Annotated in this window: 55 protein-coding genes and 6 pseudogenes (1 of these 61 running past the window's edge); 28 read left to right on the forward strand and 33 right to left on the reverse strand. The window is 74.1% G+C overall.

Annotated elements, in window-relative coordinates; translation table 11 throughout:
• A pseudogene (locus ACH4ZX_RS14710) lies at positions 1–181 on the forward strand (IS701 family transposase); the annotation flags it as partial.
• Positions 182–400: 219 nt separating this feature from the next.
• Here the strand turns inward: ACH4ZX_RS14710 and ACH4ZX_RS14715 are convergent.
• Positions 401–1069, reverse strand: a complete 669-nt coding sequence (locus ACH4ZX_RS14715; RefSeq protein ID WP_398272145.1) for an ArsR/SmtB family transcription factor — start codon at positions 1067–1069, stop codon at positions 401–403.
• Between the two features lie 189 nt (positions 1070–1258).
• Here ACH4ZX_RS14715 and ACH4ZX_RS14720 point away from each other — a divergent pair, with 189 nt between their 5' ends.
• A complete protein-coding gene (locus ACH4ZX_RS14720; RefSeq protein ID WP_398272146.1) occupies positions 1259–2569 on the forward strand; it encodes an MFS transporter in 1311 nt (436 codons plus the stop codon).
• A 135-nt stretch (positions 2570–2704) separates the two neighbouring features.
• On the opposite strand, the gene ACH4ZX_RS14725 is transcribed toward ACH4ZX_RS14720, so the two are convergent.
• Positions 2705–4465 carry a SpoIIE family protein phosphatase gene (locus ACH4ZX_RS14725; RefSeq protein ID WP_398272148.1) on the reverse strand — a complete coding sequence of 587 codons (1761 nt, stop codon included), beginning with the start codon at positions 4463–4465 and terminating at the stop codon, positions 2705–2707.
• 678 nt (positions 4466–5143) lie between these two features.
• Here ACH4ZX_RS14725 and ACH4ZX_RS14730 point away from each other — a divergent pair.
• Positions 5144–5807 (forward strand): annotated as a pseudogene (locus ACH4ZX_RS14730) (GAF and ANTAR domain-containing protein).
• A 91-nt stretch (positions 5808–5898) separates the two neighbouring features.
• Positions 5899–6411 carry a hypothetical protein gene (locus ACH4ZX_RS14735; protein WP_398272150.1) on the forward strand — a complete coding sequence of 171 codons (513 nt, stop codon included), beginning with the start codon at positions 5899–5901 and terminating at the stop codon, positions 6409–6411.
• 111 nt (positions 6412–6522) lie between these two features.
• Here the strand turns inward: ACH4ZX_RS14735 and ACH4ZX_RS14740 are convergent, their stop codons facing one another.
• The 4 genes from ACH4ZX_RS14740 to ACH4ZX_RS14755 all read right to left on the reverse strand — a co-directional run bounded on the left by ACH4ZX_RS14740 (position 6523) and on the right by ACH4ZX_RS14755 (position 8432).
• Complete coding sequence (locus ACH4ZX_RS14740; RefSeq protein WP_398272152.1) at positions 6523–6822, reverse strand: glutaredoxin domain-containing protein; 300 nt, start codon at positions 6820–6822, stop codon at positions 6523–6525.
• Positions 6823–6896: 74 nt separating this feature from the next.
• Positions 6897–7340 (reverse strand): hypothetical protein, encoded by a 444-nt coding sequence (locus ACH4ZX_RS14745; RefSeq protein ID WP_398272153.1) that lies wholly within the window; start codon positions 7338–7340, stop codon positions 6897–6899.
• A gap of 185 nt (positions 7341–7525) precedes the next feature.
• Positions 7526–7663: a hypothetical protein gene (locus ACH4ZX_RS14750; protein WP_351893618.1), complete on the reverse strand. Its 138-nt coding sequence runs from the start codon at positions 7661–7663 to the stop codon at positions 7526–7528.
• 115 nt (positions 7664–7778) lie between these two features.
• Positions 7779–8432: a DUF2202 domain-containing protein gene (locus tag ACH4ZX_RS14755; RefSeq protein WP_398272155.1), complete on the reverse strand. Its 654-nt coding sequence runs from the start codon at positions 8430–8432 to the stop codon at positions 7779–7781.
• A gap of 172 nt (positions 8433–8604) precedes the next feature.
• Between ACH4ZX_RS14755 and ACH4ZX_RS14760 the strand changes: the two genes are divergently transcribed.
• The 9 genes from ACH4ZX_RS14760 (at position 8605) to ACH4ZX_RS14800 (ending at position 16848) form a co-directional block, all read left to right on the forward strand.
• Positions 8605–9300 carry a response regulator transcription factor gene (locus ACH4ZX_RS14760; RefSeq protein WP_398272157.1) on the forward strand — a complete coding sequence of 232 codons (696 nt, stop codon included), beginning with the start codon at positions 8605–8607 and terminating at the stop codon, positions 9298–9300.
• Positions 9290–10804, forward strand: a complete 1515-nt coding sequence (locus tag ACH4ZX_RS14765; protein WP_398272159.1) for a sensor histidine kinase — start codon at positions 9290–9292, stop codon at positions 10802–10804. The genes ACH4ZX_RS14760 and ACH4ZX_RS14765 overlap by 11 nt, the downstream gene beginning before the upstream one ends.
• Positions 10805–10947: 143 nt before the next feature.
• On the forward strand, positions 10948–11274 hold the full coding sequence (locus tag ACH4ZX_RS14770) for a rhodanese-like domain-containing protein (RefSeq protein WP_398272161.1): 327 nt from the start codon (positions 10948–10950) through the stop codon (positions 11272–11274).
• Positions 11275–11326: 52 nt separating this feature from the next.
• Positions 11327–12556 carry an FAD-dependent oxidoreductase gene (locus tag ACH4ZX_RS14775; RefSeq protein WP_398272162.1) on the forward strand — a complete coding sequence of 410 codons (1230 nt, stop codon included), beginning with the start codon at positions 11327–11329 and terminating at the stop codon, positions 12554–12556.
• Between the two features lie 145 nt (positions 12557–12701).
• Complete coding sequence (locus ACH4ZX_RS14780) at positions 12702–14087, forward strand: rhodanese-like domain-containing protein (RefSeq protein ID WP_398272164.1); 1386 nt, start codon at positions 12702–12704, stop codon at positions 14085–14087.
• Positions 14088–14201: 114 nt separating this feature from the next.
• Positions 14202–14783 carry a rhodanese-like domain-containing protein gene (locus ACH4ZX_RS14785; protein WP_398272166.1) on the forward strand — a complete coding sequence of 194 codons (582 nt, stop codon included), beginning with the start codon at positions 14202–14204 and terminating at the stop codon, positions 14781–14783.
• Positions 14780–15715 carry a sulfite exporter TauE/SafE family protein gene (locus tag ACH4ZX_RS14790; RefSeq protein ID WP_398272167.1) on the forward strand — a complete coding sequence of 312 codons (936 nt, stop codon included), beginning with the start codon at positions 14780–14782 and terminating at the stop codon, positions 15713–15715. Before ACH4ZX_RS14785 ends, ACH4ZX_RS14790 begins: the two co-directional genes overlap by 4 nt.
• Positions 15716–15861: 146 nt before the next feature.
• Positions 15862–16101: a metal-sensitive transcriptional regulator gene (locus ACH4ZX_RS14795; protein ID WP_398272460.1), complete on the forward strand. Its 240-nt coding sequence runs from the start codon at positions 15862–15864 to the stop codon at positions 16099–16101.
• A 141-nt stretch (positions 16102–16242) separates the two neighbouring features.
• Positions 16243–16848 (forward strand): class I SAM-dependent methyltransferase, encoded by a 606-nt coding sequence (locus ACH4ZX_RS14800; protein ID WP_398272169.1) that lies wholly within the window; start codon positions 16243–16245, stop codon positions 16846–16848.
• Positions 16849–16906: 58 nt separating this feature from the next.
• Here ACH4ZX_RS14800 and ACH4ZX_RS14805 read toward each other — a convergent pair whose 3' ends face one another.
• Positions 16907–17584: a peroxiredoxin gene (locus tag ACH4ZX_RS14805; protein ID WP_360760566.1), complete on the reverse strand. Its 678-nt coding sequence runs from the start codon at positions 17582–17584 to the stop codon at positions 16907–16909.
• A gap of 295 nt (positions 17585–17879) precedes the next feature.
• Here ACH4ZX_RS14805 and ACH4ZX_RS14810 point away from each other — a divergent pair, with 295 nt between their 5' ends.
• Positions 17880–18131, forward strand: coding sequence for a hypothetical protein (locus ACH4ZX_RS14810; protein WP_398272171.1), 252 nt, complete (start codon positions 17880–17882; stop codon positions 18129–18131).
• 167 nt (positions 18132–18298) lie between these two features.
• Here ACH4ZX_RS14810 and ACH4ZX_RS14815 read toward each other — a convergent pair whose 3' ends face one another.
• The 3 genes from ACH4ZX_RS14815 to ACH4ZX_RS14825 are packed head-to-tail and all read right to left on the reverse strand — an operon-like array spanning position 18299 to position 20358.
• On the reverse strand, positions 18299–18772 hold the full coding sequence (locus tag ACH4ZX_RS14815) for a DsrE/DsrF/DrsH-like family protein (protein ID WP_398272173.1): 474 nt from the start codon (positions 18770–18772) through the stop codon (positions 18299–18301).
• A gap of 13 nt (positions 18773–18785) precedes the next feature.
• Positions 18786–19103: a TusE/DsrC/DsvC family sulfur relay protein gene (locus ACH4ZX_RS14820; RefSeq protein WP_398272175.1), complete on the reverse strand. Its 318-nt coding sequence runs from the start codon at positions 19101–19103 to the stop codon at positions 18786–18788.
• A gap of 16 nt (positions 19104–19119) precedes the next feature.
• Positions 19120–20358 carry an NAD(P)/FAD-dependent oxidoreductase gene (locus tag ACH4ZX_RS14825; protein WP_398272176.1) on the reverse strand — a complete coding sequence of 413 codons (1239 nt, stop codon included), beginning with the start codon at positions 20356–20358 and terminating at the stop codon, positions 19120–19122.
• Positions 20359–20633: 275 nt separating this feature from the next.
• On the opposite strand from ACH4ZX_RS14825, the gene ACH4ZX_RS14830 reads away from it, so the two are divergent.
• Together ACH4ZX_RS14830 and trxA are read left to right on the forward strand one after the other, a co-directional pair.
• On the forward strand, positions 20634–21086 hold the full coding sequence (locus ACH4ZX_RS14830; protein ID WP_398272178.1) for an OsmC family protein: 453 nt from the start codon (positions 20634–20636) through the stop codon (positions 21084–21086).
• Between the two features lie 80 nt (positions 21087–21166).
• The gene (gene trxA, locus ACH4ZX_RS14835; protein ID WP_398272180.1) at positions 21167–21535 is read left to right on the forward strand and encodes a thioredoxin; all 369 of its coding nucleotides are present in this window, start codon (positions 21167–21169) and stop codon (positions 21533–21535) included.
• 178 nt (positions 21536–21713) lie between these two features.
• Here the strand turns inward: trxA and ACH4ZX_RS14840 are convergent, their stop codons facing one another.
• Positions 21714–22301, reverse strand: coding sequence for a rhodanese-like domain-containing protein (locus ACH4ZX_RS14840; RefSeq protein WP_398272182.1), 588 nt, complete (start codon positions 22299–22301; stop codon positions 21714–21716).
• A gap of 83 nt (positions 22302–22384) precedes the next feature.
• On the opposite strand from ACH4ZX_RS14840, the gene ACH4ZX_RS14845 reads away from it, so the two are divergent.
• Entirely contained in the window at positions 22385–22672 is a 288-nt protein-coding gene (locus ACH4ZX_RS14845; RefSeq protein ID WP_324786053.1) for a metal-sensitive transcriptional regulator, read from the forward strand.
• 51 nt (positions 22673–22723) lie between these two features.
• Here the strand turns inward: ACH4ZX_RS14845 and ACH4ZX_RS14850 are convergent, their stop codons facing one another.
• The 3 genes from ACH4ZX_RS14850 to ACH4ZX_RS14860 form a co-directional block, all read right to left on the reverse strand.
• Positions 22724–23470, reverse strand: a complete 747-nt coding sequence (locus tag ACH4ZX_RS14850; protein WP_398272184.1) for a sulfite exporter TauE/SafE family protein — start codon at positions 23468–23470, stop codon at positions 22724–22726.
• The gene (locus ACH4ZX_RS14855; RefSeq protein ID WP_398272185.1) at positions 23467–23853 is read right to left on the reverse strand and encodes a rhodanese-like domain-containing protein; all 387 of its coding nucleotides are present in this window, start codon (positions 23851–23853) and stop codon (positions 23467–23469) included. The genes ACH4ZX_RS14850 and ACH4ZX_RS14855 overlap by 4 nt, the downstream gene beginning before the upstream one ends.
• 71 nt (positions 23854–23924) lie before the next feature.
• Positions 23925–25292, reverse strand: a complete 1368-nt coding sequence (locus tag ACH4ZX_RS14860; protein ID WP_398272186.1) for a rhodanese-like domain-containing protein — start codon at positions 25290–25292, stop codon at positions 23925–23927.
• Between the two features lie 173 nt (positions 25293–25465).
• Between ACH4ZX_RS14860 and ACH4ZX_RS14865 the strand changes: the two genes are divergently transcribed.
• Both ACH4ZX_RS14865 and ACH4ZX_RS14870 read left to right on the forward strand, forming a co-directional pair.
• Positions 25466–25870, forward strand: a complete 405-nt coding sequence (locus ACH4ZX_RS14865; protein ID WP_398272187.1) for a DUF302 domain-containing protein — start codon at positions 25466–25468, stop codon at positions 25868–25870.
• Between the two features lie 124 nt (positions 25871–25994).
• A complete protein-coding gene (locus ACH4ZX_RS14870; protein WP_398272188.1) occupies positions 25995–27020 on the forward strand; it encodes an NAD(P)-dependent alcohol dehydrogenase in 1026 nt (341 codons plus the stop codon).
• A 39-nt stretch (positions 27021–27059) separates the two neighbouring features.
• Here the strand turns inward: ACH4ZX_RS14870 and ACH4ZX_RS14875 are convergent, their stop codons facing one another.
• From ACH4ZX_RS14875 to ACH4ZX_RS14900, 6 genes and pseudogenes are all read right to left on the reverse strand, one after another.
• Entirely contained in the window at positions 27060–28127 is a 1068-nt protein-coding gene (locus ACH4ZX_RS14875) for an NAD(+)/NADH kinase (protein ID WP_398272462.1), read from the reverse strand.
• A gap of 189 nt (positions 28128–28316) precedes the next feature.
• Positions 28317–29249, reverse strand: a complete 933-nt coding sequence (locus ACH4ZX_RS14880; protein ID WP_398272190.1) for an alpha/beta hydrolase fold domain-containing protein — start codon at positions 29247–29249, stop codon at positions 28317–28319.
• Positions 29246–30310, reverse strand: a complete 1065-nt coding sequence (locus ACH4ZX_RS14885) for an amidohydrolase family protein (protein ID WP_398272463.1) — start codon at positions 30308–30310, stop codon at positions 29246–29248. Before ACH4ZX_RS14885 ends, ACH4ZX_RS14880 begins: the two co-directional genes overlap by 4 nt.
• A 27-nt stretch (positions 30311–30337) precedes the next feature.
• Positions 30338–30604, reverse strand: a pseudogene (locus tag ACH4ZX_RS14890) (DUF1427 family protein); the annotation flags it as partial.
• A 6-nt stretch (positions 30605–30610) separates the two neighbouring features.
• Positions 30611–30703, reverse strand: coding sequence for a hypothetical protein (locus ACH4ZX_RS14895; protein WP_398272192.1), 93 nt, complete (start codon positions 30701–30703; stop codon positions 30611–30613).
• A gap of 68 nt (positions 30704–30771) precedes the next feature.
• A complete protein-coding gene (locus ACH4ZX_RS14900; RefSeq protein ID WP_398272194.1) occupies positions 30772–31332 on the reverse strand; it encodes a quercetin 2,3-dioxygenase in 561 nt (186 codons plus the stop codon).
• Positions 31333–31592: 260 nt separating this feature from the next.
• Between ACH4ZX_RS14900 and ACH4ZX_RS14905 the strand changes: the two genes are divergently transcribed.
• Entirely contained in the window at positions 31593–32495 is a 903-nt protein-coding gene (locus ACH4ZX_RS14905; RefSeq protein WP_398272195.1) for a helix-turn-helix transcriptional regulator, read from the forward strand.
• Between the two features lie 9 nt (positions 32496–32504).
• Here ACH4ZX_RS14905 and ACH4ZX_RS14910 read toward each other — a convergent pair whose 3' ends face one another.
• Positions 32505–32888 carry a cupin domain-containing protein gene (locus ACH4ZX_RS14910; protein ID WP_398272197.1) on the reverse strand — a complete coding sequence of 128 codons (384 nt, stop codon included), beginning with the start codon at positions 32886–32888 and terminating at the stop codon, positions 32505–32507.
• Between the two features lie 148 nt (positions 32889–33036).
• Between ACH4ZX_RS14910 and ACH4ZX_RS14915 the strand changes: the two genes are divergently transcribed.
• Entirely contained in the window at positions 33037–33705 is a 669-nt protein-coding gene (locus ACH4ZX_RS14915) for a helix-turn-helix transcriptional regulator (protein WP_398272199.1), read from the forward strand.
• Between the two features lie 80 nt (positions 33706–33785).
• Entirely contained in the window at positions 33786–34214 is a 429-nt protein-coding gene (locus ACH4ZX_RS14920; protein WP_398272201.1) for a hypothetical protein, read from the forward strand.
• A gap of 75 nt (positions 34215–34289) precedes the next feature.
• Here ACH4ZX_RS14920 and ACH4ZX_RS14925 read toward each other — a convergent pair whose 3' ends face one another.
• The 3 genes from ACH4ZX_RS14925 to ACH4ZX_RS14935 form a co-directional block, all read right to left on the reverse strand.
• Positions 34290–35306, reverse strand: coding sequence for an Acg family FMN-binding oxidoreductase (locus ACH4ZX_RS14925; protein WP_398272203.1), 1017 nt, complete (start codon positions 35304–35306; stop codon positions 34290–34292).
• 91 nt (positions 35307–35397) lie between these two features.
• Complete coding sequence (locus tag ACH4ZX_RS14930) at positions 35398–36354, reverse strand: DUF2249 domain-containing protein (protein WP_398272205.1); 957 nt, start codon at positions 36352–36354, stop codon at positions 35398–35400.
• A 684-nt stretch (positions 36355–37038) separates the two neighbouring features.
• Positions 37039–37974, reverse strand: coding sequence for a LysR family transcriptional regulator (locus ACH4ZX_RS14935; protein ID WP_398272207.1), 936 nt, complete (start codon positions 37972–37974; stop codon positions 37039–37041).
• Positions 37975–38103: 129 nt separating this feature from the next.
• Here ACH4ZX_RS14935 and ACH4ZX_RS14940 point away from each other — a divergent pair, with 129 nt between their 5' ends.
• On the forward strand, positions 38104–39390 hold the full coding sequence (locus tag ACH4ZX_RS14940; RefSeq protein ID WP_398272209.1) for an MFS transporter: 1287 nt from the start codon (positions 38104–38106) through the stop codon (positions 39388–39390).
• Between the two features lie 171 nt (positions 39391–39561).
• Here the strand turns inward: ACH4ZX_RS14940 and ACH4ZX_RS14945 are convergent, their stop codons facing one another.
• Both ACH4ZX_RS14945 and ACH4ZX_RS14950 read right to left on the reverse strand, forming a co-directional pair.
• Positions 39562–41013, reverse strand: coding sequence for a hypothetical protein (locus ACH4ZX_RS14945; protein WP_398272210.1), 1452 nt, complete (start codon positions 41011–41013; stop codon positions 39562–39564).
• 432 nt (positions 41014–41445) lie between these two features.
• Positions 41446–41730: a hypothetical protein gene (locus ACH4ZX_RS14950; RefSeq protein ID WP_398272212.1), complete on the reverse strand. Its 285-nt coding sequence runs from the start codon at positions 41728–41730 to the stop codon at positions 41446–41448.
• Positions 41731–41902: 172 nt separating this feature from the next.
• On the opposite strand from ACH4ZX_RS14950, the gene ACH4ZX_RS14955 reads away from it, so the two are divergent.
• Positions 41903–42475 (forward strand): MarR family winged helix-turn-helix transcriptional regulator, encoded by a 573-nt coding sequence (locus tag ACH4ZX_RS14955; protein WP_398272214.1) that lies wholly within the window; start codon positions 41903–41905, stop codon positions 42473–42475.
• A 398-nt stretch (positions 42476–42873) separates the two neighbouring features.
• On the opposite strand, the pseudogene ACH4ZX_RS14960 reads toward ACH4ZX_RS14955, so the two are convergent.
• The 3 genes and pseudogenes from ACH4ZX_RS14960 to ACH4ZX_RS14970 form a co-directional block, all read right to left on the reverse strand.
• Positions 42874–43579: pseudogene (locus ACH4ZX_RS14960) on the reverse strand (gamma-glutamyl-gamma-aminobutyrate hydrolase family protein).
• Positions 43580–43707: 128 nt separating this feature from the next.
• Positions 43708–44337 (reverse strand): TetR/AcrR family transcriptional regulator, encoded by a 630-nt coding sequence (locus ACH4ZX_RS14965; protein WP_398272216.1) that lies wholly within the window; start codon positions 44335–44337, stop codon positions 43708–43710.
• Positions 44338–44365: 28 nt separating this feature from the next.
• Positions 44366–44977: pseudogene (locus ACH4ZX_RS14970) on the reverse strand (fumarylacetoacetate hydrolase family protein); the annotation flags it as partial.
• Here ACH4ZX_RS14970 and ACH4ZX_RS14975 point away from each other — a divergent pair.
• The 3 genes and pseudogenes from ACH4ZX_RS14975 to ACH4ZX_RS14985 form a co-directional block, all read left to right on the forward strand.
• A pseudogene (locus tag ACH4ZX_RS14975) lies at positions 44977–45210 on the forward strand (cytochrome P450); the annotation flags it as partial. The pseudogenes ACH4ZX_RS14970 and ACH4ZX_RS14975 overlap by 1 nt on opposite strands.
• A 247-nt stretch (positions 45211–45457) precedes the next feature.
• Complete coding sequence (locus tag ACH4ZX_RS14980; RefSeq protein ID WP_398272217.1) at positions 45458–47155, forward strand: stealth family protein; 1698 nt, start codon at positions 45458–45460, stop codon at positions 47153–47155.
• A gap of 13 nt (positions 47156–47168) precedes the next feature.
• Positions 47169–48947, forward strand: a complete 1779-nt coding sequence (locus ACH4ZX_RS14985) for a stealth conserved region 3 domain-containing protein (RefSeq protein WP_398272219.1) — start codon at positions 47169–47171, stop codon at positions 48945–48947.
• Between the two features lie 67 nt (positions 48948–49014).
• Here the strand turns inward: ACH4ZX_RS14985 and ACH4ZX_RS14990 are convergent, their stop codons facing one another.
• Together ACH4ZX_RS14990 and ACH4ZX_RS14995 are read right to left on the reverse strand one after the other, a co-directional pair.
• Positions 49015–50289 (reverse strand): glutamate--cysteine ligase, encoded by a 1275-nt coding sequence (locus tag ACH4ZX_RS14990; protein WP_398272221.1) that lies wholly within the window; start codon positions 50287–50289, stop codon positions 49015–49017.
• Between the two features lie 224 nt (positions 50290–50513).
• Positions 50514–51488: a Rieske 2Fe-2S domain-containing protein gene (locus tag ACH4ZX_RS14995; RefSeq protein WP_398272223.1), complete on the reverse strand. Its 975-nt coding sequence runs from the start codon at positions 51486–51488 to the stop codon at positions 50514–50516.
• A gap of 201 nt (positions 51489–51689) precedes the next feature.
• On the opposite strand from ACH4ZX_RS14995, the gene ACH4ZX_RS15000 reads away from it, so the two are divergent.
• On the forward strand, positions 51690–52559 hold the full coding sequence (locus ACH4ZX_RS15000; RefSeq protein WP_398272225.1) for a class II glutamine amidotransferase: 870 nt from the start codon (positions 51690–51692) through the stop codon (positions 52557–52559).
• Between the two features lie 53 nt (positions 52560–52612).
• Here the strand turns inward: ACH4ZX_RS15000 and ACH4ZX_RS15005 are convergent, their stop codons facing one another.
• Together ACH4ZX_RS15005 and ACH4ZX_RS15010 are read right to left on the reverse strand one after the other, a co-directional pair.
• On the reverse strand, positions 52613–53482 hold the full coding sequence (locus ACH4ZX_RS15005; protein ID WP_398272226.1) for a helix-turn-helix transcriptional regulator: 870 nt from the start codon (positions 53480–53482) through the stop codon (positions 52613–52615).
• A gap of 64 nt (positions 53483–53546) precedes the next feature.
• On the reverse strand, positions 53547–54032 hold the final stretch of the coding sequence (locus ACH4ZX_RS15010) for a glycoside hydrolase family 43 protein (RefSeq protein ID WP_398272228.1). Its footprint extends 903 nt past the window's final position; the window shows 486 of its 1389 coding nt (coding positions 904–1389); the start codon falls outside the window, past its right edge — the gene reads right to left on this strand; the stop codon is at positions 53547–53549.

Consider the following 54032-nt stretch of genomic DNA (forward strand, 5'->3'; position numbering starts at 1 on the left):
GGAGTGCTTCCAGACCGCGAAGAACGAGACCGGGCTCGATCACTACCAGGTCCGCGGGTACACCGCGTGGTACCGGCATATAACCCTGTCCATGGCCGCTCTCGCCTTCCTCGCCATCTTGCGGGCAGAGGCAAAAAGGGGGATCCGAGCACCGGCGGAAATCAATCGCTCATACCCGTGACCATGAACGAAGCCCGGCGGCTCTTCAACCGCATCTCCTCTCCGATCCGCCACCGAACCCAGCACGTACTCGCATGGTCACTATGGCGAAGAAGAAGCCAAGCACGAGCCCGCATCAGTCATTACCAACGCAGAGGGCATCACGGAGTGTCGTTGCAGTACTAGGACGTGCGCGGACACCCACGGGCGTGCGCGGACCGCCGTCCGTGGGTCACGCGGGTCACGCGGCGTCACCGGTCTCCACCGGCAGGTCGGCCAGCCGCCACTCCAGCATCCCGTCCACCAGGCGGACCGCGCGGCGTCCGCGTGCGGTCAGCAGGCGTACGGCGTCGTGGGCGAGCACGCAGTAGGCGCCCCGGCAGTAGGCCACCACCTCCGTCTCCTCGGGCAACTCGGCGACGCGGGCGGCGAGTTCCTCGACCGGGATGGAGAGGGCGCCGGGGATGTGGCCCGCCGCGTACTCCTCGGCGGGCCGCACGTCCAGGACGACCACATCGCCGGCCGCCGCGCGGGCGAGCAGTTCCGCACGGCCGACCTCCTCGCCGTCGGCGGGACCGAGGTAGGCGGTCCGCGCGGGCTCGACCGCGTCCTGGTGGGCCTGGGCGACCTGGCGCAGCAGCGCGTACAGGGCGGCGACGTCGTCCCCGGCGAGCCGGTAGTGGATGCGCACGCCCTCCCGCCGGGTGGCTACGAGTCCGGCCTGCTTGAGGGTCTGCAGGTGGGCGGAGGCGGTGGTCAGGTTCAGACCGGCGGCCCGGGCGAGGGCGTCGACGGTGCGCTCGCCCTGGGCCAGCAGATCGAGCAGTTCCAGGCGCTTCCCGCTGCTCAGAGCCTTCCCGGTGCGGGCGAAGGCGTCGTAGAGCGCGGCCTTGCGAGTGGGGTCTCCCATGGCATCGGCCTCCTCTTTATCCAATAATCCATGGAATAGTGTAGAGGAATAGGGGCGGCCCGTGTGAGCACGCGGCGGCCCCGGCGCCCCGTCCCGCCCCATCCCGTCCCGTCCCGGCACCTGGAGGAATCTGATGCGCTTCACCGCCCCGGCCAGCGCGGCCGTACGCCGCCGTCCGCAGGAGGAGACGTGAGCGCCGGAACGGCCGCCCGCAGCGAGAACGTGCGCCTCGGGCTGCGCGCCAACCTGGCCCAGTTCTCCCTGCTGGTCGCAGTCAACGCGCTGGTCGGCGGCATGCTCGGCCAGGAGCGCACCGTGCTGCCGCTACTCGCCCGCGAGGTCCTCCAGCTGTCCGCGTACACCGCGGCGCTGACCTACATCGTGGCGTTCGGCGCCACCAAGGCGGTCACGAACTTCTTCGCCGGCACCCTGTCCGACCGGTACGGCCGCAAGCCCGTACTGGTCGCCGGCTGGCTCGTCGCGCTGCCGGTGCCGGCGCTGCTGATCTGGGGGCCGACCTGGGGCTGGATCGTCCTCGCCAACGTCCTGCTCGGCGTCAACCAGGGCCTGACCTGGTCCACCACGGTCATCATGAAGATCGATCTGGTCGGTCCGGAACGCCGGGGCCTGGCCATGGGCTTCAACGAGGCCTCCGGCTACGTCGCCCTCGCCGCCACCGCCATGGCCACGGGCTCCCTCGCCGCCCACTGGGGGCTGCGCCCCGCCCCGTTCCTGCTCGGCGCCGCGTACGCCGCGCTCGCCCTGGGCCTGTCCACCCTCGCCGTCCGCGAGACCCGGGACCACGCCCGCGCCGAGGCCGCCCTCCCCCAGGCTCTCGGCTCCGCTCGAGCAGGGGGGACCCCCATACCCGCCCCGAGGAACCCCGACCACCACGGCGAGCTGACCACCGGCCAGGTCGCCCGCATCACCAGCTTCCGCGACAAGGCGCTGTCCGCCGCCAGCCAGGCCGGCCTGGTCAACAACCTCAACGACGCCCTCGCCTGGGGCATCTTCCCGCTGCTGTTCGCCGCCCACGGACTGTCCGTCGCCCGGATCGGCGTGCTCGCCGCGCTCTATCCCGCGGTGTGGGGGTTCGGGCAGCTGCTCACCGGCTGGTGGTCCGACCGGATCGGCCGCAAGCACCTCATCACCGCGGGCATGCTCGTCCAGGCCGCGGCCCTCGCCCTGGTGGCGGCCGGCACCACGTTCCCCGTCTGGGCCGCGGCCCAGGTGCTCCTCGGCGCCGGGACCGCGCTGGTCTACCCGACCCTCCTCGCCGCCATCGGCGACGTCGCCCACCCCGCCTGGCGGGCCCGCTCCGTGGGCGTCTACCGGCTGTGGCGCGACGGCGGTTTCGCCGTGGGCGCCCTGCTCGCCGGCGCCGTCGCCGACGCCTACGGCCTGGCCGCGGCGACATGGGCCGTCGCCGCGCTCACCGCGGCGTCCGGGCTCGTCGTGGCGGTGCGCATGTACGAGACCCATCCGCGCACGAGGTCATGAGCCGGCGGGTGCGCCCCACCTCGACGGGAGTCATCGGTCGCCGGGAGGCATCGGTAGCCGGGAGGCATCGGTCGCCGGGACGCATCGGTAGCCGGGAGGTGAGCGGTCGCCGGGAGGTAACTGGTCGACGGCAGGTCACCGGCTCGGCGCGTGCGGCGTCTGCCCCGTGGCCGGGCGGGTGGGGGTGCGCAGGGCCAGCAGGGCGACGTCGTCGTCGTTGCCCGCCGGGCGGACCCGGCGCAGCAGCAGGTCGGTGAAGGACGCGAGGGGCCGGTGGGCGAGGGCCGCGGCGTGCCGGCGCAGCCGGTTCAGGCCCTCGTCCAGGGTGTGGCCGGGGGCCTCGACGAGGCCGTCGGTGTAGAGCAGCAGGGTAGAGCCGGGCGGGAGGAGGGCCGTGGCGTCGGGGCGGGGGGTGCGCACCCCGGTGCCGAGCAGGATGCCGTGCCCGGCGTCGAGGTACTGGGCCAGGCCGTCGCGGCTGATCAGCAGGGGCGGCGGATGGCCGGCGTTGGTCCAGAACAGCTGCCACGGGCCGTCGTCGGACGCCTCGATCCGGCCGAAGATCATGGTGGCCATGGTGACGTCGGTGATGTGCTGGATCGCTTCGTCGAGCCGTCCGACGATCTGGCTCGGGGGTTCCTGCTGCGACCAGGCGTAGGCACGCAGCATGTTGCGCACCTGCGCCATGCCCGCCGCGGCCTCCAGGTCGTGCCCGACGACGTCCCCGATCGCCAGGGCGGTGGCGCCGTCGGACAGCGGGAAGGCGTCGTACCAGTCGCCGCCGACCTGCGAGGCGTCCGGCGCGGGCAGGTAGCGGACGGTCATCTGCAGCCGCGGCACCCTCGGCATCTGCGGCAGCAGGTGGTTCTGCATGGTCTCGGCGACCCTGCGCTGGCGCTGGTAGAGGCGGGCGTTGTCCAGGGAGAGACCGGCGCGGCGCGCGACGTCCTCGATCAGCGGGAGGTCGGCGGCGGTGAAGGCCGCCGGGTTCTCGGCGCGGCCCAGCGTGAGGGCGCCCACGACCTCGCGGCTGCTCCGGATGGGCACGATGGCCGCGGAGTGCATGCCGGTGGCCTCGAACAGGCGGTGCTGTTCGACGGCGATGCCGGAGTCCGGTTCCCCCCGGTAGGTCTGCGGCCCGGCCAGGGCGGCGGCTACCCCGCGCAGGGCTCTGGACAGCGGCAGCGGGGACTCCTCCGACACCGGCGGCATCGGGCCCTGCAACTCCTCGTGGTGCACCAGGGCCGCGCCTTCGGCGTGCACGACGACGGCGCGCTGCACCTCGTCGCTGTCGGTGATCAGATCGACGACCGCCCAGTCCGCCAGCCGCGGCACGACCAGCGCGACGAGCCGGCGCAGCGCCTCCCCGACGTCGAGCGTCGACGACAGCTGCGTGGTGGTCTCGGCCAGCAGGGCCAGCCGGGCCAGTTCCGTCATCGGCTGGACGCCCTGCCCGAACCGCTCGCCGGGCTTGCTCAGCGGACCGGAGCTGTGGAAGATCACCAGCATGCCGCGCCGGCCGTCGCCGATCTCGTACGGGGTGAGCAGCCAGGAGATGGGCAGCAGGGAGCCGTCGCCCCGCGCGAAGTAGTCCACGTCGGCCTGGGCGGTGTGTCCGGCGTGGAACGCCTGCCGCATGCCGCACTGGGTCCGGGGCAGCGACCGGCCGTGCGGCCCGCGGTGCAGCAGGTCGTGCGCGTCCTGGCCGACGAGGTCCTCGGCGGACCGGCCCAGCAGCTCTTCGGCGCGGGCGTTGACGGCCAGGATGCAGCCCTCGTCGTCCACCAGGTAGGCGCCGGTCCCGATGGCTTCCAGCGCCCGGCTGCGCGCGTCAGGACCGTGACCGCCCGGCCGGGACGGCTCCTCGACGGTCTCCGCATGCTGGGGCCGCGCCATCTCCACGCCTCCCTCGGTGATCGGGCTCTGAGCGCTGTCGGGCTCCGAGTGCTGTCGGGCTCCGAGTGCTGTCCGGCTCTGGGTGCTTTCTGGCTCTCTGAGCGTTTTCGGGCTCTGCGTGTTTTCGTATGCCCCGGCCCGGGGACATCACCCGCCCCAGGTGGCGCCCCGGGGCGTCTCACCCCATGTTCACCCACCGGCCGTTCCTTCTGCGACCGCCGGGCCGGGCGGGGACCGGCGGGCCCGGCGGTCGGCGGATGTGGATTGCCCGGCGGGCCGGGTACCGGGAGAGCGGGCACCGCAGCCGGGGCCCCGCGCGGCACGTACGACAGCGGAGGTGACGATGAGGCGCGACGAGTTCCTCGCCCGGGTACGCGAGCGCGGCGGACACGACGGCCGGGACGGGGCCGCGGCCGGCCTCGCGGGCTGACACACGGCGCGGGAGGCCGGCCGCGGCCGCGCGGCGGCCTCCTGCCCGACGGGGCCCGCACCGCCCGGTGCGGGCCGGCATGGCCACGAAGGGCCGTGGGGGTCCGGCCGGTGACGCCGGAGCCAGGCCGCGACGTCGCGGCTCCTTCCTCCCCGCGGCGGCCGGCCGGGACATCCGGCGGCCCTGTGGCCCGAGCGGCGAGCGAGACGGGTGGTGTGCCGGTGGAATGGCGGGAGTACGCGGAGCAGATGGCCCGGCTCGCACGGGACCTGCTGGCGCAGGATTCGGTCCAGGGAACGCTGGACGCCATCGCGGCGGCGGCGGTGCGGCTGGTGGACGGCTGTGACGCGGCCGGGATCCTCGCGGTGCGCAAGGGCCGGGCGGTGACCCTGGCCGCGTGCGGGGACGTGGTCCGGGACTGCGACCGGCTGCAGGGGGAGCTGGGTGAGGGACCCTGCTTCGACCTCGCCCGGCGCCGCCGGTGAGCGTGCGTACCGCATCGAGGACCTCAGCCGGCCCCAGGCGTCCTGGCAGCGGTTCGCCGCGGGCGCCCGCGAGCTGGGCGTGGGCAGCATGAGCGGGGTGCTGCTCTACGCCCAGGACGAGGACTTCGGGGCGCTCGACCTGTACGCGCGCCGTCCCGGAACCTTCGGCGAGGACGTCGAGACGGCGGTCTGGCTGCTGGCCTCGCACGCCGCCGTCGCCCTGTCCAGCGCGCGCACCATCGACCAGCTCGAGCACGCCATGGACAGCCGGCACGCCATCGGCGAGGCCATGGGCATGCTGATGGAACGTCACAGCTTCAGCGAGGAGGAGGCGTTCGACGTGCTGCGCCGCATCTCCCAGCACCACAACCTCAAACTGCGCGACGTCGCCCGGCGGATCAGCGGCGCGGGCGCCGACGGGAACTGACGGGGGCCGGCGGCCGGGTTCCGTGCCAAACGGTCGGTGTGCCGCGGTACTTGCGGCGCGGAGGCCGCCCGCATGGCATGATCAGGTGCAAATGGCCACCAGAGAACCGGACGACAGCACGGCAGCGGGCGACGGACACCACGCGGCGCCCGTGCCCGAGGACGTCTGGCGACGGTTCGCGGCCGACAGCGAACGGGCCATCCGCCGCTCCGCTCCCCGGGAGCCCTCGGCGCGCGAGCGCCTGTCGGGGGCGTCCGTGCGTTTCGCGCCCGACGGCGCGAACCGGGAACGCGGCGCCGGCCACGCCCCGTCGGACGCGGTCGGCGAACTGTGGCAGCCGCAGGAGCTGACGGCCGGCCCCGCCTGGCGCGACCTGGACGGTCCCGGCCGGCGCCGCCGGGTGTGCCGGGTGCTCGGAACCGTGGCGGCGGTCGTGCTGCTGCTGTCCGCGGCGTCCCACCTGTCCACCGGTCCCCGCCAGGGCCGCGGGGTGCCCGGCGGCACCACCCTCCAGCAGTCGGAGGACGTCCCGGCCGGGTCCCCCGCCGGCGCCACGTCCCGCCCCGAGCCGGACGACACGGCCCCCACCCTGCGCGCGGGCTGACCCACGCCCCGAGCCACCGGACCGCTGCACGGCGCGGCGGTGAGGCGACGATCGGTGACGCCGCCGCGGGGCTCCCGCACCCGGAGCCGAGGCGCCCTCACCGCCTCGGCCTTACGAGCACGGTTCACCGGGCCCTACCGGACTCCAACGGCAGGACGGTGCGTGGGCTGCGACGGCCCGCAGCACCTGCTTCTTCGACGGGTTCACCATCGCCCTCCCCGCCACGGTCACCGTCGGCACGGTCTCGTTGCCGTCCGCGACCGAGCGGACGAACGCCGCCGCCCGAGGATCGCGCCGGATGTCGACCTCGGTGTACCGCAGTCCCGTCAGGCGCAGTCCCAGTCGCAGCTTCATGCAGAACACGCACCCGGGCCGCCAGTGGACGACCACGCCCTCGCGGTCCTCGTTCACCGGTGTCCCCCTCGGTCTCGGCGGCGGTGCGCCAAGCGTAGGGGAGTCCGGCGTGCGGGCGGGGGCGGGGGGCGTCATCTCCCCGTGGTCTGCGGTTCGTAGGTCGCGAGCGCCCAGATCACGAACACGTCGATGGCCATCATAATGACGGACCACACCGGCGCGTAGGGCAGGAACAGGAACTGGGCCATCAGGCTCAGCGACGCCAGCACGATGCCGACCCCGCGCGCCCAACCGGCGCCGGAGAGGATGCCCGCGCCGGCGATGACGGCTATGACGCCGAGAACGAGCAGGATCCATCCCCAGCCGGTGAGGTTGATCTTGTAGACGTAGTTGCCGATGCGGGCGTAGACATCATCCTTGGAGATCGCCGCGACGCCCTGGAAGACGGCCAGAAAGCCGTTGACGATCATCAGGACGCCCGCGAAGACGGCGCCGCCGTTGGCCCAGGCGCTGCCGCCGGCGGGGGCGGATCGGTAGTCACCGGACGGGGCGCCCGAGTGGGACGGTGCGGTCATGGTCGCACTCCGTTTCTCGTGGGGCGGCGGCAGCGGGCGCCGGTCGCCCGGCCGCCTGCTTCGACAGTCGGCCCGGAGTGCGGGGTCGGCCAGAGGATGTGAGCCGATCGGGTGATGGACGCGATATGCAAGGGTCATGGATGGGCGCGCGCGTCGGGCGCCTGCCGCGCGGGCGGCCTGGGGCGTTACTCGGGCTCGCCGTCGTCGACGCGGTAGGTCCTCGTCCAGGTGGCGCCGCAGCGGCAGCGGGAGAGCTCCACCAGGTCGCCTTCTTCGGACACGGCCAGACCGTCGCGGAGGCGGACGTGCACGTGCTGACTCATGGGATGCGCCTTCTCTCGCGTGTGCCGGGGGTCCCCACTGTCATCACATGTCCGCCTCCGTCCGCAATGACGCGGACCACAGGGCGGCCGGCCACGCGGCCGGCCACGCGGTCGGCTACGCGTCGGCGATCCCGTGTTCGAACGCGGCCAGGTGCCGCTCCGAGGCGGCGAGGAGGTGGGTGTACACCTGGCGCGCGTCCGGGGCGGTGAGGCCGGACAGCGCCTTCGTCAGCGCGGCGACGTCGTCGGTCTCGACGGTGCGGCCGGCCTTCAGCGCCGCGTCCAGGCTGCCCTCGCCCTGCTTCAGCAGCCGGTCGTAGGTGGCCTGGACGGCCGGGTCGGCGAACTCGCCGGCCGGCTGTCCGGTGGTCGGATCGCTGACGTCGTAGCGGTCCAGCAGGGTCCGTACGGCGGTGAGGTGCCGCGTCTCGGCCGCCGCGATCCGGTCGAAGATCCGTACGTCGTAGCGCTCGGCGAACGCCGTGTAGAGGTCGTGTGCCAGCTTCTCCTCCTCGGCCATGCCGGCCAGGGTGTCCTTCCGGGCGGCCGTGAGGGTTCCCTGCCCGGCGGGGGCGGTCCGCGTGCAGGGCGCGTCGTCGCCGTGGCCGCCGTGCCGGTTGGCGGGCTCCGACATGCGGTGCATGCCCTGGTGGGCCGCCGACGCGGGGGTGCCGCCGGAGTCCGCGATCACCGGTCCTGCCGCCGCGACGCCGCCGACGGCGAGGACGCCCACGGTGAGGATCGTCGCGATTCTGCGGTTGCGTGTCATGTCCGGCCTCCTCGGATCCGCGGGGACGTGGCTTCGTTCCCGCACGGTCACGGTCGCGCCGGGCCCTGCATTCGGCGTGCCGGGGATGTGGAGACGGGATGGAGACGACGGCGGGGAAGGTTGGGCTGTTCGGCCCTCGCCGGGACGTGTCCGGAGCACGTAGGAGTGGGGCATGTCCACCACGGTGCTCGTCGTCGAGGACGAGAAGGAGATCCGGGAGCTGCTGCGCCGCTACCTGGAGCGCGCCGGTCACGGGGTGCTGACGACCGGGTCGGGCGCGGAGGCCGTACGGCTGCTCGGCGAGCGGCGGGTCGACCTGGCGCTGCTCGATCTGGGGCTGCCGGACGTGGACGGTGACGAGGTGCTGCGCGAGGCCCGGGAGCAGGGGCGGGTGCCGGTGGTGGTGCTGACCGCCCGCACCGCCGTCGAGGACCGCATCCGCGGGCTGCGGCTGGGCGCCGACGACTACGTGACCAAGCCCTTCAGCCCCACCGAGGTCGTGCTCAGGGTCGGTGCGGTGCTGCAGCGGGCCCGGGGCACGGGCACGGCGGACGCGCCGGTCTCGTCGTACGGCGGGGGCCGGCTGCGGGTCGACGAGGCCCGGCACGAGGCGGTGCTGGACGGCGTCGCCGTCGAGCTGACGCCCACCGAGTGGGGTCTGCTGACCACGCTGGCGTCGGTGCCCGGGCGGGTGTACTCCCGCTACGAGCTGGTCAACCGGGTGCGCGGCTACGAGTTCGCCGGCTACGAGCGGACCGTGGACTCGCATGTGAAGAACCTGCGGCGCAAGCTCGGGCCGGCCGGCTCCGGTGTCGTGGAGACGGTGCTGGGCGTCGGCTACCGGCTGGGGTGGCCCCGTGATCCGTGACCGCTCCCCGGCGCGACCCGCGGCCGCACCGGCCGCACCGGCCGCACCGGTTGCGCCGCCGCGGCGGCCCGGCGGGCTCGGCCCGCTGGGCCGGCGGCTGTTCGCGGCGTTCGTCGTGGTCGCGCTGGCGTCCGTGGCCCTGCTGACGGCCGCGGCGCTGGTCGGCGCCGACCGCGGGCTCAGCAGTGCCCGGCAGGCCGACCGGCTCGAGACCGCCTCGCGGGTGGCCGCGGCCGCCGCCGACGCCTACCGGGCCGCGGACGGCTGGCCGGCGGCCGACCTGTCCGCCGCGCGGTCGCTGGCCGCCGGGGCCGGGGCGGAGCTGACCGTGCGGGACGCGGACGGCCACGCGGTCACCGGCGGATCCGGGGCCGGCACCGGCGCCGGCACCGGCGCCGGCACCGCCGGGCACGGCATGTCCGGACAGGAGCACGGCTCGTACGGGCACGGCGGCTCGTCCGGACCGACCGCGACCGCTTCCGTCCTCGTGGACTCCGCCGCGGTCGGCTCGGTCCTGCTCCGCTTCCCGTCCGGCGCCACGTCCGGCGGGCTGTCCGTGGCCTGGGGCTGGGTGACCGTCGCCGCCGTCGGCGCCCTCGTCCTCGCGCTGGCCGTCAGCTGGTTCGTCACCCGGCGCCTGACCGCTCCCGTCGTGCGGGTCGCGGCGACCGCCCGCGCGCTGGCCGCCGGGGACCGCGAGGCCCGCGCCCGGATCGACGCTCCGGGTGAACTGGGCGATCTGGCCCGCGCGTTCGACGCGATGGCCGACGAGGTCACCCGCGCCGAGCAGGCCCGCCACCGGCTCGCCGCCGACATCGCGCACGAACTGCGCACCCCGCTGGCGGCGCTGCAGGCGGGGCTGGAGGAGCTGCGCGACGGCTACGCGGACCCGTCCCCGGAGCGGCTGGCCGCCCTGCACGACCAGACCCTGCGGCTGGGCCGCGTCGTCGGCGACCTCGGCGAGCTGGCGGACGCGGAGTCGGCCCGGCTGTCCCTGCGGCGCGCCGAGGTGGATCTGGCGGCCGTGGTGCGGGCGGCGGTGGCGGACCGCGAGGCCGAGCTGCGCACCGCGGGGCTGACCGTGCGCACCCGCACGGAGTCCGCTCCACTCCTGGTGTACGCCGACGCCGACCGGCTGCACCAGGCCCTGGGCAACCTCCTGTCCAACGCGGCCCGGTACTGCCGTCCGGGCGACACCGTCACCGTCGGCGCATCCTGCCGCGCCGGGGAGGCGGTCGTCGAGGTGGCCGACACGGGGCCGGGGATCCCCGCCGAGGAACTCCCGCACGTCTTCGACCGGCTCTGGCGGGGCACGCGCGCCCAGGCGACCGGCGGCAGCGGAATCGGTCTGGCCGTGGTCAAGGAACTCGTCACCGCACACGGCGGCAGCGTCGGCGCCGCGTCCGGCCCGGACGGCGGCACCAGGATCACACTGCGCCTGCCGACCGCCGGGACGCCGACCGCCGCGACGCGGGCCGCCGCGACGCCGGCCGCCCCGACGTAGGCCGCCGCTCCCGCTCGCGGCCCTGGTCAGAGCCCTGACGTTGCCCGATAGGCAAATACCCCCAGGGGTATTTGACGCTTCCCCCGAGAGGGCCGTACTCTCGCTAACAAGAAACCCCCGGGGGTATTTGAGGAGGCAACCACATGGCTCGCGAAGTCACCCAGGAGGAGTTCTCCGCCGCATGGGCGGACGGCGCGCTCACCGTCGACGTCCGGGAACCCGCCGAGTACGTGGCCGGCCACGTGCCGGGCGCCCGGCTCATGCCGCTGCGCACCGTGCTCGACCGGTGCGGCGAACTGCCCGGCGACCGGCCGGTCTACGTGATCTGCGCCAGCGGCAACCGCAGCAAGACCGCCGCCGACTGGATGAACTCCCGTGGCGTCGACGCCTTCTCGGTGGCCGGCGGCACCAGTGGCTGGGCCCGAGCGGGCCGCCCGATCGCGGCCGGTGCCCCGGAGCACGCGGCCTGACCCACCTTACCGACACCCGCACCCAGGCCTGCTGACGAGAAGGAGTCCCGCCTTGGCCGCCACCCCCTCCCCCGCGAACGAGCCGCTCACCGGCCGTCACCGCGTCGTCGTCATCGGCGGCGGCAGCGCCGGCATCAGCGTCGCGGCCCGCCTGCGCCGCGCCGGCGTCACCGACATCACCCTGATCGAACCGTCCGACACCCACTGGTACCAGCCCCTGTGGACGCTGGTCGGCGGCGGCCAGGCCCCCCTCGGCGCCTCCCGCCGTCCGGAGGGGTCCGTCATCCCCGACGGGGTGCGCTGGGTCCGGCGCCGCGCCGAGTCCGTCGACCCCGAGGCCCGGACGGTCACCCTGTCCGGCGGCGAGCAGCTCACCTACGAGTACCTGGTGGTGGCGCCGGGCCTCCAGCTCGACTGGGACGGCGTGCCCGGCCTCGCGGAGGCCGTCGGCCACGACCGGGTGAGCAGCAACTACGCTCCCCAGTACGCCCCGCGCACCTGGGAGCTGGTCAAGCAGCTGAAGTCGGGCACGGCCGTGTTCACCCACCCGGCCACTCCGCTGAAGTGCGGCGGCGCCCCGCAGAAGATCGCCTATCTGGCCGCCGACTACTGGCGCAAGCAGAAGGTCCTGGACCAGATCCGCGTCATCATGGTCATCCCGGACCCGGTGATGTTCAAGGTGCCGGCCTGGGCGCAGGTGCTGGAGAAGGTCGCCGCCCGGTACGGCATCGAGGTCCGGCTCAGCTCGGAGATGACGGCCGTCGACGGCGACGCCCGCACGCTCGTCATCACCGACCACGCGAACGGCACCAAGGAGACCATCGGCTACGACCTCCTGCACGCCGTGCCGCCGCAGAGCGCCCCCGACTGGATCAAGACCGGTCCGCTGGCCGACCCGGCGAGCCCGCTGGGGTTCGTCGCCGCCGACAAGCACACCCTGCGGCACCCGGTGTACGGCAACGTCTTCGCACTCGGCGACGTGGCGAACCTGCCGACGTCGAAGACCGGCGCGGCGGTGCGCAAGCAGGCGCCGGTCGTGGCGGCCAACCTGCTCGACGTGATGAACGGCCGCTCCCCGTCCCGCCGGTACGACGGCTACACGTCCTGCCCGCTGGTGACCGCCCGCGACAAGATGCTGCTCGCCGAGTTCGACTACGACCTGAAGCCGCAGCCCTCCTTCCCGCTGATCGACACGTTCAAGGAGCGGCGGGACATGTGGGTGTTCAAGCGGTACCTGCTGCCGCCGGTGTACTGGCACGGCATGCTCACCGGCCGGCTCTGACCGGCAGGCCGGGCCCGGGCCTTCGCGGTCCGGGCCGGCCACCGGCCCCGGCCCCTCTCTCCCCCGCCCCCGCCAAGGGCGGACCAGACCCTTCTATATACCCCCCTGGGTATCAATACCGATCCGATACGGAGGTCACCCGACCATGTTCTTCGCCCAGTACTACCTCGACTGCCTCTCCCACGCCTCGTACATGATCGCCGACGAGACCACCGGCAAGGCCGTCGTCGTCGACCCGCGCCGTGACGTCTCCGAGTACCTCACCGACGCCGAGGCGCACGGCTTCACCATCGAGGCCGTGCTGAACACCCACTTCCACGCCGACTTCCTCGCCGGTCACCTGGAGCTCCGTGACCGCACCGGCGCCTGGATCGGCTACGGGCAGCGCGCCGAGGCCGAGTACCCCATCCGCAAGCTGACCGACGGCGAGCGCATCAGCCTCGGCGACGTCCAGCTCCAGATCATGGAGACCCCCGGCCACACCCCGGAGTCGATCAGCATCCTGGCGTACGAGCACGCGGACGACGCCGTGCCCTACGGCGTGCTCACCGGCGACGCGCTGTTCATCGGCGACGTCGGCCGTCCCGACCTGCTCGCCTCGATCGGCGTCACCGCCGACGAGCTCGGCTCGATGCTCTACGACAGCATCCAGAACAAGCTGATGGCCCTGCCCGACGCGGTGCGGGTCTTCCCCGCCCACGGCGCCGGGTCCGCCTGCGGCAAGAACCTCTCCACGCAGCGCCAGTCGACCATCGGCGAGCAGCGCGCCACCAACTACGCGTGCCGCCCGATGAGCGAGGAGAAGTTCGTCGAGCTGGTGACCGAGGGGCAGCCCTCCGCCCCCGCCTACTTCGTCTACGACGCCATCCTCAACCGCAAGGAGCACGGCCTGTTCGACGCGACCGCCGCGCCGCGCCCGCTGTCGGTCGAGGACTTCATGGAGCGGCGCGCGGCCGGGGCGGTCGTCGTCGACGCCCGCTCGCCGCAGGACTTCGCCACCGGGCACCTGCGCGGCTCGGTCAACGTGCCCGCCGACGGCCGCTTCGCCGAGCAGGCCGGCATGGTCGTCGGCCCGGAGGAGGACGTCATCGTGGTCGCGCCGCAGGACCGCGAGGAGGAGATCGTCACCCGGCTCGCCCGCATCGGCTTCGACAAGGTCGCCGGCTACCTGCGGGAGCCCGAGGGCGCCTTCCCCGCCCTGGCCGACGAGATGGCGCAGGCCAGCCGCCTGACCGTGAACGAGCTGCGCAAGGCCCTGGACGGCGACGAGCCGCCGCTGGTGATCGACGTGCGCAACGGCTCCGAGCGCGAGGAGGGCTTCATCGAGGGCTCGCTGCACATCCCGCTGGCCGAACTGGCCCGCCGTATCGACGAAGTCCCCACCGACCGGCCCCTGGTCGTGCACTGCGCGGGCGGCCACCGCTCCTCCATCGGCTCCAGCCTGCTGCGGCACAAGGGCCGCACCGACGTCTCCGACCTGCTCGGCGGCTACGGCGCCTGGCTCGCCGAGCCGGCCACGAGCTGCGCCTGACCCACCCCGCGGGGGGCGGGCCCCCCCCCCCCCCCCCCCCCCCCCGCCCCCGGCCTCTCCCCCTACAGCGTCCCCACCTCTCCCCCTCCCCTCCAGCCACAACGAGGTACCCCCATGGCCACCGATGCCGACCAGCCACGACTCGGACCAGCCGCTCTGCGCGAGCTGACCCGCACCGGCGAAGGCCCCCGCCTGCTGGACGTGCGCACCCCCGGCGAGTTCCGCACCGCGCACATCCCCGGCTCCTACAACGTCCCCCTCGACACGCTGCGCGAGCACCGCGCCGAACTGCTGCACCACCTCGACGAGGACGTCGTCCTCGTCTGCCGCTCCGGCGCCCGCGCCTCCCAGGCCGAGAAGGCGCTGGCCGAGGCCGGACTGCCCAACCTGCGCGTCCTCGAGGGCGGCGTCATGGCCTGGGAGGCCGCCGGCGGGACCCTCACCCGCGGTCCCGAACGCTGGGACCTGGAACGCCAGGTCCGGCTCGTCGCGGGCAGCCTGGTGCTGGCCACCGGCATCGCGGGCGTGTTCGTGCCCGGACTGCACCTGATCGGCACCGCCGTCGGCGCCGGACTGACCTTCGCCGCGCTGAGCAACACCTGCGCCATGGGCATGCTGCTGTCGAAGCTGCCCTACAACCGCGGCCCGCGCACCGACATCGACTCGGTCGTCGCCGCCCTGCGGGGTGCCTCATGATCGCCGTCATCATCGCCGCGTCCCTGCTCATCGGCATCAGCCTCGGCATCCTGGGCGGCGGCGGGTCCATCCTGACCGTGCCCATCCTGGTCTACCTGGCCGGGATGGAGACCAAGCAGGCCATCGCCACGTCCCTGTTCGTCGTCGGCGTCACCAGCGCCGCCGGTGTCGTCTCGCACGCCCGCGCGGGCCGTGTCCGGTGGCGGACCGGGCTCCTGTTCGGCCTGGCCGGCATGACCGGCGCCTACGCCGGCGGACGGTTCGCCGAGTTCATCCCCGGCACCGTCCTGCTGATCGCGTTCGCCCTCATGATGATCGCCACCGCCTTCGCCATGATCCGCGGCCGCAAGCAGCAGCCGAAGAAGGTCCACCACGAACTGCCCGTCATGCACGTCCTGCTGGACGGCATCGTGGTCGGCCTGGTCACCGGTCTGGTCGGTGCGGGCGGCGGCTTCCTCGTCGTCCCGGCGCTCGCGCTGCTCGGCGGGCTGCCGATGACCGTCGCCGTCGGCACCTCCCTGCTGGTCATCTCCATGAAGTCCTTCGCCGGACTGGCCGGTTACCTGGCCAGCGTGCACATCGACTGGGGCTTCGCCCTGCTCGTCACGGCGGCGGCCGTCGTCGGCAGCGTGATCGGCGGGCTGGTGGCCGGACGCATCCCGCAGAACGCGCTGCGCAAGTCCTTCGGCTGGTTCGTCGCGGTCATGGGCGTCTTCGTCCTCGGCCAGCAGATCAGCGCCGACCTGCGCCACACCCTGCTGGCCAGCCCCTGGACGTGGGCCACGGCGGCCGCGGCGGCGGGCGTCGGGTTCAGCTGGTACACGCTGCGCAAGGCCGGGCGGGCCGCGCGCGGTGCGGACGGGCCGGACACGGCGGTTGCCCGTTCCGCGCCGGAGGACGCCGTGCACCAGGGCGACGGAACCCCCGTCTGACCACAAGCCGGGGCGGTACCCCCGCGCCGGCAAGCCCGGAACCCGCCCGGAGGAGGTGCCCGGTGGACGAGTCGGAAGTCGTACGCGAGGAACGCGAAGAACGCGAGCAACGCGAACAGCGCGAGGAAGCCGACGCGACGGCGGAGGTGCTCAACCGGCTGCGCCGCGCCCAGGGGCAGCTCGCCGCGGTGATCGCCATGATCGAGGCGGGGCGCGACGGCAAGGACGTGGTCACCCAGCTGGCCGCGGTCTCCCGGGCCCTGGACCGGGCCGGTTTCAAGATAGTGGCGGGCGCGATGCGCCAGTGCCTCACCGAACGGCACCGCGGACACACCCCGCCCCTGTCCGAGGCCGAACTGGAGAAACTGTTCCTGACGCTGGCCTGACGCGCCCCGGCCGAAGACGGCCGGGGCCGGGCCGCGGCAGGCCGGCGCCGGACCCTCCACCGGTACGGCCTCCACCGGTACCACCTCCAGCCGTACGGTCTTCACCCGTACGACCTCCGCACGAAGGGACAGGCACACAGGATGGACGCAGAGGACTGGGACGCGCGGTACCGCGGCCGCGAGCTGGTGTGGACGGCGCGGCCCAACCGGTTCGTCGAGGAGGAACTGGCCGGGCTGCCGCCCGCCGGACGGGCGGTGGACCTGGCCGCCGGCGAGGGGCGCAACGCGGTCTGGCTCGCCGGGCAGGGCTGGGAGGTGGACGCCGTGGACTTCTCCGCCGTCGCGCTGGACAAGGCCGCCCGGCTGGCCGCCGAGCGGGGCGTGCCGCTGCGTACCGTCCGCGCCGACCTCACCACGTGGCCGGCGCCCGAGGCGACGTACGGCCTGGCGCTGATCGCGTACCTGCACCTGCCCTGGGAGCGGATGGCGGGGGTGCTGCGGCAGGCCGCGCAGGCGGTGGCCGAGGGCGGCACGCTGCTCCTGGTCGGCCATGACGCGGCCAATCGCGAGCACGGCCACGGCGGGCCGCAGGACCCGCGCGTGCTCTACACCGCCGAGCAGGTCGCCGACGTGTGGCGGCCGTACGCCGACATCCTGCGGGCCGAGCCGGTCACCCGCGCGGTGACCGACGCGGACGGCGAGCGCCGCACGGCCGTCGACACGCTGGTGCGGGCGGTACGGCGCTGACGCCGTCGACCTCGTGCGCGCGGTACGGCGCTGACGCCGTACCGCGCGCTCACGCGGCTCAGGAGGCCGGCTTGCCGGGCTTGGTCGCCAGGTACCAGTCGGTGAGCTTGACGCCCTCCTGGGACAGGCGGGCCTCCAGTTCCGCCTCGGTGCGCGGGGCGCCCAGGACCACGTCCTCGCCCGGACGCCAGTTGGCGGGGCAGGACACGCCGTCGCGGTCGGAGGTCTGCAGGGCGTCGACCAGCCGCAGGATCTCGGGGATCATGCGTCCGGCGTTCATCGGGTAGTACAGCATCGCCCGCACGGTCTGCTCCGGGTCGATGACGAACACGGCACGCACCGCGGCCGTGCCGGAGGTGTTCGGGTGGAGCATGCCGTAGGCGCGCGCGACACGTGTGTCGAGGTCGGCGATGATCGGGAACGGAACACGCACACCCAGCTTCTCCTGGATGGCCCGGGTCCAGGCGAGGTGGCTGTGGACGGAGTCCACGGAGTTGCCGAGCAGGGCGGTGTTGCGGGCGGCGAACTCGTCGGCGAGTTCGGTGAAGGCGACGAACTCCGTCGTACACACCGGGGTGAAGTCCGCCGGGTGGCTGAAGAGCACCAGCCAGCGGCCCGAGTAGTCGGTGAGCCGGACCGGGCCGTGGGTGGACTCGGCCTCGAAGTACGGTGCTTTGTCACCGATGAGGGGCAGGCCGGCGGGGGCGGGCTGGGTCGGCTGGTCGGAGACGGTCATCGGAGGATCCCTCCAGGGCGATCACAGATGTCTGTATACCCCTTTAACGTATTTTCCCGGTCCCGCCCGGTTGGAGGGCCGTACGACCGCCCGTCGGGGGCCGTACGGCCCTGCCGGCATCCCCGTTCGCCCCTTGAGCCCCGGGACGGCACGAACCTCCCCGCCCGCGAACCGTCCGGCGTCGGCAAACGGGAACAATCCGGGTGCGCGCGGCGCTGTTCCTCATACCCCGTCAGGTATCACTGAAGGCGCCCGCCGGGCCCGTGATCCGACTGGTCGTAGGAGTGTGAGGACGATGGCGACCCCAGAACGCATCCGGCCCGCGGCGGCCGAGGACACCTCGCTCGTGACCGGCTGCGGACGCAGGATCGCCGTACGGTGCCTGCGGCTCGCGCCCGCGGACCGGCCCATCAGCCGGGTCACCCTGGACATCGGTCCGGACCAGGGGGACGAGCACGGCACCTGGGCGGCGCTCACCGCCGACGAGGCCCGCGACCTGGCCCGCCTGCTCCTGCTGCACGCCGGCCTGGCGGAACGCCGCTCCTGACCGGACGGCCGCACCGCCGACGGGCGGGCCGCAGCACCGCCGCACCACCGCACCGCCGACGAAGGATCCGCTGGTGCTCCCGGAGAACGGCCGCCGGCTCACGGCGAGAGCGCCCCGCCCGGTGGGCCGGGCGGGGCGCTCTCGCCGTGAGCCGCTCACGCTTCCTCTCAGGTGTAGATGATCTGCCCGCCGGCCGCGTGTTCGTAGAACTCGCCGACCGTGATGACGCCCTGGACCTGCTCCACCAGGTCGTCCTTGTCCAGCTCGAACAGGTCGACGGACGCCTTGCAGGCGTAGATCCCGGCGCCGGTGTCGGAGATCATCTCGATGAACTCGGGGATCGGCGGGATGTCGAGCTTCTCCATCTTGCGTTCCAGGTACCGGGTGACCATGTCGGGAACCCCCGGCAGGCCGCCCAGCAGGGTCGGCAGGTGCAGGCCCGGGTTGCCGACCGTGGCCAGCTTGATGTGCTCCCAGCGCTTCTTCGTGATGGCGTCCAGCCCGAAGAAGGTGAAGAACAGATCGGCCTCGATGCCCTCGGCGCGGGCGCCGTTGGCCATGATCAGAGCCGGGTAGATGCCCTCCAGGGAACCCTTGGAGACGATGATCGAGACCTTCTCGATCGTGGCGACGTCGCCCATGACTGCCCCCTCCTCAGATGCAGCCGCGCGGCTTGGGGATTCCGGCGATCTTCGCGGCCGTCTTCGCCGGGCCCTTGGGGAAGAGCTGGTAGAGCTCCTTCACGCTGACGCCGGAGGTCTTGCCGAGGACGCGGACGGTGGGTCCGGTGCCCTTCTCGGCGTACTGGGCGCGCATGAAGCGGATGACCGTCCAGTGCTGGTCGGTCAGGGTGTCGATGCCGCATTCCTTGGCGATCTGCGCGGCCATCGGCTCGGTCCACAGGCCGGCGTCGGTGAAGAAGCCTTCGTCGTCGACCGGGACGGCGGTGCCGTCGTAGGTGGCGGTGGGCATGACGGTTTCCTTTCGCTCAGGCGGGGAGGTGGACCTTGCCGTGCTCGGGCATCGCCGAGCCGATGCCGGGCAGGTCCCGGCCGGGCAGGAGGCTGTGCCAGTACAGCCACTCGAAGGCCAGCTTGCCGAGGTGGTTGGCGTGCGACTCCTTCAGCAGCGGCAGCCCCAGCGCGGCCGGGTAGTGCCCCGGCAGCGGTTCGGTGTCGTAGTTGAAGTCGATCAGCAGGGCCTTGTGGAAGCCGGTCTCCACGAAACAGTTGGCGTGCCCGTCGAAGGAGGCGTCCACCGGCTGCCCGTCGAGGAAGCGGCTGATGTTGCGCACCAGCACCTCGCCCTCGAAGTGGGCCACCGATCCGGCCTTGGACGCCGGCAGACCCGCCGCGTCCCCGATGGCGAACACCTCGGGACGGTCCGGGTGCTGGAGGGTGTGCGGATCGACGGGCACGAAGTCCAGCTCGTCGCCCAGGCCCTCGGAACGTCCGACGTACGCGGCGCCGCCGTGCAGCGGGACGACGACCGCCAGGTCGAAAGGCACTTCGCGCTCGTCGTAGGAGACCAGCCGGCCGCCCCGGCCGTCGACCTCGCCGAGTGTGAACTCGGTGACCAGTTCGATGCCCTTGTCCGCCAGCAGTCCGCCCAGCGCCTTCGACGCGACCGGCTTGGTGAAGGCCGCGTCGAGCGGGGTGGCGTAGGTCAGCCGGACCTCGTCGCGCATGCCGCGCCGCTGGAAGTACCAGTCGGCGAGGAAGGCGAACTCCAGCGGTGCGACGGGGCACTTGAGCGGCAGGTCCGCGACGTCGATCACGACGCGGCCGCCGTCGAAGCGCTCCAGCGCCCGGTGCAGCGCGGTGGCGCCGGCCAGGTCGTAGAAGGTGAAGACGTTCTCGCCCCAGCCGGGGCCGGTCAGTCCCTCGGTCTCCTCCGGCAGCAGCCGGGCTCCGGTCGCCACCACCAGCACGTCGTAGGTCAGCCGGATGCCGCCGTCGAGGTGGACCGTGCGGGCGTCCAGGTCGACCCGCTCGATCGGCGCCTGCTTGTAGTCGACGGCGTGCAGCTGCCGCGGCCGGGACCGGACGAGGTGGTGGGGCTGGGCGAGCCCGAAGGGGACGAAGAGCAGACCGGGCTGGTAGAGGTGGTCGTCGTTCTGGTCGACGACCGTGATCCGGAGGTCGCTCTCGTCGTAGGCGCGGCGCAGGCGGTTGGCCGTCATGGTGCCGGCCGTGCCGCCGCCGAGAATCACTATGTGTTTGCCCATGCCTCCACAGTGGCGCCGGGCAGGGGGGCGCAGGCATGGGCCGCTGGTCCCGGTCCGGGTACCCACCGGGGTATGTTCCGCGGCCCGATCGCGGACCGTCGGGCCCCTCGCCGGCCGCGAACAGCCTGATGAGATACCCGCCAGGGTATACCGGCCCTGTCGCGCGGGGGACCAACGGTCCCCACCTCAGCCCGTCCGTCTCTACGTCCCGGCTCCCCGCGTGCGGTCGACTGGAGACGTCAGCGAGAGCGCATGCGAACGAGAGGGACCCGGCCATGACCGGCACCGCAGTACAGGACCCCGGCACCAACCGGCCGCAGCAGGCCGATGTGCAGCGATTCGAGGTCACCCACGTCGACCAGGACGCCTACGCCGTCGACATCCGCGGCCACCGGCTCCTGGTGGACCAGCCCGTCGCGGTGGGCGGCACGGACACCGCGCCCACGCCGACGGAACTGTTCGCCGCCTCCCTCGCCACCTGCGTCGCCTTCTACGCGGGCCGCTACCTCCACCGCCACGGCCTGCCCCGCGCCGGACTGCGGGTGCGCACCGAGTTCACCATGGCCACCGACCGCCCGGCCCGCGTCGCCTCGCTGCGCGTGGTGGTCGTCCCGCCGCCGGAGCTGCCCGAGCAGCGCCGCGACGCCCTGCTGGCCGTCGCCTCGCACTGCACGGTGCACAACACCCTGCACCACACGCCCGCGGTCGACATCGAACTGGAGGGGTGACCCGGGGCGCTGGAACAAATCCAGCCGGGCGCCTGTTGGACCAGATACCCCACTGGGTATACGAGAGGAGCGCGGAGCCCATGCCGACCGTCGAACTGACCAAGGACAACTTCGAGGAGACCGTCACCGGTTCGGAGATCGTGCTGATCGATTTCTGGGCCGCCTGGTGCGGACCCTGCCGGATGTTCGCCCCCGTCTTCGAGAAGGCCGCCGAACGCCACCCGGACATCGTGTTCGGCAAGGTCGACACCGAGGCGCAGCCCGAACTCGCGGGCGCCTTCCAGATCTCCTCGATCCCCACCCTGATGGCGATCCGGGACCGCACCGTGCTGTACGCGCAGCCCGGCGCCATGCCTCCGCAGGCCCTGGAGGAACTGATCGGCAAGATCCGTGCCGTCGACATGGACGCCGTGCGCCGGCAGGCGGCGGGTTCGGCCCGGCGCGGCTGACGGCCACGGCCCGGCATGACGGGGCGCCCGCACCGAGGCTCGGTGCGGGCGCCCCGTCTTTCCCGGCTCGGCCGCTCGACGGCAACGCGGGCTCCGCACGCGGAAAGGGCGCCCGCACCGATGGCCGGTGCGGGCGCCCTTTCCGTGTACGGGTTCAGCGCTCTTCCGTGTGCGGGGCTCAGCGCTTGCCGCGCAGGGTCGCCAGCGCGGTGTCGAGGTCGGCGGTACGGGGGCGGTTGTGGGGCAGCTTGGCCAGCATGACCGCCATGCCGCAGGTGTTCGTCAGGGCGGAGAAGACCAGGCCGCCCGCTATGCCGACGGAGAGGAGCAGGAAGGCCGGGTGCACCAGCACGCCGAGCAGGAGCCCGAGCAGGACCACGGTGCCGGCGGTGAAGCGCACCTGCCGCTCCATGCTCCAGGAGGCGCGCGTGTCGCAGGCGACCGGGCGCTGCAGGTCGTTCCCCTCGGAGGCCCAGGCGCCGGTGCCGCCCGCGAGGGTGGCGGTGACGATGCCCTCGACGGCCAGCAGCTTGCAGGCGTTCTCCGAGCGGGCGCCGGAGGCGCACACCACGAGGACGTCGCCCTGCTCGGCGGCGAGGCGGATCTCCGGCAGCGCCCGCCGGATGTGGTCCAGGGGGATGTTCACGGCGCCCGGAAGGTGACCGGAGGCGTACTCGCCGGGGGTCCGCACGTCGATGACGGTGAACTCGTGCAGCCGGCTGCGCGCCTGGTCGGTGCCGAGGGTGACGGGGGTGGGAGTGCTCATGGCAGAAGTGATCCTTATGGTCGACGTGTCCCGAACCGGGACGTACAGTACCCCTAGGGGTATTGCTGTGAGGAGTGTGGGTCATGGAACTGGAGCTCGAGGCCGCGGACCTGAAGGCCGTGCTGAACCGGCTGCGCCGGGCGCAGGGTCAGATCTCCGGCGTGATCCGGATGCTCGAGGAGGGCCGTGACTGCGAGGACGTGATCACGCAGCTCGCCGCCGCGTCCCGGGCGCTGGACCGGGCCGGGTTCGCGATCGTCGCGACCGGTCTGCAGCAGTGCATGGCGGGCATCGGGTCCGGCCGCACGGACGGTGTCGGCACCGAGGAGATCCGCACCCGGCTGGAGAAGCTGTTCCTGTCCCTGGCGTAGGGACCGGCCGGGCGGGCGGAACGCGCGGCGGAAGCGGAAGCGGGGAACGCATCACAGCATCGCGTCGATCAGCATGAAACCGCCCACGGCCAGCAGCACCACGGCGAAGATCCGTTGCAGCGTGGGACCGGAGACCTTCCCGGCCAGCCGCTTGCCGTCCCACGCGCCGAGGATCGCGGCCCCGACGAACGGACCCACGACCGCCCAGTCGAGCGTGTCGACCGTGCCGGCGCGCGTCGCCAGCGCCGCGAGCGAGTTGACGGTGATGACCAGCAGGCTGGTGCCCACCGCGTTGCGCATCCGCATCCCGAGCACGCCCACCAGCGCCGGTACGGCGAGAAAACCCCCGCCGACACCGAGGACGCCGGTGACCGCGCCGAGCCCGGCGCCGGCCGCCGCGGCCCGGCCCGGACGGACGTGCGTGCCGGTGCCCGCCGCCTTGGCGGGCCGCAGCATGCGGACCGCGGCGCCCGCGGCCACCACACCGAAAGCCGCCGTGAGCACGCGCTCCGGAATGCGGTCGGCGAGCGCTCCGCCCAGCATCGCCGGGCCGATCCCGGCCGCCGCGAACAGCAGCCCCGTACGCCACCGGACGTTGCCGTCGCGGGCGTGCGCGGACAGCGCGGTGACGGAGGTGATCGTGACGATGACCAGGCTCGCGGTGGTCGCCGCGACCGGGGTGAATCCGAGCAGGTAGATCAGGGCGGGGACGGCCAGGACGCTGCCGCCGCCCCCGAGAGCGCCCAGCGCCAGGCCGATGACGGCACCGGCGGCCAGGGCGAGTATCACAGCACTCACGCGACGGTGCCCGCCTTGCCGCGCGAGTCCACCACCGGCAGCCCGGCCCCGGCCCAGTCCTGCATGCCGCCGACGACGTCCACGGCGTCCGCGCCGCGGGCGGCCAGCAGTTCGGCGGCCCGCCGGGAGCGGTTGCCCGAGCGGCAGATCACGATCAGCGGCCGGGCCTGCGCCCGTGCGGGCAGCCCCGCCCCCGAGGTCAGTGCGGACAGCGGCAGGTGGACGGCGTGGGGGGCGTGTCCCGCCTGCCATTCGTGGGGCTCGCGGACGTCGAGCAGCACGGCGTCGCCGCGCTCGGTGGAGCCGCCGTGGCCGGTGCGCCCGGCGGCCTCCTGCACGGTCACGCGGCCCGGGCCGCCCTTGCTGCGTCGGAAGATGCTCATCTCGGTGTCTGACTCCTGTTTCCGGATCTGTACGAAAGGCCGGCCCGGCCCGCTGCGGTGTCCCGGCGCCGTCAGCTGGTGCGCAGCACCAGCCCTGCCTTCTCGGCCGCGTCGAAGGAGTCGTCCACCGCGACGACGTCGCGGCCGACGGCGTCCAGCAGGGAAGCGGCGACGGCGGCGCGCATGCCGCCCGCGCAGTGCACCCAGACCTCGCCCTCGGGCACCTCGTCGACGCGCCGGTGCAGGGTGTGGACCGGGATGTGCACCGACCCCTCGATGTAGCCGCCCGCGCGCTCCGAGTCCCGGCGGACGTCGAGCACGACGACGCCCTCGGCCGGATGGCGGGTGGCCAGGTCGGCGAACACGGCGCGGCGGAAGGAGGCCGGCGTCTCGCCCTCGGGCAGCCAGTCCGCGGGACCGCCGGTGGCCGCGGCGGCCGGGCGGTCGATGCCCACCCGCACCAGTTCGCGCTGGGCGGCGGCGAGCTGCTCGGGCGACTCGGCGAGCAGGGTGACCGGCTTGCCCCACGGGATCAGCCAGGCGAGGTAGGTGGCGAGCTGCCCCTCGGCCTCGAAGTTGAACGAGCCGGAGACGTGTCCCGCGGCGAAGGCGACGCGGTTGCGCAGGTCGACCACCCACTCCCCGGCGGCCAGCCGGGCGGCGATCTCCCCGGCGTCGGCGACGGCGGGCGGGGTGAGGTCGATGGGCGCGGGGCCGGCGGCGTTGGCCGGTCCCATGTGCGTGTAGTAGGCGGGGATGTCGTCCAGGCCGGCCAGCAGGTCGGCGACGAAGGTGTCCACGTCCCGGGTGAGGGCCTCGTTGGTGGCCTTCTCCTTGCCGATGGTCGTGGAGCTGCCCTCCGCCTGGGAGGAGGAGCAGAAGCTGCCGAATCCGTGCGTGGGGAGCACGGCCGTCTCCTCCGGCAGCTCGGCGGCCAGCCGGTGCGCGGAGGCGTGCTGGGCCCGGGCGAGGTGCTCGGTCAGCCGCGGCTCGACGAGGTCGGGCCGGCCCACCGTGCCGATCAGCAGCGAGCCGCCGGTGAACACCGCGACGGCCGTGCCGTTCTCCTCCAGCACGTAGGAGGTGTGGTGCGGGGTGTGGCCGGGCGTCGCCAGGGCGCGCAGCACCAGGCCGGCGCCGGGGTCGACGTCGGCGAGCTCGCCGTCGCGCACCGGTACGCGTTCGAAGGAGACGCGGGCGTCTGCGGGCACGAGGTAGGAGGCGCCGGTGATCCGGGCCAGCTCCAGGCCGCCGGTGACGTAGTCGTTGTGCACGTGCGTCTCGACGACGTACGCGATACGCACCCCACGCCGGGCCGCCGCCGCGATCACCTGGTCGATGTCGCGCGGCGGGTCGACCGCTACGGCCGTCCGCTCGCCGCCCGCGAGGTAGCTGCGGTTGCCGAGCCCGGACAGCTCGATCGTGTCGACGAAGAACACGAAGTACTCCCTTCGAGTGATTCACTTACCCCGGGGGGTATGCATACGAAGGTAACATGAGTACCCCCTGGGGTATTTCCAAGGACGGGAAAAACCGGGGAAACACTCCACGAGTACCTCGCCCACGGCAGGACACCCGTCCCGCGGGCACGCCGACGAGAAAGGCCGACACCATGCGCTACGACCGCACCGTGCACCTCGACACCGACTTCGCCACCGCCGTCGCCCGCACCCGCGACGCCCTCGCCGCGCAGGGCTTCGGCATCCTCACCGAGATCGACGTCACCGCCACCCTCAAGGCCAAGCTCGACCACGACATGGAGGACTACGTCATCCTCGGCGCCTGCAACCCCGGCCTCGCCCACCGCGCCCTGGACACCGACCGCGGCATCGGCCTGCTGCTGCCCTGCAACGTCGTCGTCCGCCGCGACGGCGACCGCACCGCCGTGCAGGTCCTGGACCCCGGCACCATGGTCGCCCTCACCGAACTCGACGCCCTGCGCCCCGTGGCCGAGGAGGCCACCAGCCGCCTGGACGCCGCCCTCGCCGCCCTCACCGCGGCGGAAGCGGAGAGCTGACGCGGACGGCCGGAGTCCGCGGACGGCGGAGGTCCGCGGCAGGCGGAAGCCCGCAGCCGACGGAAGCCCGCAGCCGACGGAATGCGACCGACCGGGCCGCGTCCCCCGAGAAGGAGAACGTGCGATGAAGGCAGTCCAGGTCGTCGGCTACGGCCGCGCCCCCGAGATGACCGACGTCCCCGCTCCCGAGGTCACCGGCCCGCACGACGTGATCGTCCGGATCGGCGGCGCGGGCGTGTGCCGTACGGACCTCCACATCCTCGAAGGGCAGTGGGCCGAGAAGTCCGGCGTGACGCTGCCCTGCACCATCGGGCACGAGAACGCCGGCTGGGTGCACGCGGTCGGCGACGCCGTCACCAACGTCGCCGAGGGCGACAAGGTCATCCTGCATCCGCTGGTCACCTGCGGGCTGTGCCGGGCGTGCCGGCGGGGCGACGACGTGCACTGCGAGCAGAGCGCCTTCCCCGGCATCGACACGGACGGCGGCTACGCCGAGTACCTGCGGACCTCCGCCCGCAGCGTCGTACGCCTCGACGACTCCCTGGAGCCGGCCGGCGTCGCGGCCCTCGCCGACGCGGGCCTGACCGCCTATCACGCCGCCGCCAGGGCGGCCCGGCGGCTGCGGCCGGGCGACCGGTGCGTGGTCATCGGCGCGGGCGGGCTCGGGCACATCGGCGTCCAGGTGCTCAAGGTCCTCACGGCGGCCGAGATCGTCGTCGTGGACCGCAGTCCCGACGCGCTGGAGCTGGCCGGGTCCGTCGGCGCCGACCACACCGTGCTCGCCGGGGGACGGCAGGTGGAGGACGTCCTGGAGCTGACGGGCGGCCGGGGTGCCGAGACCGTCGTCGACTTCGTCGGCGAGGGCGGCGCGACCCGGGACGGGGTGCGCATGCTGCGCCGGGCGGGCGACTACCACGTGGTCGGGTACGGGGAGAACATCGACGTCCCGACCATCGACATCATCTCGGCCGAGATCAGCTTCATCGGCAACCTCGTCGGCTCCTACAGCGACCTGTGCGAGCTGATGGTGCTCGCCGCGCGGGGCCGGGTCCGGCTGCACACCACCGAGTACCCGCTCGACCGCTTCCAGGACGCCCTGGACGACCTCGACGCGGGCCGGGTCCGCGGACGCGCGATCCTGGTGCCCTGACCCGCGCCGGGAGGCGGGGCGGGTGGGCCCGGTGGCCGTTCAGTGCCGGGGCGGGGCCTCCGTCGTCAGCAGGGCCAGGTGGGCGAGGTCGCCGGGTGGCGGCGTCGTCATCGACCACAGCGGCGCCGGGGAACCGTAGGCGACCGCGGCCGGCGCGTCGGTCAGGTTCATCCGCTCGCGCAGACGGCCGTAGAAGTCCATCGGGCCCAGCCGGACGGCCCGCAGCCGGCGCGGGGCCGCGTACACGCCGATCCAGTCGCCCGGGTCGAGCACGCCGCGCAGCTGGCCGTCGATGCTCACCGCTGCCTGGCCCGACCGCTCGAGGACCCGCAGCCCGATGGGTTCGTCGGGCGCCGTGACGACCGACCGGTCGAAGGCCATGTGCGGGGCGACCGGCGTGAAGACGAGGGCCTCCGCGCGCGGCGAGACGACGGGCCCGCCGGCGGCGAAGCTGTAGGCGGTGGACCCGGTCGGGGTGGCGACGAGCACCGCGTCGGCCGAGTAGGACGCGAGGAGCCGGCCGGAGATGTAGACACCGACCGAGACCTGGCGGTCGCGGGCCAGCTTCTCCAGGACGATGTCGTTGAGCGCGGTGACGTGCAGCGGGATGCCCCACTCGTCGTCGGCCGCGCACTCGGCGCGCACTGGTGGAGGCGGCAGCAGCGGTCCCCTGCCGTAGCGGACCAGCGCGTCCACTCCCGGCGGCACCTCCAGGCGCCGGGAGGCACGCAGGGTGAGCAGCATCCGGCTGTCGATCCGCAGCCGTCCCTCGCGCACCGTGTCCAGTGCGGAACGCACCCCGGCGGCAGGCACCTCCGTCAGGAAACCGAGCCGGCCCAGGTCGACCCCCAGGACCAGGGCGTCGTTCTCGGCGGCGAGCCGGGCACCGCGCAGAAACGTGCCGTCGCCGCCCAGGGTGACGATGAGGTCGGGGTCGCCCGCTGCCTCGACCTCGTCGCAGGCGCTGCGCCGCCCGCCGTCGCGCCAGACGTCGATGTCGGCGCAGCGCACCGCGTGCTCCGCGCACCATCCCCGGACGACACCGGCCGCTTCCACCGCCGCCGGACGCCCGCTGTGCACGACCAGGCCGAGCCGGCTCACTGTCACGTGCACGTCCGCCTCCAGGACATCGCGGTCACCGGGACACCGCCCCCGTACGGGCTCGGTACCCACGCCGCACCGATTCGTACCGGTTTGTTCTGCTGTGTACCGGTACCTGGTCACCCCGTATCTGCCCCGGGCGGCGCGGGAACAGGAGCCGGGCCGCGTCCTCGGCCCGTCTTCCCGGCGCCTCCCTCAGCCCCTCCCGCCGTTCTTCGCGCACGCGCGGGCGAAGTCCGCGGTGCGGGTGAAGCACTCTTCGACCCCCTCCTCGGACAGGCCCACCCACAGGTGGTCCGCGCCGGTCAGGAGCCGCAGGTCGGGGTGGTGGCCCGAGCGGCGCAGGGCGTCGGCGAGGCGGATGGACTGGCGGGCGGGGACGATCGTGTCGTCGGCGCCGTGCAGCAGGAGGAACGGCGGCGCCTCCGGGCCCACCCGGCCGACGGGGCTGGCGTCGCGGGCCGCGTCGGGCCGGTCGGCGGGCGGGCCGCCGAGCAGCAGCGCCTCGAAGCTGGCCGGGTCGTGGGCGTCGAACCGGCCGGGCGGGCAGTCCTCGGCGAGGCCCGCCAGGTCGGTGGGCGCGTACCAGGTCACGCAGCCGGTGACGGTGGCCGTGCCGGGACGGGTGTGCTGGGTGAGCGCGGTCAGTGCGGCCAGGTGCCCGCCGGCGGACTCCCCCCACAGCACCGTGCGCGAGGTGTCCACGCCGAGGTCGCCGGCCCGGCCGTGCAGCCAGGCGAGCGCGGTGGCCAGGTCGTCGGTCTGGGCCGGGTGGGGCGCCTCGCCGGTGAGGCGGTAGTCGGGGCAGGCCACGGCGAGACCGGCCCGGGCCAGCCGGGCGAAGGGGCCGGGCCGCCAGTGGCGGAAACGGGGGCCGAGGTCGTCGCGCAGGCCCGTGCGCCAGGCGCCGCCGTGGACGAAGACGATCAGCGGGACCGGTCCGGCGGCGCTGTCGGGGAGCCACAGGTCGACGGTGAGCGGGCGGCTGCCGTCGGGGACCGCGTAGACGGCGCCGCGCAGCAGCCGCACGCCGTCGGCGGGACGCGCCGCGGGCGGCAGCGGCAGGGCCAGCGGGTCGGGCGGCGCGAGCAGGTGGAACGGGAACGGCGCGGGTGCCGGGTGGGTCATCGTGGTGGTCCGTCCGTCAGCGGGCCGGGCGCGGCAGGACGCGGCAGGACGCGGCGCGCGTTGGCGGTGGTGAGGTGGCGCCAGCTCGCGGCGCCGTCGGGTGCGGGTGCGGCGTCGAGAGCGGCGACGTGGGCCTCCACTCCGGCGGCGGGGGTCCAGCAGTGGTCGCTGCCGTACAGCAGCCGGTCGGGGGCGACGAGGTTCAGCAGGGCGGGCAGCTGGCGCGGCAGGGCCGGCCCGGCGAGGTCGTAGTAGAGGCGCCCGAGCTCCGCCACGGCGTCGGGCGCCTCGGTTCCGGCGGGCATGAACATCTTCATGAACCCGTTGATGCGGTCCGCCAGCACGGGCAGGGCGCCGCCGCAGTGCGGCACGATCACCGTCAGGTCGCGGTGGCGCCGGAGGGTGCCGGACATCAGCAGGTCGGTGACGGTGCGGGCGGTGTCGAAGATGAACTCGACCATGGGGCGGGGGCGTCCCAGGGCGGACCGTTCCCAGCACACCGGCGAGGTCGGGTGCAGGAAGACGACCGCGCCCCGCCGGTCCAGCTCGGCCCACACCGGCTCCAGGTCCGGGTTGCCGAGGTAGGTGCCGTGCGTGTGGGACTCCAGGACCACGCCGTCGGCGCCCAGGGTGTCGTAGGCGTGGGCGATCTCCGCCAGGGCGCCGTCGACGTCCGGCAGCGGCAGGGAGGCGAACAGACCGAAGCGGCCGGGGTGTTCGCGTACGGTGTCGGCGCCCGCCTCGTTGACCTCGCGGGCCAGGCGCCGGGCGGCGGCGTCGTCGCCGAAGTGGACGCCCGGCGACGAGACGGACAGCATCGACGTCTCGATGCCGCAGCGGTCCATCAGCTCCAGGTGCGCGGCGGCCGACCAGGCGGGCCAGGCGGGGACCCCGTCGGGCAGTTCGTGTCCGGCCTCGCGCGCCTGCCGGACGTAGGAGTCGGTGACGAAGTGGGCGTGGACGTCGAGGTAGCCGTGGGTGTCAAGGGACACGGGATGTTCCTCCTTCTGCGGCGGGGGTGAGGCGGCGGGGCGGCGCGTGGGGCGCTCGCGTACGCGCATCAGGCGCTCGCGTACGCGCATCAGGCGGTCGCGTACGGCGATGGCACCGCGTTCGCCGAGCACGATGCCGGCCAGCCCGGTCAGACCGATCAGCGGCGGGGCCGGCGAGGTCAGGTCCAGCGCCTGGTACAGCCCGCCCATGAGCAGTCCGGCGGCGAGCGAGAGACCGGCCCGGCGCAGGAAGACGCGCGGGGCGGCGGGCTCGCCGCTCACAGAACTCTCAGGGGTCTCACGGGTCACAGGGGTCACAGGGGTCACAGGGGCCACAGGGCTCGTAGGGCTCGTACCGGTCACGGCCTCTCACCGGTCCCACAGGGCGCCCAGCGCCGCCTGGCCGAGCCCCATGCCCAGCAGGCCGAACAGCGCCACCGGCGGCGGCGCGGGCGACTTCACCCGCACCCACCACGTAGGCCACGCCGACCAGGACGCCGGCCAGCAGGACCCTCAGATACGGCATCGGCTCAGCTCCCGGTGCGCCACTGGTGATCCGGCAGGAAGGTGACGTCGTACCGCTGCGGCACGGTGCCGAACTTCTGCGGCTCCGGCACGTACGGCCGCTGCGGCAGGCCCAGTGCCTCGGTGGGGGTGCCGAGACTCTCGAAGAACCGCTCGAAGGTGCCGCTCGGGCCCGCGGCCACGCCGACGATACGGCTGTGGTGGCGCTCGATGCGGTAGGCGTGCGGGCAGTTCTTGGGCACGAAGCCGAAGTCGCCGGCCGTGAGCAGCTTCTCGTGCTGCTCGCCCTCCAGGTCCTCCGCGAACAGGCGCACGGCGCCGTCGGTGATGTAGAAGACCTCGTAGGTGTCCGGGTGGGAGTGGGCGGGGATCAGGTCGCCCTTGGGCCCCTCGCAGGTGAAGAAGTTGAAGGTGTTCTCGGTCTGCTCACCGCCGGCGTAGACGGTGAAGAGGTCGGTGAAGAGGTGGGCGCGGTCGCCCATGCCCTTCTCCACGAAGTACGGCTTGCCGGGCTCGGCCGGAATGCGCGAACGGCTGCGGTAGCGGGTGGCGAACTCGATGGTCACGGCGATCCTCTCTGATCGGGACCCAGTGCGGGCGGCGCGTACCCCGGCCGGCGGCTCCCGGCGGGGCGGGTACCGGCGGGCGGCTCCCGGCGGGTGTTCGGGCGCGGTGCACGGACCGGGTGTGCGGGCCGCGGGGTGGCCGGGCTGCGTGTCCGGGGACGGCGGGGTGCGGGTGGCTCCGGCGGCGGGGGCGGCCCTTGCGGCTCCTGCACAACCTAGGTCCGGCAGCGCGGGCCCCCCGGCATACACTCGGCCACGCGATGAAGAAAAACGGACAGATCCCGGCGCAGGGCGGGGCGGCGGGCATCCCGGCCGTGCCGTACCGTCCGAGTCCGGGCCGGCCGCCCGGCCTGGAGGTCCTCGACCTGCCGGGACTGGCCGAGCGCGCCCGGGAGCGGCGGCTGCCGCTCACGACGCCCGCGCGCCCGGGTTTCCACCTGCTGATCGCGCTGCGCCGCGGCCGGCTGGAGTGCTCCGTGGACTTCACCGCCTACCGCCTGACCGCCGGGGACTGGCTGTGGGTGTGGCCGGGCCAGGTGGTCCATTTCCCCTCAGGACACGAGGGCGGCGACGGAACGGTGCTGGTCGTCCCGCCGGGCTTCCCCAGCGCGGCCACCGACGCGCTGATCCGGGACAGCGAGCACGTCCCGCACCGGCTGATCACGCCGGGCGAGGAACGCCAGGCAGCCCTGCTGCGGCTGCTCGACACGCTGACGGACGAGCACGCCGCGCTGAGCGACCTGCCGCTGGAGGCGTACGTGGAGACGCTGCGCGACCTGCTGTCCGTGATCCTCATCCGGCTCGTCCACCTGGCCGACCCGCTGCGCGCGACACGCACCGGCGACGAGCCCTTCCAGCGGTTCCGTCGGGCCGTGGAGGAGGGCTTCCGCCGCACCCACCGGGTCGAGGACTACGCCGCCGGCCTGGGGTACAGCCCCCGCACCCTCACCCGGGCCACCCGCGCCGCCCTCGGCTGCGGCGCCAAGCGGTACATCGACGACCGGGTGCTGCTGGAGGCCAAACGCCTCCTCATCCACACCCCACTGCCGACCGCCGTGATCGGCGAAAGCATCGGCTTCTCCCACGCCACGGCCTTCAGCGCCTTCTTCCGCCACCGCACCGGCATGACCCCGACCGAATTCCGCTCCGTGACGCGCCCCTGAGGCCGGGCATCACGGCGTCGCGGCAGGCCGGGGGCGGATCTGCATCCCGGGGCGGCGGCGGTGGACGGTGAAGTAGGCGATGCCCTCCTCCCCCGCGGTCAGGCTGCGGGTGGACCCGTGGGGCAGCCACAGCACGGTGCCCGGGGTCAGGTCCTGGGGCCCGTCGGCGGCCGGGGCGTCGACCGTTCCGGAGCCGGCGACGACCGTGACCAGCACGTCCAGGTCGGGTTCGGTGTGGGTGGCGATGCGCTCGCCGGGCGGCAGCCGTACGAGATTGGCGTCGAGTTGGCGCCCGCTCTCCGCCAGCTTCCAGGCCACCTCGACCGACGCGGGCGGCCGGCCGGTCAGCGCCCGGGCGTCGCACAGGATCTGCGGGAGTGGCTCGGATGGCATGGGACTCCTTGGGGGGCCGGGTCTTACGGCTCTAATTATTACAGGTACCATTTGGAAAAATTCCAGGTCCAGGTCCAGGTCCAGGTCCAGGACCAGGACCAGGGACCGAGAGCGGGAACGGACGCGGGTGCAGGGAGGCCGGAGCGACATGTCCACCGGGCGGGAGAGCCCTCGCCGTCGCGAGGTGCTGGAGGTGTTGCGGGCCGCCGCGGCACCGCTGGGCGTCACGGACGTGGCCGAGCGGATGCGGGTGCACCCCAACACCGTGCGCTTCCACCTGGACGCGCTGGTGAGCGAGGGCCTGGTGCAGCGGCGTACCGAGGAGCCGTCGGGCCGCGGACGGCCCAGGACCGTCTACGCCGCGGAGCCGGGCATGCACCGGGGAGGCACGCGCGGCTACCGGCTCCTGGCACAGATGCTGCTCGGTCAACTGGCGTCCACCGGGCCGGAGGCGCACCGGGCCGCCACGGAGGCCGGCCGGGCGTGGGGCGCCTTCCTGGTCGATCCGGCACCGCCGCTCCGGCAGCCGACCGCCGGGCAGGCCGCCGACGGACTCGTCGCCCTGCTGGACGACCTCGGGTTCGCCCCCACCGCCGAACACGGGGAAGAGGGCGCCGCAGCGCCGGAGCGCATCCGGCTGCGGCACTGCCCCTTCCTCGAACTGGCAGAGGAATACGGGCAGTTGGTGTGCCCGCTCCATCTCGGCCTGATGCAAGGGGCGTTGGCCGGACTGCGCGCCCCGCTGGACGCGGCCCGGCTGGAGCCGTTCGCCACCCCCGACTCCTGCGTCGCCCATCTCCGGCCCGCGCCGGTCTGACGGCGCGCACACCACCTCCTCCCCCCCTGACTTCTGAGACTCCTGATATCCGTGAGCCGTCCGAGAAAGGCAACACCTCGATGAACACCACGTCAGCCGCCGCCGCTGGGGCAGTCACCTTCGTCTGGCTCGGTATGGTGCTGGCGATCTCCTTCCTGGAGGCGCCGCTGAAGTTCCGTGCCCCCGGCGTGACCGTCCCCCTCGGCCTGGGCATCGGCCGGCTGGTGTTCCGGGCGCTGAACTCCGTCGAGGCCGTCCTGGCCGTCGCGGTGATCGTCGCGGTCGCCGTGGGAGACCCGACGGCGTCGATCGTCGCGCTGACCGTCGTCGTGACCGTCTCGCTGGCCGGCCAGCTGGCCGTGATCCGCCCCCGGCTCAACCGCCGTTCCGACCGCGTCCTGGCCGGGGAGGAGCTGCCCCGCTCACGTGGTCATCTCGCTTACGTGGCCGTGGAGTTGGTCAAGGTGATCGCCCTGCTCGTGCTGGGCGTCAGCCTCCTCGCGGTCTGACCGCGGCCGGTGCGCCGGGCCCGGCACCGCAGCCCGGCCCGGTGGCATCGCCAGGCGGCACCGCACGGTGGTACGTCACGCGTTCGGCGCGTCGGCTCCGTCCGGCCCTGCCCCGTACGCGGCGCGCCCGGGCGCGCGGAGGGTGCGGGCGCCGTCGGGGCCGTAGCCGAAGCGGATCACCACCTGCGGGTGGCACCGACGCCACGCCGGGCCGCTGGCCGCCCGCAGGTCCGGCCACTCCATCGCCTGGTGCAGGAGCGAGGTGCGCACCCCGTGCGCGGTCGCGGTGAGCAGCACGCGCTGCAGGGCCTGGCCGGCTCGCAGCCAGTTCTCACGCCGGTCGTGGGTGGTCCACAACAGGGCGAAGTGGGTGTGGCGTTCGAAGCGCAGGGCGGGCAGGCGCAGAGCGGGCGGCAGCGGTCCCGTGAAGTCCCGCATCGGCACCCGTCCGGCCGCGTCCCGCGGGCCGAGGGCGGTGGCCGGGATGCCGTACGGGGTGGCCGCTCCCGGGGCGGTGATCCAGGCGCGACTCTCGGCCGTGCGCAGCGGGTTGGTGTGGTTGCGGGCCTCGGCGGCGGCGGTCAGGCGCAGCAGCCGCCGGGTTCCGGCGATGTCCGGCAGGTGCAGCCGGGCGCCCTCGGCGTGCGCCGCAGCGCTCATCTCCGCGACGACCGGTTCGGGCACCGGGCGGCCGGTGAACGGCATCCGGCTGGTGTGCCGCCGCGCGATGGCGTCGTAGAGGTCGGGTTCGGGGGCGTGGTAGCCGTCCTCGTCGAACGGGCCGGTCAGCTGGACGGCGGCCAGCAGCGCGGGGTCGGCCGGGTCCGGCAGCAGCCGCACCCTCGGTTGCCAGCCCATGTGGGCTGCCGCGAGGCGGAGGTTGAACACGGCCGCGCCCACCGACAGGTACTGGGCGCGCCGGAAGGGGTCGGCCAGCGGCAGTGACCGCTCCGGCGCCGGGCGGACCTCCAGCGCCCGGCTGTCCGGGTCGAGCCGGAAGCGCCAGGGCTGGGTGTTGTGGATCGACGGCGCCGCCACGGCGGCCGCCAGCAGCGCCTCCAGGGCAGCGGCGTCCAGGACTTGGGTGCGCACGGTGTCTCCTCCCTACTGCGGGCGACCCGATCGTCCGTGAGTGCGTGCGGACCGGGACGGGTCGGCGTCCGCGGGTTTGTGCTGTGCCGGGTCAGTCGCGGCCGAGGCGGAGCCGCCAGGTCGCGGGACCCCGTTGCAGGTACTCCACGGCGAAGCGTCCCGGGTCGCGCCGCTCGATCTGCGCGAGCAGGCGCAGCGGATCGTGCGGGGCGACGAGCACCAGCGCGCGGCCGGCCGGGACGGCGTCGAGCGCGCCGAGGACCGTGGCGTGGCACAGGGCGTGCGGAACCGACCGCACGTCCAGTTCGGGCACCTCGGTGTCCTGGGCACCGCCGCCGCAGCGGCACGCTCCGCCGCAACCGCCCTGCTGCCCGGCGTCGGCCTCGGTCCCGGTCTCGGCTTCGGTCTCCGCCTCCGCCGTCTCCGACGGCCTCTCGGCGGCCGGGCGCGTTTCGGTGGCCGGGCGCGTTTCGGTGGCCGGGCGCGTTTCGGCGGCCGGGCGCGTTTCGGCGGCCGGGCGCGTTTCGGTGACCCGGGGCGCGGGGGTGGCGTCGGGCGTCGTGTCGTCGGCGAGCCGTTCGTGCAACTCGCCGAGCAGCGCGGCGAATCGGACGCCCGGCGCCACCGCGAGCAGCGGCAGCACCAGACCGTTCTCCTTGGCGACGTGCTCCTCGAAGAGCACCTGCAGGGCGCGGGCGTCGGCCGCCGCGCCGGTCGGGTTGGACGCGGTGCGCAGGGCGTCGACGAGCACGATCATGCAGCTGTGTTCGGCGATGAGGCTCTCGACGAGCAGCCGGCTGTCGGGCAGCCGACGCGCGGCGGGATAGAGCACGGCCTCCTCGGCGGCCGCGTGCGGCAGCAGTTCGCGCTCGCAGAAGGCGACGAGACCGGCGCGGATCCGCCCGGCGGCCCCCGGCTCGTGGTCCGCGGCGGCGAGCAGCGCCGTCACCCGTCCGGCCAACTCCCCGGCCAGGAGGGCGCGGTGTGTCTCGGCCGCCTCGAGGGCGGCGGCGTCCTCGGGCGCCGACGCCAGGGTGAGAGCACTCACGGCTTGCCTCCAGCGGTTCACGGCCGGAGTTTCCGGCCAGTGCGGTGGGCCGACTCGTCCGCCACGCCCCGACGCGGCCGGCGCTCCCGCCGACGGCGTTGAGCGGGGCTCCGACGCCGGGGCGTGGCGGACATCCATCCGGCACGACGGGTGGGACGCCCGGACGGCGACCGGGCCGGGACCGCGCTGCCGCGACCCTTGGACACGAGGAGACGTGGCCGGGCAGCCGTACCCGACGGTCCGGTGGCTCCCGGCCGGTCGGTGACCAGCATCATCGCGCCGCCCACGCCGGGTCCTGGGCCGGACGGTCCACCGGCTCCGGCCCCCCGGCCCCCGCTTCGGCCCGCGGAACAGGGCCTAACGGCCGCCCCGGAAGGGATCTTCGGCCCGGGTGGGACGGCGCCGGCGCCGGTTAACCTCCGGGATCATGAACAGCGGCCCCTCCCCGCCGCTGCGGACGTCCGTCCCGGCAGGCCCGCCGGTGCGCCTCCCGGTGACCGCGGCGCCGACGCCGGGCGGACGGACGGCACCGCCCGCGCGGCCCGCGGCGACACCGAGCGAGGCGGCCACGCCCGTGGCCGGACCTGCGGACGGCACCCCGTACACGGGCGTGGCCAGGACCGCAGGCGCACCCCTGCCCCTCCCCCTCCCCCTGCCTCTGCGCACGTCTCGCCGCAGCCGCGCTCAGCGCGCGATCACCCAGTCCGGCATCCAGGTGCCGGCGGCGTCGTGACCGGGCGTCGCGGCGGCGAGGTGGGCGCGGAGGGTGGCCAGCGCCGGGTGGGGGTTGTCGCGGTGCCAGAGCAACGAGTGCGGGTAGACCGGCGTCGGGTCGGTCACCGGGATGCGGCGCAGGCCGTGGCCGGCGGGCCAGACGAGCCGGGTGTCTCCGCCCATGAAGGTGGCCAGGGCCGGGGTGTCGGCGACGGTGTCGAGGAGCGCGTCGGAACCGAAGTTGGGGCCGGTCGCCTCGATGGTGAGACCGAACTCGGCGACGAGGTCGTCGTAGTAGGCGGCCCACTCGGTGCCGGGGACGATGCCGGGCATCCAGATCCGGTGCCCGGCGAGCCGGGCGAGGGGCACCGAGCGGGCGCCCGCCAGGACGTGGGCGGGGCCGGTGAGGAGCTGGAGCGGCTCGTCGAGCACCCGGACGGAGGCGATGTCCTCGGGAAAGGGCCGGCCGGGCGCGGCGACGGCGCGGAAGGAGGCGTCGATCTCACCCGACCGGATCGCGGCGACGGCCGTCTCGATGTCGAACAGCATCACCACGTCGAGGTCGATCTCGGGGTGCGCGCGGTGGAAGCCCCGCATCAGGCCCGACGCCGCGCCGCGCGAGGCGATGATGTCGACGCGCAGCGGGCGGTGGCCGGTGCGCACGGACGAGACCGCGCGTTCGGCGACGCGCAGCAGCTCGCGCGCGTGGGGCAGGAACGCCTGCCCGTCGATGGTGAGTTCGGCGCCGCGCGGGGTCCGCGCGAACAGCCGCACGCCGAGGGCGCGCTCCAGCGCTGCGATGCGCTTGGAGACGGCCTGCTGGGTGACCGCCAGTTCGGCGGCGGCCTCCTGGAACTGTCCCGCGTCGGCGGCGGCGACGAAGGTCCGGACGGTGTCGAGGTCCATGCCGACACCCTAGGGACACAACCGTCGGTTGTGTCCCGCGGCTCCGCGGTTGTTTGATCCCTGGTCGCGGCGCTCGCTTTGATGCTTCCGATCGCGGATCGGTTGTGCGGGTGACGAGGGGCGTCGGACATGAGGAGCGGGCAGCGGGTGGGGCATCCGCCCGGGCACCGGCTGGGGCGGCGGTTCGGGTGGCTCTGGGGAGCGTACGGGACCAGCGCGCTCGGCACCTGGCTCGCCTTCGGGGCGTTCCCGCTGATCGCCGTCCGGGTGCTGCGCGCCGGGCCGGCCGAGGTCGCCGCGCTCTCCGCGGTGGGGTCCGCGGTGGGCGCGGCCGTGGCGGTGCCGCTCGGCCCGTGGGTGGAGTTCCGCCGCAAGCGGCCCGTGCTGATCGCGATGGACCTGGTGCGGTTCGCGGCGCTGCTGACGGTCCCCGCCGCGTTCGCGCTCGGCGTGCTCACCTTCCTCCAGCTCCTGCTGGTGTCGGTCGTCGTGGCGGCGGCCGACATCACCTTCCGCGCCGTCTCCGGCGCGTACCTGAAGACGCTGCTGCCGGCCGAGGACCTGCTCGTCGCCAACGCCCGCTTCGAGTCGACGACCTGGACGACCACGATCATCGGTCCGCCGCTGGGCGGCGCGGCGACCGGACTGCTCGGGCCGGTGGCGACGGTGGTGGCCGACGCGGTCAGCTACCTGCTCTCGGCCTTCGGCATCCGCGCGATGGGCGGCCGGGAGCCGCGGCCCGAGCGCCCTGCGGCGGCGCGCCTGCGGGCCCGGGACCTGCTGGACGGCTGGCGGTACATCCTCGCCGACGCGACGCTGCGTCCGCTGTTGTGCAACACCGCCCTGTTCAACGGCCTGGTGATGGCCGTCCAGCCGCTGCTGGCCGTCCTGATGCTCGGCCGGCTCGGGTTCGCACCGTGGCAGTACGGCCTCGCCTTCGCCGCGCCCTCGATCGGCGGGCTGCTCGGTTCCCGGCTGGCCCGGCCACTCGTCACCCGGTTCGGGCAGCACCGGGTGCTGGTCACGGCCGGGACGCTGCGCGCGGTCTGGCCCGTCGGCCTGGCGTTCCTGGGGCCGGGTGCCGGCGGGCTGCTGCTGGTGACGGGCGTCGAGTTCGGGCTGATCCTCTGCTGCGGGGTCTTCAACCCCGTCCACGCCACCTGCCGCCTCCAGCGCACCGCGACCGACCGGGCCGCCCGCACACTGTCCGCCTGGGCGGTGACGACCAAGGCCTCGACCGCGCTGCTGACGGCCGTCTGGGGCCTGTTGGGGAGCCTGCTCGGCCCGCGTACGGCCGTCGGCCTGGCCGGCGTGTTCCTGCTGACGACCCCACTGCTGCTCCCCCGCCGCGCGGCAGGGCCTCTCCACGAGCCGGAGCCGGAGCCGGCGCCGACGCCGACACCGGGCCGCCCCTGAGAGTCAGCCCCCGCGGACGGCACCACGGCCGCCCCCACAGCCGGCACCGCGGCCGGCACCCGCCCGACACCGCGGCCGGCCGGCGGGTGCGTGGTACGGAGGTTGCGTGGTACGGAGGTTGCGGTCCGCCGTCCTGTGGCGCCAGTCGTCAGCGGCCGGCCGGTGTCGCGCTCACACGGGCGTCGCGGTCAGGCCGGCGGACAGCCAGCGGACCACCGACTCGGCGGTGTACGGGCGGCCTTCGGGGGCGATCCGCGACAGGAAGCCGAGGTCCTGGCCGATGGTGACGACGGGGGGCTCCACCGCGCCGTGCGGGCGGCGCTGGCCCAGTCCCACGGCGGCCAGCAGGCCGTTGCACAGGCACTGGCGCCCTTCCGTCTGCTCGGCGGCGCCGCCCTTGCGGAGGTAGGCCGCGCGCGGCTCGGCCGGGCACCGGTAGGCGAGGGTGCCGCGCTCGGAGCGGTACGGGGTGCGCAGGTAGCCCAGGTCGCAGACCCGGCGGCGGGCCGCGCCGACGGCGGGGTCGGCCAGCGTGCCGGGCAGATCGGCGATCTTGAAGGGGAAGGCGGTCGGGGAGGCCGCGGGATCGTTGCGCACCGTCAGCTCGGAGCGGAGCCGGCGTGCCACCAGCTCCCGCCGCAGCCGTGCGTCGAGCCCCGACTCCTCGCACAGCGCGAAGACGCTGCCGAGTTGGACGCCGGCGGCGCCCGCCGCGCGGGCCCGCCGCAGATACTCCGGCCCGCACTGGCCACCGGCTACCCAGAAGGGCAGGCCGAGCGCGGCCATCTTGGCGAAGTCCGGGGTGTCGCGGGGGCCGTAGACGGGGTCGCCGTCCTCGTCCAGCCGTAGCGGCCCGCGCGGCGGTGCGCTGTGCCCGCCGGCGCGGTGGCCCTCGACGACGAAGCCGTCCGGCGTGGTCTCCGGGGAACGGCACAGGTACGACGCCAGGGCGGGCAGCGAGACGATGGCCAGGACGTCGGGGCGGCGCAGCCGTCCGGGCCGCGCCCCGCCCAGCACCGAGGCCGGGTCGAAGCACAGCTCGGCGGGCCGGTCGTCGCCCTCGACGTCCACGCGCGCGGTGACGGGCTCCAGCCGCGCGAGCCGGGTGGCGATTCCGGGGATCTGCGCGGGGATGCCCGCGCCCACCAGGACGTAGTCCACGCCGGCCAGGACGGCACCGAACATGGCCGGGACGGTGGCGAGTTGGACCTTCTCCAGGTAATTGACGCCGACCGGCCCGGAGTGGCCCTCCTTGGCCAGCCACACCTCGCAGAAGTTGGCCACGACGGTCAGCGAGCGGGCCGGGCACGCCTCGTCGGCGGTGAGCCGGGGCGTGGCCGCGAACCGCTCCCCGGCCCCGATCCCGCCCTCGACGAAGTAGCGCCGCCGGACGGCGTCGGCGAGTTCGGGCACGGGGAAGGCGGCCAGCGCCCGCCGGAGGTGACCGCCGGGGTCGCCGCTCTGCAGCACCCGGATCAGCAGCGTGTCCAGAGCGGTGCCGGAGACGACACCCAGCTGCCCGGTGCGCGCGACGGCGCGGGCGAGGCGCCAGCCGGACACCCCCACGCCCATTCCGCCCTGGATCAGCCACGGCAGGTCGGTTGTCGTCCGGGATGTGCGCATGAGTCCTCGCAGGTGTGATCGCCGGTTCCGGAAGCCGTACTTACGGTTCCGTAACCTACGCTACCGTAACCAGGTCGGCGGGATGAGCGGCCCTCACCCCTTCCCGGGTCAGGACGTTCACGATCCGGCGGACTCTCAGTTCCTCTCGGCCGAGGCTCGTCGAACCCGGCGCACCGGTCGGGGCGTCTTCGAGCGACCGCGCCGCACTCAGGGGGCGTTGACGGACCGCGAACCGCTCGGGTCGCCGGTGAGGCAGGGGCGGCGTCGGCCCGACTGCCGTCGCCGGGGCTGACCCCGGCGACGGCCCGCCGCCCCGTGACCCGCCGACCGGTCACCGGGCGTCCCCGGTGCGTGGCACCGGAGACGCGGACCGGATCGCCCTCCGGCCCGCGCAGGCTCCGTCTACCCTGAAGCGTCGCGGCCATGTGATGATCAGTTGAGGTGATCGGCCGGGTGCGGCGGGACCCGGCCGGGGCGCATCCCGCCGTCCTCGTCGTCCGCCCCGCTGCCCGTCTCGTCGCCCGTCCCGCTGCCCGGTCCGTCCGGCGGGTCGTGCAGCAACCGTTGCCGCAGCATGAAGGCGGCCCCCATGTCGGCCTGGTGCGCGAAGCGGCACAGCAGGATCTGTACGCGGGTGTCGTCGCCCTTGCGCACGGCGGACACGATCCGCTCGATCAGCAGCCGCACCTCCGGCGGCGGTCCACCTGGATCAGTCACCGTGCGCGAGTACCCGCGACCCGAGCGCTCAAGATCACCCACACGGGTGAGAGTGCCGCCCGCGCGGGCCCTGGCGGGCGCCCGCGATCGCCTCCGTACAATTTGAGGCCGAACGACCGTACGGCGCCCGTCGGCCGTGCGGTTCTTGGCGCAGGACCCGAAGGAGCCGCCCGTGCCCGGTCAGCGATCCATCACGGAAACCGAATCGCTCGTCTCGGCGAAGCTCGGCGGGTTCCCGATCCGCCGGGAGCAGATGGCGGCCGTGGCCAACATCTACCGGGCCGCGTCCGCGGTGCGCCAGCACCTGGAGAACTCCGTGCTGCGCGGCTCGGACCTGACCTGGACGGCGTTCGTCGTGCTGTGGGTGGTGTGGGTGTTCGGCGAGTCGGAGACCCGGCACGTGGCGGACGAGGCCGGCATCTCCAAGGGCACGCTCACCGGGGTGGCGCGCACGCTGGAGTCGCGGGGCCTGCTGCGGCGGGCCGCCCATCCGAGCGACGGCCGCCTGGTGCTGCTGAGCCTCACGGACAAGGGCGAGGATCTGATGCGGCGGGTCTTCCCCGAGTTCAACGAGGAGGAGGCCTTCGTCACGGCCCGCCTGAGCGACGCCGAGTGCCGCGGCCTCGCGGAGGGGCTGCGGCAGGTCGTACGGCAGGTCGAAGGGCACGGGGAGGAGCGCCGCCGGGAACTGCTGGGCGGAGCGGAACCTGCGCCGCGACGCAGCGGCCGCCGCCCGAGGACCTGACCGGCAACGCCCCGGCCGCTCGGCCGGCTCCGACCGTCGCCCGGGTCGGTCGGTCCCGCGTCGGCCAGTTCCGACCGGCCGCCGCACGCCGAACACCCCAGACCGGTCAGCTCCGACCGGCCACCCCGCGCCGCCCAGTTCCGACCCGTCGCACCGCGACGGTCAGTTCCGACGAGTCGGCTCCGACAAATCGGCTCCGGCCGGTCGACTCAGGACCGGTCAGCGCCGGGCCGGTCAGCGCCCGGCCGTCCGTACCGCACCGAACGCACCGAACGCACCGAACCAGTCAGCTCCGACCGTCCGTTCCGGCCGACGGCTCCGGACCGGCCGGCGTCCGCCAGGTCGGCCTCGCGGGGTCAACCATCAGGCTTACGCTGTCCGGTTGACCCGGCCACCCGTCAGGCGCCGCCGCGCATACGCGCCGCCTCCACCAGCGCCTCGAACAGCCGTTGCTGCAAGGGGTCCTGGTCGGCGGTGTCCTCCGGGTGCCACTGGACGGCGACGAACCAGCCGCGCGGCGGTCGCTTCGAGGGCCTCGACGGTGCCGTCGGCGGCCGTGGCGACGGCCGTGAGGCCGCTGCCGAGTCGGTCGAACCGCTGGTGGTGGTAGCAGGAGGCGTCCAGCTTGTCCGTGCCCAGGGCCCTTTCGAGGAGAGTGCCCTGCCGGACGCGGACCGGGTGGACGCGGTGGCGGTGGTCCAGGTCCGGGCCGCCCATGTCCTGCTCCAGGGTGCCGCCGAGCCCGACGTCGGCGACCTGCGGCCCGCGGCAGATCGCCAGCAGGGGCAGGCCCGACGTCAGCGCGTGGCGGGCGGCCTGGAGGTCGAAGGAGTCCTGGAGGTCGTCGACGTCGTAGACGGTGTCGTGGGTGTCGGCGGCGCCGTAGCGGTGCGGGGCGAGGTCGCCGCCGCCGGGCAGCAGGACGCCGTCGAACCGGGCGAGCCGCTGCTCCACTCCGTCCTCGGCGGGGTGGATGGACGCGGGTTCGCCGCCCGCCCGCCACACGGCCTCGACCAGGGCGCGGGCGTTGACCTCGGCGGCGAAGCGCAGGGCGGCGGCGGTGGCGGAGAAGCGGGCGGGGACGGCGATGAGCGGGCGGGTCACAACTGGATCCGGGTCGTCTTGAGTTCGGTGTACTTCTCCAAGGCGTGGGCGGACTTGTCGCGGCCGTTGCCGGACTGCTTTGAAACCCCCGCCGCGAGCCGCGACGGAGGGTGTCGTGCCGGGCACGTTCAGTCGCGGACCGCCGACGGCCGCTGGGCCAGCGCGCTCAGCAGGGAGCGCAGCTCGGCGAGGGCGGCCTCGGTGTCGGCGCGGTCGCCCAGACCGGTGAGCTGGTGCAGCACGAGGCCGTCCAGAGCGGCGAAGACGAGCCGGTTGAAGGCCGGGGAGGCGCCGTCGTGCAGGATGCGGGCCAGCTCGCGCCGCGAGGCCTCGAAGTACTCGTCGTAGCGCTCGCGCACCCACGGCAGCAGCTCGGGCCGGCGGCGGGCCTCCAGCAGCAGCTCGTACTGGTACGCCTGACCGTCCGCGTCCTGCTCCATCATCTCCGGCACGCCGGTGACGAAGTCCTCGGGCCGTCCGGTGCCCGGCTCCAGCAGGCTGCTGCTCAGGCTGATGCGCACGGCGTAGGCGAGGGACTCCTCGACGAGCGCGTCGCGGGAGCCGAAGTGGTGGACGACGAGACCGTGCGTGACGCCGGCCTCCTCGGCGACTGCCCGGTAGGTGAGGTGGCGCAGTCCGCGCCGCGCGACCACGCGCACGGCGGCCTTGAGCAGCGCCTCGCGCCCCTCTCCGTAGCCGAGCCGCTTCTTGCGCGACCGGGAGCGGGGCTGCTGCGAGGTCTCGGCGGACTCCGTCATGCGCCCGACCCTACCGGGGCGGGCCGCCTCAGCGGCGCGGAGGCCGGATGCCACGGAACTCCCAGTCGCCGCCGAGCGCGGTGGACAGCACCTCCTCGGATTCGGTGGGCTGCGCGCCGACGTCCGTGCGGACGGCGGTCGGGCCGGTGACGATGTGGTTGGTCAGGCGGCCCAGGCCCTCGACCTCGACCTCGACCTCGACGACGTCGCCGGGCCGGACGGGCCGCGAGTTGGCCGGGGTGCCGGACAGCAGCACGTCTCCGGGGTACAGGGTGATGGTGCGGGCGATGTCGGCGACGCGGTAGTGCATGTCTCACTTCATCTCGTCGGTCGAACCGTCCTGCACGACCTCGCCGTTGACGTACGTCCGCAGGCTCTTGCCCTGGAAGTCCCAGTCGGTGACAAGACCCGGGCCGAGCGGGCAGAGGGTGTCGGAGCCCTTCACCCGGAGCATCGACCCGGCGTCGGTGTCGCGGAAGTCGTGCAGCCCGTAGTCGTTGGCGATCGTGTAGCCCGCGATGTACTCCCCCGCCTCGGCCGGCGCGATGTTGCGCGCCGTGCGGCCGATGACGATGGCGACCTCGCCCTCGTAGTTGAGCCACTTGCAGCCCTCGGGGCGGACGATCGCGCCCTTGTGGGAGCCACTCCATGCTGGCCCTGCTGCAGCACCCCGAGCAGCTCGGCCGCCTCAGGGACGACCCGCCGCTGATCCCCACGGCGGTCGAGGAGTTCCTGCGCTGGGCCTCCCCCGTCTACCACTTCCGGCGCACCGCGACCCGGGACGTGGAGCTGGGCGGCAAGCGGATCAAGGAGGGCGACAAGGTCGTCATGTGGTACGCCTCCGGCAACCGCGACGAGGAGGTCTTCGGCAACGGCCGGGCCGCCGCTCCTGCGCCGGGCCGCTCCGGAAACGCCGGCCGCCGCTCCTCCGCCGGGGCGGCGGCCGGCGTTTCCGGGGCGGCCGCCGAGACCGTCGCATAGCACAACCGGGGATGAATCAACTGTGTGCGCCCCCCCCCACAATCGTTAATTCTCGGGGAAATCTTCTACAACCATTCCCCATGCGCGGCTGTCTGGTTAGCGCAGGGATGTTCAGTAGTGAGGAAGAGGAGCACCGAGCGTGACCGTGCGTTCTTTTGCCCGGAGGATGCGGCCGCGAGTCGAGCGGAAGGCATCCGAGGGAGTGTGGCAGCTGCGCACCATGCGGCGGCGCCGCAGGGCAGCGGTCGCGGATCCGGTGCTGCGTCCGGTGGCGGTGCGCGGCCAGCGGTTCTACGGACGGGTGGTGACCCGGTTCACCGCCGCCGAGGCGGCCGCCGCCAACCTCGACCTGGTGATCTCCGCCCTGGAGCAGGAGGGCATCCCCTACTTCCTCGTGCCGTCGTCCCGGGTACGGCACACGGTCGGGGTGAACGCCGTGGACCGGGAGCGTTTCCTCACCGCCCTGGAGGCCCGGAACGCGGGCAAGGCGGTGTTCATCGGCAGGCCGCTGCCCGGCGGCCAGCTCAAGCACCCGGCCCTGTTCATGGACGGCGTCCTGCCTGCCGCGCTGCGCACGGCGCCCACGCTGCGCGTCGGAGAGAACCACCTCGGTCCCGCCGGCCAGCTGCTCGCCGGGCCGGAGCTGGCCTGCGACGTGGAGTTCTGGGAGGACGGGGCGCAGCTCCTCGCCTCCGACGACGGGCCCCGGCGCCTGGCCAAGGTGCAGCCGCAGGCGTCCGAGGACGTCTTCGCCGAGTCCCTGGTCGCGCCGCGCAACAACGGGATCACCGACGTGCTGCCGGCGTCCGAGCAGAAGCCGGCCACGGTGCGGGTCGGCGCCCGGGAGCTGCCGAGCTTCGCCCCGCTGACCCTGCCGACGGTGAACGACGTGACCTTCCCGGTCGACGTCGTCTACACCTGGGTCGACGGCGAGGAGCCCGGGATGCGCGCGAAGCGGGCCCGGTACCAGGAGCGCGGCACCGCCGAGATCCTGGACAAGGAGACCAACGCCTCCCGCTACACCAGCCACGACGAGCTGAAGTACTCGCTGCGCTCGCTGGAGATGTACGCCGACTTCGTCCGGCACATCTACCTCGTGACCGACGGCCAGAAGCCGCACTGGCTCGACGACCGGGCCGACGGGATCACGGTCGTCGACCACCGCGACATCTTCCCGCAGGACGTGCTGCCGGTGTTCAACTCGCACGCGATCGAGACCCGGCTGCACCACATACCGGGCCTGTCGGACCACTACCTGTACTTCAACGACGACGTGTTCGTCGGCCGCCGGGTCACCGCGGAGCACTTCTTCCACGGCAGCGGTCTGATGAGGATCCCGGTGTCCCCGCTCAAGATCGGCGTGGGCAAGCCGCACGCCGAGGAGACGGCCACCAACTCCGCGAGCAAGAACGTCCGGCGGCTGCTGCTGGAGAAGTTCGGGCGCATGACGACGAACAACTTCATGCACACTCCGCTGCCGCAGCAGCGCGCGACGCTTCAGGAGCTGGAGGAGCTCTTCGCCGAGGACGTCGCCCGCACCACGGCCTCCCGCTTCCGCTCGCCGGAGGACATCGCGATGACGGCGCCGCTGCTCTACCAGTACGCGCTGATGACCGGCCGCGGCGTGCCGGGCCGGTTCGGCTTCCGGTACGTGAACATCAGCCGCCCGGACGCCGAGGCCCGCCTGGCCGACCTGCGCCGCACCCGCCGCTTCGACTTCTTCTGCCTCAACGACGTCGACGTGCCGCCGGAGGAGCGGGAGCGGGTCGGCGTGCGGATGCACGAGTTCCTGGAGGACTACTTCCCGTTCCCCAGCCGCTTCGAGAAGCAGAACTGACGGGGCCGCGTCCATGGACATCCGCCACCGCTTCACGGGTTCCGAGGGGCTGCGGGCCGCCCGGGAACTCCTGGCCCGCCTGAGACTCTGGCTGTGGGCCCGGCTCTGGGTGCTGCGCTCCGCCCGGGCCCGCCGGCGCCTGCGGGCCGCCGTGCCCGGCCTGCGCCGCGTGTCCTGCGGACCGCTGCCGCTGTACGGGCGCGCGGTCGCCGGCTACACCGCCGCGGACGCCGCCGACGCCGACCTCGAGGACGTGTGCGCCCTGCTGGAGGCCGCCGGCGTCCCCTACTTCCTGGTGCCTGTCGAGGAGACGGACGGCGTGCCGCGCCGGGTGATCGGCGTCGAGGAGACGCACCGCGGCGCGGTCCTCGCCCGGGCCGCGGAGCGCTTCGCCGGCACGCCCCGCTACGTCGGCGCCGTCGGCCCGGACGGGACCGTGGCGCGGGCCGCGCTGTGGGCCGACGGGAAGCTGCCGCGGGCGCTGCGCCGGGCGACGGTGCTGCGCACGGGCGTGGTGCGCCTCGGGCCCGGAGGGCAGGTGCTCACTGGCCTGGAGGCGGGGTGCGACGTCGAGTTCTGGCGCCGCGGCCGCGACATGCGCACGGATCCGTCCTGGCTGACGGTGCCCGGCAGCCGGCTGGGGGACGTCTTCGGCCCGGCGCTGGTGGCCCCGCGCCGCAACGCCGTGTCGGAGGTGGTCCCGGCGACCGCGCAGCTGCCCGCCACGGTGGCGGGCCGCCGTCGCAGCGTGCCGACGTTCGCCGCGTTCGCCGAGCCGGGCCTGGACGAGGTGCGCTTCCCGGTGGACGCCGTGTACACGTGGGTGGACGGGGACGACCCGGCGATGGCCGCGAAGCGCCGGGCCCATCTGAACCCGGCCGACAGCGGCATCGCCCCGCGCGAGACCGGCGCCTCCCGCTACACCAGCCACGACGAGCTGAAGTACGCGCTGCGTTCGCTGGAGATGTACGCCGGGTTCGTCCGGCACGTCTACCTGGTGACCGACTCGCAGGTGCCGGACTGGCTGGATCCGGAGGCAGAGGGCCTGACCGTGGTCGACCACCGGGACATCCTCCCGGCCGAGGCGCTGCCCGTCTTCAACTCGCACGCCATAGAGAGCCGGCTGCACCACATACCGGGCCTGTCGGAGCGCTACCTCTACTTCAACGACGACGTCTTCATCAACCGCCCGGTGCGCGCCGAGTGCTTCTTCCACGGCAACGGCATCGCCCGCATCCCGCTGTCCCCGCTGAAGCTCGGTGTGGGCGCCCCGCATCCGCTGGAGCCCGCCCCGAACTCCGCGGGGAAGAACGCCCGCGAGGTGATCAGGCGCTTCCACGGCCGGCAGGCCAGGCACAAGTCGCTGCACACCCCGCATCCCCAGCTGCTGTCCGTGATGCGGGAGATGGAGAGCTTCGGCATCGAGGAGCTGGAGCACACCGCCGCCTCGCGGTTCCGCTCGGTCCGTGACGTCGCCCCGGCGTCCACGCTGCACCACCACTGGGCGATCGCGACCGGCCGGGCCGTCCCGGCGGACTACCGCTTCCGCTACGTGGAACTGGGCACGCCGGACATGCGGCGGCGCCTGGCCAGGCTGGAGGCGGGCGAGGACGTCGACTTCTTCTGCCTCAACGACGTCGACACCGCCCCGGCGGCGAGGGCGGCGGCCAGGGCGGCCATCCACGCCTTCCTGGAGCGGAAGTACCCCTTCCCGAGCCGCTTCGAAGCCACGCCCGCGACCACCGCGCACCGCCACGCGCCGCCCGCGGTACGTCACCTGCGGGCGGGATGAGCCGGACGGGGGGCGACCGGCCGGGCACGGAGCCGCGGCTGCGGCCGCGGCCGCTGCGGCGCGGCTGTCAGGTCCCGATGATCTCCGCGGCCTCGGAACCGGAGGAGTCCCCGGGCGCGCCGGTGCCCGGGGACGCGCCGGGCGCGCCGGTGCCCGGGGACGCGCCGGGCGCGCCGGTGCCCGGGGACGCGCCGGGCGCGCCGGTGCCGGGGGACGGGACGCGTCCGTGGCCGGCCGGGCGCGGCCCGCAGTGCCGGCGCTCGCCGCGGGTCTCGGCGATCACCATGTCGACGCAGGCGAGCAGGTCATCCTCCTGCGCCTTGCGGCGCATGCGCTGAGCGGCGCTGCCCTCGGCCAGGGCCTCCCGGGTCAGTGCCTCGACGGTCTGCCGGTCGCCGAGGGCTTCGAGGGCGGGGCGCAGCCGGGTGAGCAGCTTGCGGACGACCTGCGCGGCGGGCGCCTCGCGGCGGGTCTCGGGGTCCACCAGGGCGCCCTCGAGGCCGGAGCGGGCGGCCCGCCAGGAGGCGCCGCGCAGCCACTCGTGCCGGCCCCGGCACTCCGGCGCGCCGCCGGTCAGCAGCCGCTGCCGCGCCCAGGTCACCAGGGCGCGGAACAGTCCGGCGACGAGGACCACCGTCTCGGTTCGCGGGCAGGCGTCGCAGAGGCGGAGTTCCAGCGTCGGCAGGTGGGCGGAGGGGCGGACGTCGTAGTAGATCATCCCCGGGTCGGTGATGACCCCGGCCCGGACGAGGTCGCGCACCGCGGCGTCGTAGTCGGCCGCGGTCGGGAAGCAGCCGGCCGGGCCCGCGGTGGGCCAGCGCTGCCACAGCAGCGTGCGCCAGCTGGCGTACCCGGTGTCGGCGCCCTGCCAGAACGGCGAGCTGGCGGACAGCGCCAGCAGCACCGGCAGCCAGGGGGCGACCGCGCACATCACCCGCACCGCCGTGTCGCGGTCGGGTACGTCTACGTGGACCTGGGCGCCGCAGATGAGCTGCTCGTCGGCGACCTTGCGGTAGTCCTCGACCATCCGGCGGTAGCGGGCGTCCGCGGTGGGGTGTCCGGAGGACGCGGGCGCCAGCGGCGCCGTGCCAGCGGCCGCCACCGCCACGCCCAGCGAGGAGGCGGCCGCGTCCAGGCGCTCGCGCAGACCGGCGAGGTCGGCGTACAGCTCGTGCAGAGAGGTGTGCACGCCGCTGTTGGACTCCACGGTGGACTGGTGCAGTTCCGCCTGGAAACTGCGGCGGGGCAGCCGCCGCAGCAGCGCGTCGGCGCGCGGCACCAGCAGCCCGCTCTCCACCTCCAGGACGTGGAATTCCTCCTCCACACCGAGACCAGGGTTCACGGTCGCTCTCCTTGAAGGTGTTGCCCGAGTGTGTGCCACCCCCAGGTGCCCAGGACGGGCCCACGTAAGCGCGATCACGCCCGTTTGACGCAACCACCGCGCAGATGAGCGGCGACGGGGTGCCGTCGTCCCCGCGCAAAGACGCCCGTCTCGTCGCGCACGGGCGTCTCTGCGCGTGCGGGCGTCTCTGCGCGTGCGGGCGTCTCGTCGCGTACCGGCGACGGTCAGCCGTCCTGCCCCCGCGCGGCCGGCCCGGCCCCGGCACCGCTCCGGTACCAGGACGCCCGGCCGTCGCCGGTGCGGGCCTCGCCGTCCTCCTGGCGCAGGCGGATCTCGACCCGGCCGTCGGTGACGCGGGTGTCGAAGGCCGGCTGGGGGGCGGTGGCGGGCCCGCGGACGTTCCAGCCGTCGGCGAGGCGGAAGACACTGCCGTGCCAGGGGCACTGCACGCATCCGTCGTCGATGGTGCCCTCGGACAGCGGTCCGGCCAGGTGGCTGCACCGGTCGGCCAGCGCGTGGATCTCCCCGCCGATCTCCCGCACCACCATGACCGGCACGTCGTCCACCGTGCGCCGCACGGCCTGGCCGGCCGGGAACTCGTGCACCGACCCGATCGCGTGCCAGCCCTGGGTGACGACGTGGGGCACCTCTTCGGCATGGTTGGCGCCCGCGGCCTGCCGGTACGCCATGTGGCCGCCCAGCAGACCGCCCGCTCCCACCGCCGTCAACCCCAGGAAGCCGTACGTCCGTCCCGCGTCCGGCCTGCCGGTGAGCCGGCAGACCAGCGAGGCCGTGTACAGGCCGACCGCCGTCACGTTGGCCGCCGCGTGCACCAGCCCGACGCGCATCTGCTGACGGTGCAGCTCCGCCCAGTCGGTCGCGCCGGCCAGGGCGGCGGGGGCGGCGGTGGCCAGGCCGACCCCGACCAGCAGGCCCGCCTCGCGGGAGCGGCCCGGCCACAGGTCCAGCACCGCGGCGGACAGCCAGCTGCCGAGCGGCACCTGCACCATGGGCGGATGGACCGGGTGCCCGAGCCACCGGCCGTGCAGGACGTCCCGGCCGCGCCCCAGCGGCAGGGACCGTACCCCCTTCTGGAGTGTGTCGATCACCGGGTCGGCCCGCTGCCCCCGCTCCAGGCGGTCCAGCAGGCTCAGGAGCCGGTTCTGCCGCGTCCGCGAGTGGCGTCGCCTTGTGTTCATACGCAGCCGGGTTTCCCCCTGCCCGGAGGGCAAACGAAGCCGGCGCGCCGTAGGTCCGCGGCCCCTCGCCCGACGGCGCGGTGTGGGCCGGCGGGGGCGAGGTACCCGGCTCGCCGCCCGGCGGGACCCCGCCATCGGGAGTCACCGGGAATCACCGGGAGTCGTCGGGAGTCATCGGGAGTCATCGGGAGAGGAGAGGCGATGTGCCGCCTGTTCGGTCTCAGCAGCGCGCCCCGGCGCACCCACGCGACCTTCTGGCTGCTGGACGCCCCCGACAGTCTCAGCCTGCAGAGCCGTCGCGACCCCGACGGCACCGGCCTCGGCTACTTCGCGCCCGACGGCACCCCGCGCGTCGACAAGGCGCCGATCGCCGCCTACGCGGACCGGGCCTTCGCCGAGGACGCCCGGCGGGTGGAGTCGGCCACCTTCCTCGCCCATGTGCGCTTCGCCTCGACGGGCAGTCTGGACGCCCGCAACACCCACCCCTTCGCGCAGGAGGGGCGGCTGTTCGCGCACAACGGCGTCATCGAGGGCCTCGACGCGCTCGACGACCACCTCGGCCGGGACCGGTCACTGGTCCGGGGCGACACCGACTCGGAGCGGTTCTTCGCCCTGATCACCCGGGAGACCCGGGCCCACGGCGGCGACGTCCGCGCCGGCATCGAGAGCGCCGCCCGCTGGATCGCCGGGAACCTGCCCCTCTTCGCCCTCAACCTGGTGCTGATCACCTCCGACCGGCTGTGGGCGCTGCGCTACCCCGACACCCACGAGCTGTACGTCCTCGAGCGCCCGCCGGGCGGCCGCCACGGCACCCGCCACCTCGACCACAGCGGCACCGGCGGACGCATGCGCGTCCACTCCGCCGACCTGGCCGGCCACCCCGCGGTCGTGGTCGCCAGCGAACGCATGGACGACAACCCCGACTGGCGTCCGATGGAACCCGGCGAGCTCCTCCACGTCGGCGCCGGTCCGCGCCCCACCCGCCACCTCGTCGTGCCGCACGCCCCCGCCCACCCGCTCACCCTCGACGACCTGCGCCCCGAGGCGGCGGCCTCGCAGAAGGCGGCCTGAGCCGTCGCCCTCCGCCCGGCCCCGCCCGCCGGTGCGGCCGGGGCCGGGCGGGGTCAGCGGCCCGGTCCGGCGATGTCCTCGGTGCCGACGACCGCGAGCAGGTCGAGCAGGCCGGCGCTGTCGGTGCCGACCGCGGGGGTGAACCACAGCAGCCGCTGCCGGCCGTCCTCGGAGAACAGGTTGAGGCAGTTGACCTCGATCAGGCCGAGCGTGGGGTGGACGAGGCGTTTGCGGTCGTCGCGCCGGAACGCCACGTCGTGGTCCGCCCACAGCGCGGCGAATTCGCCCGACACGTCGAGCAGGGTTGCGATCATCGCGTTGACCTCCGTGTCCTTCGCGTCCCGGCGGGCGGCGGCCGCCCGCAGATCGGCGACGAAGGCGCGGGACTGCGTCTCGTGGTCTGCCTCGGGGTACAGACGCCGGGCGTCGGGTTCGGTGAACCACCGGTGGACGAAGCTGGCCCGCGGGCCCCGGAACCCGGACTGGTCGCCGAGCAGCGCCACGGCGAGCGGATTCTGTACGAGGACGACGTGCAGGTCGGTGATGACCTGCGCGGGCGTGGAGGTCAGCCGGCCGAGCAGGTCGAGCATGCCCGGGTGCACGTGCGAGGCGGCCGTGCCGTGCGGCGGCACCGGGCGGGCCGCCAGGTGGTAGAGGTAGTCCCGTTCGTCGGCGGTCAGCCGCAGCGCCCTCGCCAGCGCGGCGATCATCTGCTCGGACGGCTGGGATCCCGCGCCGCGCTCCAGCTCGTTGTAGTAGTCCACCGACGCCCCTGCGAGCTGGGCGACTTCCTCACGGCGCAGTCCGGGCACCCGGCGGCGCGGGCCGGCCGGCAGCCCGACGTCGGCGGGACGGATGCGTTCGCGCCGCGACCGCAGGAATGCCCCCAGTTCGGCGTACTTCACAGAGCCCATGCCGTCCATTCTGCGGCCGGCCTGGGCGGGGACCCAGGGGATGCCGTCCCCCGCCCGGCGCGACGGTGCCCGCTCAGGCCCAGGCGGTCACCGGTGTGAAGGAGCTGTCCTGCCGGAAGAGGTCCGTGCCGTCCGCCGGGTCCACCCGCAGCTGGTAGTCGTAGTGGCGCAGGTAGCGGCCGGGGTAGTTGTACGACTCGAAGCGGACCGAGCCGGACGCGGTGCCCGTGCGGGCGACGAAGGTGGCGTCCCGGGCGAACGTGGTCGTGCCGTCGTTCGCGTCGAAGCGGCCACGGAAGCCGTAGTGGCGCAGGTAGTTGCCGGAGGCGTCGCGGAAGGAGCAGGCGTTCGCGTCGGCCAGGCCCGCGACGACCGTGAAGGTGGCGGCCAGTTTCTCGGCGGTCGTGCTGGCGGCGGTCACCACCGGGAGGTCGAGGAGGCCGGACTGCTCCTGCCAGTGGCGGGTGGGGTAGTTGACCGACCGGAAGGAGCGGGTGACGTTCTTCGGCAGGACCGGGCCGCCGGAGACCGTCTCCTTGACGACCGTGAAGTGACGGGC

This window comes from Streptomyces sp. NPDC020490, from assembly GCF_044335305.1.
Classification (GTDB): domain Bacteria; phylum Actinomycetota; class Actinomycetes; order Streptomycetales; family Streptomycetaceae; genus Streptomyces.

Coding starts and splice junctions, on each gene's coding strand:
- ACH4ZX_RS14840 (WP_398272182.1), bottom strand. CDS start 22,301: ATGAGCACTCCCACCCCCGTCACCCTCGGCACCGACCAGGCGCGCAGC.
- ACH4ZX_RS14965 (WP_398272216.1), bottom strand. CDS start 44,337: ATGACGGAGTCCGCCGAGACCTCGCAGCAGCCCCGCTCCCGGTCGCGC.
- trxA (WP_398272180.1), top strand. CDS start 21,167: ATGCCGACCGTCGAACTGACCAAGGACAACTTCGAGGAGACCGTCACC.
- ACH4ZX_RS14985 (WP_398272219.1), top strand. CDS start 47,169: ATGGACATCCGCCACCGCTTCACGGGTTCCGAGGGGCTGCGGGCCGCC.
- ACH4ZX_RS14935 (WP_398272207.1), bottom strand. CDS start 37,974: ATGGACCTCGACACCGTCCGGACCTTCGTCGCCGCCGCCGACGCGGGA.
- ACH4ZX_RS14805 (WP_360760566.1), bottom strand. CDS start 17,584: ATGACCGTCTCCGACCAGCCGACCCAGCCCGCCCCCGCCGGCCTGCCC.
- ACH4ZX_RS14830 (WP_398272178.1), top strand. CDS start 20,634: ATGACCGGCACCGCAGTACAGGACCCCGGCACCAACCGGCCGCAGCAG.
- ACH4ZX_RS14870 (WP_398272188.1), top strand. CDS start 25,995: ATGAAGGCAGTCCAGGTCGTCGGCTACGGCCGCGCCCCCGAGATGACC.
- ACH4ZX_RS14715 (WP_398272145.1), bottom strand. CDS start 1,069: ATGGGAGACCCCACTCGCAAGGCCGCGCTCTACGACGCCTTCGCCCGC.
- ACH4ZX_RS14790 (WP_398272167.1), top strand. CDS start 14,780: ATGATCGCCGTCATCATCGCCGCGTCCCTGCTCATCGGCATCAGCCTC.
- ACH4ZX_RS14725 (WP_398272148.1), bottom strand. CDS start 4,465: ATGGCGCGGCCCCAGCATGCGGAGACCGTCGAGGAGCCGTCCCGGCCG.
- ACH4ZX_RS15000 (WP_398272225.1), top strand. CDS start 51,690: ATGTGCCGCCTGTTCGGTCTCAGCAGCGCGCCCCGGCGCACCCACGCG.
- ACH4ZX_RS14880 (WP_398272190.1), bottom strand. CDS start 29,249: ATGACCCACCCGGCACCCGCGCCGTTCCCGTTCCACCTGCTCGCGCCG.
- ACH4ZX_RS14995 (WP_398272223.1), bottom strand. CDS start 51,488: ATGAACACAAGGCGACGCCACTCGCGGACGCGGCAGAACCGGCTCCTG.
- ACH4ZX_RS14865 (WP_398272187.1), top strand. CDS start 25,466: ATGCGCTACGACCGCACCGTGCACCTCGACACCGACTTCGCCACCGCC.
- ACH4ZX_RS14855 (WP_398272185.1), bottom strand. CDS start 23,853: ATGAGCATCTTCCGACGCAGCAAGGGCGGCCCGGGCCGCGTGACCGTG.
- ACH4ZX_RS14825 (WP_398272176.1), bottom strand. CDS start 20,358: ATGGGCAAACACATAGTGATTCTCGGCGGCGGCACGGCCGGCACCATG.
- ACH4ZX_RS14810 (WP_398272171.1), top strand. CDS start 17,880: ATGGCGACCCCAGAACGCATCCGGCCCGCGGCGGCCGAGGACACCTCG.
- ACH4ZX_RS14750 (WP_351893618.1), bottom strand. CDS start 7,663: ATGAGTCAGCACGTGCACGTCCGCCTCCGCGACGGTCTGGCCGTGTCC.
- ACH4ZX_RS14845 (WP_324786053.1), top strand. CDS start 22,385: ATGGAACTGGAGCTCGAGGCCGCGGACCTGAAGGCCGTGCTGAACCGG.
- ACH4ZX_RS14940 (WP_398272209.1), top strand. CDS start 38,104: ATGAGGAGCGGGCAGCGGGTGGGGCATCCGCCCGGGCACCGGCTGGGG.
- ACH4ZX_RS14770 (WP_398272161.1), top strand. CDS start 10,948: ATGGCTCGCGAAGTCACCCAGGAGGAGTTCTCCGCCGCATGGGCGGAC.
- ACH4ZX_RS15005 (WP_398272226.1), bottom strand. CDS start 53,482: ATGGACGGCATGGGCTCTGTGAAGTACGCCGAACTGGGGGCATTCCTG.
- ACH4ZX_RS14745 (WP_398272153.1), bottom strand. CDS start 7,340: ATGACCGCACCGTCCCACTCGGGCGCCCCGTCCGGTGACTACCGATCC.
- ACH4ZX_RS14920 (WP_398272201.1), top strand. CDS start 33,786: ATGAACACCACGTCAGCCGCCGCCGCTGGGGCAGTCACCTTCGTCTGG.
- ACH4ZX_RS14780 (WP_398272164.1), top strand. CDS start 12,702: ATGTTCTTCGCCCAGTACTACCTCGACTGCCTCTCCCACGCCTCGTAC.
- ACH4ZX_RS14800 (WP_398272169.1), top strand. CDS start 16,243: ATGGACGCAGAGGACTGGGACGCGCGGTACCGCGGCCGCGAGCTGGTG.
- ACH4ZX_RS14820 (WP_398272175.1), bottom strand. CDS start 19,103: ATGCCCACCGCCACCTACGACGGCACCGCCGTCCCGGTCGACGACGAA.
- ACH4ZX_RS14760 (WP_398272157.1), top strand. CDS start 8,605: ATGTCCACCACGGTGCTCGTCGTCGAGGACGAGAAGGAGATCCGGGAG.
- ACH4ZX_RS14910 (WP_398272197.1), bottom strand. CDS start 32,888: ATGCCATCCGAGCCACTCCCGCAGATCCTGTGCGACGCCCGGGCGCTG.
- ACH4ZX_RS14815 (WP_398272173.1), bottom strand. CDS start 18,772: ATGGGCGACGTCGCCACGATCGAGAAGGTCTCGATCATCGTCTCCAAG.
- ACH4ZX_RS14915 (WP_398272199.1), top strand. CDS start 33,037: ATGTCCACCGGGCGGGAGAGCCCTCGCCGTCGCGAGGTGCTGGAGGTG.
- ACH4ZX_RS14945 (WP_398272210.1), bottom strand. CDS start 41,013: ATGCGCACATCCCGGACGACAACCGACCTGCCGTGGCTGATCCAGGGC.
- ACH4ZX_RS14785 (WP_398272166.1), top strand. CDS start 14,202: ATGGCCACCGATGCCGACCAGCCACGACTCGGACCAGCCGCTCTGCGC.
- ACH4ZX_RS14735 (WP_398272150.1), top strand. CDS start 5,899: ATGGCCACCAGAGAACCGGACGACAGCACGGCAGCGGGCGACGGACAC.
- ACH4ZX_RS14905 (WP_398272195.1), top strand. CDS start 31,593: ATGAAGAAAAACGGACAGATCCCGGCGCAGGGCGGGGCGGCGGGCATC.
- ACH4ZX_RS14755 (WP_398272155.1), bottom strand. CDS start 8,432: ATGACACGCAACCGCAGAATCGCGACGATCCTCACCGTGGGCGTCCTC.
- ACH4ZX_RS14885 (WP_398272463.1), bottom strand. CDS start 30,310: ATGCGCGTACGCGAGCGCCCCACGCGCCGCCCCGCCGCCTCACCCCCG.